General features: G+C 48.1%; 55 protein-coding genes and 5 pseudogenes (1 of these 60 running past the window's edge). 32 read left to right on the top strand and 28 right to left on the bottom strand.

Annotated features, from left to right (window positions below; genetic code table 11):
• Window positions 1-547 precede the first annotated feature (547 nt).
• The 3 genes from JAO78_RS08765 to JAO78_RS08775 all read right to left on the bottom strand — a co-directional run bounded on the left by JAO78_RS08765 (window position 548) and on the right by JAO78_RS08775 (window position 2,776).
• Window positions 548-1,396: a hypothetical protein gene (locus JAO78_RS08765; protein WP_226751002.1), complete on the bottom strand. Its 849-nt coding sequence runs from the start codon at window positions 1,394-1,396 to the stop codon at window positions 548-550.
• An 83-nt stretch (window positions 1,397-1,479) separates the two neighbouring features.
• Window positions 1,480-1,950, bottom strand: coding sequence for a hypothetical protein (locus JAO78_RS08770; protein WP_226751003.1), 471 nt, complete (start codon window positions 1,948-1,950; stop codon window positions 1,480-1,482).
• Window positions 1,951-2,035: 85 nt separating this feature from the next.
• The gene (locus JAO78_RS08775) at window positions 2,036-2,776 is read right to left on the bottom strand and encodes a hypothetical protein (protein ID WP_226751004.1); all 741 of its coding nucleotides are present in this window, start codon (window positions 2,774-2,776) and stop codon (window positions 2,036-2,038) included.
• 739 nt (window positions 2,777-3,515) lie between these two features.
• On the opposite strand from JAO78_RS08775, the gene JAO78_RS08780 reads away from it, so the two are divergent.
• Together JAO78_RS08780 and JAO78_RS08785 are read left to right on the top strand one after the other, a co-directional pair.
• Window positions 3,516-3,743, top strand: a complete 228-nt coding sequence (locus tag JAO78_RS08780; RefSeq protein ID WP_226751005.1) for a hypothetical protein — start codon at window positions 3,516-3,518, stop codon at window positions 3,741-3,743.
• 73 nt (window positions 3,744-3,816) lie between these two features.
• Window positions 3,817-4,167, top strand: coding sequence for a hypothetical protein (locus JAO78_RS08785; protein ID WP_083216269.1), 351 nt, complete (start codon window positions 3,817-3,819; stop codon window positions 4,165-4,167).
• A 303-nt stretch (window positions 4,168-4,470) separates the two neighbouring features.
• Here the strand turns inward: JAO78_RS08785 and JAO78_RS08790 are convergent, their stop codons facing one another.
• Window positions 4,471-5,862 (bottom strand): Cu(+)/Ag(+) sensor histidine kinase, encoded by a 1,392-nt coding sequence (locus JAO78_RS08790; RefSeq protein WP_065955936.1) that lies wholly within the window; start codon window positions 5,860-5,862, stop codon window positions 4,471-4,473.
• Complete coding sequence (locus JAO78_RS08795; RefSeq protein WP_008985530.1) at window positions 5,855-6,541, bottom strand: heavy metal response regulator transcription factor; 687 nt, start codon at window positions 6,539-6,541, stop codon at window positions 5,855-5,857. Before JAO78_RS08795 ends, JAO78_RS08790 begins: the two co-directional genes overlap by 8 nt.
• Window positions 6,542-6,707: 166 nt before the next feature.
• Between JAO78_RS08795 and JAO78_RS08800 the strand changes: the two genes are divergently transcribed.
• The 7 genes from JAO78_RS08800 (at window position 6,708) to JAO78_RS08830 (ending at window position 13,064) form a co-directional block, all read left to right on the top strand.
• On the top strand, window positions 6,708-8,519 hold the full coding sequence (locus tag JAO78_RS08800; protein ID WP_304504381.1) for a copper resistance system multicopper oxidase: 1,812 nt from the start codon (window positions 6,708-6,710) through the stop codon (window positions 8,517-8,519).
• Window positions 8,516-9,595, top strand: a complete 1,080-nt coding sequence (locus tag JAO78_RS08805; RefSeq protein WP_226751006.1) for a copper resistance protein B — start codon at window positions 8,516-8,518, stop codon at window positions 9,593-9,595. Before JAO78_RS08800 ends, JAO78_RS08805 begins: the two co-directional genes overlap by 4 nt.
• Window positions 9,596-9,644: 49 nt before the next feature.
• Window positions 9,645-10,040 carry a copper resistance CopC family protein gene (locus tag JAO78_RS08810; RefSeq protein WP_008985533.1) on the top strand — a complete coding sequence of 132 codons (396 nt, stop codon included), beginning with the start codon at window positions 9,645-9,647 and terminating at the stop codon, window positions 10,038-10,040.
• 17 nt (window positions 10,041-10,057) lie between these two features.
• Entirely contained in the window at window positions 10,058-10,951 is an 894-nt protein-coding gene (locus JAO78_RS08815; RefSeq protein WP_008985534.1) for a CopD family protein, read from the top strand.
• 38 nt (window positions 10,952-10,989) lie between these two features.
• Window positions 10,990-11,475, top strand: coding sequence for a YybH family protein (locus tag JAO78_RS08820; RefSeq protein ID WP_008985535.1), 486 nt, complete (start codon window positions 10,990-10,992; stop codon window positions 11,473-11,475).
• 20 nt (window positions 11,476-11,495) lie between these two features.
• On the top strand, window positions 11,496-12,002 hold the full coding sequence (locus JAO78_RS08825; RefSeq protein WP_008985536.1) for a DUF411 domain-containing protein: 507 nt from the start codon (window positions 11,496-11,498) through the stop codon (window positions 12,000-12,002).
• A gap of 90 nt (window positions 12,003-12,092) precedes the next feature.
• Window positions 12,093-13,064 carry an IS481 family transposase gene (locus JAO78_RS08830; RefSeq protein WP_008607351.1) on the top strand — a complete coding sequence of 324 codons (972 nt, stop codon included), beginning with the start codon at window positions 12,093-12,095 and terminating at the stop codon, window positions 13,062-13,064.
• Window positions 13,065-13,243: 179 nt separating this feature from the next.
• Here JAO78_RS08830 and JAO78_RS08835 read toward each other — a convergent pair whose 3' ends face one another.
• Window positions 13,244-13,669: a hypothetical protein gene (locus tag JAO78_RS08835; RefSeq protein ID WP_008985538.1), complete on the bottom strand. Its 426-nt coding sequence runs from the start codon at window positions 13,667-13,669 to the stop codon at window positions 13,244-13,246.
• A 271-nt stretch (window positions 13,670-13,940) separates the two neighbouring features.
• Between JAO78_RS08835 and JAO78_RS08840 the strand changes: the two genes are divergently transcribed.
• Entirely contained in the window at window positions 13,941-14,744 is an 804-nt protein-coding gene (locus JAO78_RS08840) for an undecaprenyl-diphosphate phosphatase (protein WP_008985539.1), read from the top strand.
• A 159-nt stretch (window positions 14,745-14,903) separates the two neighbouring features.
• Here the strand turns inward: JAO78_RS08840 and JAO78_RS08845 are convergent, their stop codons facing one another.
• Entirely contained in the window at window positions 14,904-16,091 is a 1,188-nt protein-coding gene (locus JAO78_RS08845) for an IS4 family transposase (RefSeq protein ID WP_083847149.1), read from the bottom strand.
• Window positions 16,092-16,177: 86 nt separating this feature from the next.
• Entirely contained in the window at window positions 16,178-16,939 is a 762-nt protein-coding gene (locus tag JAO78_RS08850) for an IS5 family transposase (protein ID WP_008985541.1), read from the bottom strand.
• A gap of 740 nt (window positions 16,940-17,679) precedes the next feature.
• Between JAO78_RS08850 and JAO78_RS08855 the strand changes: the two genes are divergently transcribed.
• Entirely contained in the window at window positions 17,680-18,090 is a 411-nt protein-coding gene (locus JAO78_RS08855) for a DUF3703 domain-containing protein (RefSeq protein WP_008985542.1), read from the top strand.
• A 65-nt stretch (window positions 18,091-18,155) separates the two neighbouring features.
• On the opposite strand, the gene JAO78_RS08860 is transcribed toward JAO78_RS08855, so the two are convergent.
• The 5 genes from JAO78_RS08860 to JAO78_RS08880 all read right to left on the bottom strand — a co-directional run bounded on the left by JAO78_RS08860 (window position 18,156) and on the right by JAO78_RS08880 (window position 24,995).
• Window positions 18,156-21,278 carry an efflux RND transporter permease subunit gene (locus JAO78_RS08860; RefSeq protein WP_226751007.1) on the bottom strand — a complete coding sequence of 1,041 codons (3,123 nt, stop codon included), beginning with the start codon at window positions 21,276-21,278 and terminating at the stop codon, window positions 18,156-18,158.
• 9 nt (window positions 21,279-21,287) lie between these two features.
• Window positions 21,288-22,307, bottom strand: coding sequence for an efflux RND transporter periplasmic adaptor subunit (locus tag JAO78_RS08865; protein ID WP_057788385.1), 1,020 nt, complete (start codon window positions 22,305-22,307; stop codon window positions 21,288-21,290).
• Between the two features lie 78 nt (window positions 22,308-22,385).
• Entirely contained in the window at window positions 22,386-23,630 is a 1,245-nt protein-coding gene (locus JAO78_RS08870) for a TolC family protein (protein WP_057788383.1), read from the bottom strand.
• A 51-nt stretch (window positions 23,631-23,681) separates the two neighbouring features.
• A complete protein-coding gene (locus JAO78_RS08875; RefSeq protein WP_008985546.1) occupies window positions 23,682-24,047 on the bottom strand; it encodes a hypothetical protein in 366 nt (121 codons plus the stop codon).
• Between the two features lie 42 nt (window positions 24,048-24,089).
• Entirely contained in the window at window positions 24,090-24,995 is a 906-nt protein-coding gene (locus JAO78_RS08880; protein WP_008985547.1) for a cation efflux transmembrane domain-containing protein, read from the bottom strand.
• A gap of 76 nt (window positions 24,996-25,071) precedes the next feature.
• Between JAO78_RS08880 and cadR (JAO78_RS08885) the strand changes: the two genes are divergently transcribed.
• Together cadR (JAO78_RS08885) and JAO78_RS08890 are read left to right on the top strand one after the other, a co-directional pair.
• Window positions 25,072-25,482, top strand: a complete 411-nt coding sequence (cadR, locus tag JAO78_RS08885; RefSeq protein WP_008985548.1) for a Cd(II)/Pb(II)-responsive transcriptional regulator — start codon at window positions 25,072-25,074, stop codon at window positions 25,480-25,482.
• A gap of 31 nt (window positions 25,483-25,513) precedes the next feature.
• A pseudogene (locus JAO78_RS08890) lies at window positions 25,514-25,926 on the top strand (cation diffusion facilitator family transporter); the annotation flags it as partial.
• A gap of 210 nt (window positions 25,927-26,136) precedes the next feature.
• Here JAO78_RS08890 and JAO78_RS08895 read toward each other — a convergent pair.
• Window positions 26,137-26,964, bottom strand: a pseudogene (locus JAO78_RS08895) (ISL3-like element ISPst2 family transposase); the annotation flags it as partial.
• A 24-nt stretch (window positions 26,965-26,988) separates the two neighbouring features.
• On the bottom strand, window positions 26,989-27,444 hold the full coding sequence (merR, locus tag JAO78_RS08900) for a mercury resistance transcriptional regulator MerR (protein ID WP_001166628.1): 456 nt from the start codon (window positions 27,442-27,444) through the stop codon (window positions 26,989-26,991).
• Between the two features lie 71 nt (window positions 27,445-27,515).
• Between merR and merT the strand changes: the two genes are divergently transcribed.
• The 6 genes and pseudogenes from merT to JAO78_RS08930 all read left to right on the top strand — a co-directional run.
• Window positions 27,516-27,896: a mercuric ion transporter MerT gene (gene merT, locus JAO78_RS08905; RefSeq protein ID WP_001294655.1), complete on the top strand. Its 381-nt coding sequence runs from the start codon at window positions 27,516-27,518 to the stop codon at window positions 27,894-27,896.
• Window positions 27,897-27,909: 13 nt separating this feature from the next.
• On the top strand, window positions 27,910-28,188 hold the full coding sequence (gene merP / locus JAO78_RS08910; protein WP_008950835.1) for a mercury resistance system periplasmic binding protein MerP: 279 nt from the start codon (window positions 27,910-27,912) through the stop codon (window positions 28,186-28,188).
• A gap of 186 nt (window positions 28,189-28,374) precedes the next feature.
• Window positions 28,375-30,084, top strand: a complete 1,710-nt coding sequence (gene merA, locus JAO78_RS08915) for a mercury(II) reductase (protein ID WP_001157002.1) — start codon at window positions 28,375-28,377, stop codon at window positions 30,082-30,084.
• Window positions 30,085-30,101: 17 nt separating this feature from the next.
• Entirely contained in the window at window positions 30,102-30,467 is a 366-nt protein-coding gene (merD, locus tag JAO78_RS08920; protein WP_001277463.1) for a mercury resistance co-regulator MerD, read from the top strand.
• The gene (gene merE, locus JAO78_RS08925; RefSeq protein WP_001087807.1) at window positions 30,464-30,700 is read left to right on the top strand and encodes a broad-spectrum mercury transporter MerE; all 237 of its coding nucleotides are present in this window, start codon (window positions 30,464-30,466) and stop codon (window positions 30,698-30,700) included. Before merD ends, merE begins: the two co-directional genes overlap by 4 nt.
• Before the next feature lie 65 nt (window positions 30,701-30,765).
• A pseudogene (locus tag JAO78_RS08930) lies at window positions 30,766-30,870 on the top strand (DUF3330 domain-containing protein); the annotation flags it as partial.
• 11 nt (window positions 30,871-30,881) lie between these two features.
• Here JAO78_RS08930 and lspA read toward each other — a convergent pair.
• Window positions 30,882-31,394 (bottom strand): signal peptidase II, encoded by a 513-nt coding sequence (gene lspA / locus JAO78_RS08935; RefSeq protein WP_004813174.1) that lies wholly within the window; start codon window positions 31,392-31,394, stop codon window positions 30,882-30,884.
• Window positions 31,395-31,397: 3 nt separating this feature from the next.
• Window positions 31,398-32,294, bottom strand: coding sequence for a cation efflux transmembrane domain-containing protein (locus JAO78_RS08940; RefSeq protein WP_008985553.1), 897 nt, complete (start codon window positions 32,292-32,294; stop codon window positions 31,398-31,400).
• A 95-nt stretch (window positions 32,295-32,389) separates the two neighbouring features.
• Here JAO78_RS08940 and cadR (JAO78_RS08945) point away from each other — a divergent pair, with 95 nt between their 5' ends.
• Window positions 32,390-32,797, top strand: coding sequence for a Cd(II)/Pb(II)-responsive transcriptional regulator (cadR, locus tag JAO78_RS08945; RefSeq protein ID WP_001219640.1), 408 nt, complete (start codon window positions 32,390-32,392; stop codon window positions 32,795-32,797).
• A 153-nt stretch (window positions 32,798-32,950) separates the two neighbouring features.
• Here cadR (JAO78_RS08945) and JAO78_RS08950 read toward each other — a convergent pair whose 3' ends face one another.
• Window positions 32,951-35,275: a heavy metal translocating P-type ATPase gene (locus JAO78_RS08950; RefSeq protein ID WP_226751008.1), complete on the bottom strand. Its 2,325-nt coding sequence runs from the start codon at window positions 35,273-35,275 to the stop codon at window positions 32,951-32,953.
• Between the two features lie 316 nt (window positions 35,276-35,591).
• On the opposite strand from JAO78_RS08950, the pseudogene JAO78_RS08955 reads away from it, so the two are divergent.
• Window positions 35,592-35,900: pseudogene (locus tag JAO78_RS08955) on the top strand (response regulator); the annotation flags it as partial.
• A gap of 255 nt (window positions 35,901-36,155) precedes the next feature.
• Here the strand turns inward: JAO78_RS08955 and JAO78_RS08960 are convergent.
• The 5 genes from JAO78_RS08960 to JAO78_RS08980 all read right to left on the bottom strand — a co-directional run bounded on the left by JAO78_RS08960 (window position 36,156) and on the right by JAO78_RS08980 (window position 43,044).
• Window positions 36,156-37,430: a tyrosine-type recombinase/integrase gene (locus JAO78_RS08960; RefSeq protein ID WP_008985556.1), complete on the bottom strand. Its 1,275-nt coding sequence runs from the start codon at window positions 37,428-37,430 to the stop codon at window positions 36,156-36,158.
• Window positions 37,431-37,442: 12 nt separating this feature from the next.
• Window positions 37,443-38,720, bottom strand: a complete 1,278-nt coding sequence (locus JAO78_RS08965; protein WP_226751009.1) for a tyrosine-type recombinase/integrase — start codon at window positions 38,718-38,720, stop codon at window positions 37,443-37,445.
• Window positions 38,721-39,077: 357 nt separating this feature from the next.
• A complete protein-coding gene (locus JAO78_RS08970) occupies window positions 39,078-40,220 on the bottom strand; it encodes an acetyltransferase domain-containing protein (protein WP_226751010.1) in 1,143 nt (380 codons plus the stop codon).
• Between the two features lie 3 nt (window positions 40,221-40,223).
• Window positions 40,224-42,260: a TonB-dependent siderophore receptor gene (locus JAO78_RS08975; protein ID WP_226751011.1), complete on the bottom strand. Its 2,037-nt coding sequence runs from the start codon at window positions 42,258-42,260 to the stop codon at window positions 40,224-40,226.
• A gap of 316 nt (window positions 42,261-42,576) precedes the next feature.
• A complete protein-coding gene (locus tag JAO78_RS08980; protein WP_226751271.1) occupies window positions 42,577-43,044 on the bottom strand; it encodes an Hsp20 family protein in 468 nt (155 codons plus the stop codon).
• Between the two features lie 244 nt (window positions 43,045-43,288).
• Here JAO78_RS08980 and JAO78_RS08985 point away from each other — a divergent pair, with 244 nt between their 5' ends.
• The 4 genes and pseudogenes from JAO78_RS08985 (at window position 43,289) to JAO78_RS09000 (ending at window position 46,015) form a co-directional block, all read left to right on the top strand.
• Window positions 43,289-43,543 (top strand): type II toxin-antitoxin system ParD family antitoxin, encoded by a 255-nt coding sequence (locus JAO78_RS08985; RefSeq protein WP_226751012.1) that lies wholly within the window; start codon window positions 43,289-43,291, stop codon window positions 43,541-43,543.
• 22 nt (window positions 43,544-43,565) lie between these two features.
• Window positions 43,566-43,832: pseudogene (locus JAO78_RS16855) on the top strand (type II toxin-antitoxin system RelE/ParE family toxin); the annotation flags it as partial.
• 127 nt (window positions 43,833-43,959) lie between these two features.
• Window positions 43,960-44,958, top strand: a complete 999-nt coding sequence (locus JAO78_RS08995; protein WP_226751013.1) for an SMP-30/gluconolactonase/LRE family protein — start codon at window positions 43,960-43,962, stop codon at window positions 44,956-44,958.
• Window positions 44,959-45,052: 94 nt separating this feature from the next.
• Complete coding sequence (locus JAO78_RS09000; RefSeq protein WP_226751014.1) at window positions 45,053-46,015, top strand: GGDEF domain-containing protein; 963 nt, start codon at window positions 45,053-45,055, stop codon at window positions 46,013-46,015.
• Window positions 46,016-46,064: 49 nt separating this feature from the next.
• Here JAO78_RS09000 and JAO78_RS09005 read toward each other — a convergent pair whose 3' ends face one another.
• Window positions 46,065-46,802 carry a substrate-binding periplasmic protein gene (locus JAO78_RS09005; protein ID WP_226751015.1) on the bottom strand — a complete coding sequence of 246 codons (738 nt, stop codon included), beginning with the start codon at window positions 46,800-46,802 and terminating at the stop codon, window positions 46,065-46,067.
• Between the two features lie 229 nt (window positions 46,803-47,031).
• On the opposite strand from JAO78_RS09005, the gene JAO78_RS09010 reads away from it, so the two are divergent.
• Window positions 47,032-49,419 carry a zinc-dependent metalloprotease gene (locus tag JAO78_RS09010; protein WP_226751016.1) on the top strand — a complete coding sequence of 796 codons (2,388 nt, stop codon included), beginning with the start codon at window positions 47,032-47,034 and terminating at the stop codon, window positions 49,417-49,419.
• Window positions 49,420-49,465: 46 nt separating this feature from the next.
• Here the strand turns inward: JAO78_RS09010 and JAO78_RS09015 are convergent, their stop codons facing one another.
• Entirely contained in the window at window positions 49,466-50,380 is a 915-nt protein-coding gene (locus tag JAO78_RS09015) for a LysR family transcriptional regulator (RefSeq protein WP_226751017.1), read from the bottom strand.
• A gap of 134 nt (window positions 50,381-50,514) precedes the next feature.
• Here JAO78_RS09015 and JAO78_RS09020 point away from each other — a divergent pair, with 134 nt between their 5' ends.
• Window positions 50,515-51,354, top strand: a complete 840-nt coding sequence (locus tag JAO78_RS09020; RefSeq protein ID WP_226751018.1) for a type 1 glutamine amidotransferase domain-containing protein — start codon at window positions 50,515-50,517, stop codon at window positions 51,352-51,354.
• Window positions 51,355-51,406: 52 nt separating this feature from the next.
• Window positions 51,407-52,561 carry an iron-containing alcohol dehydrogenase gene (locus JAO78_RS09025; protein WP_226751019.1) on the top strand — a complete coding sequence of 385 codons (1,155 nt, stop codon included), beginning with the start codon at window positions 51,407-51,409 and terminating at the stop codon, window positions 52,559-52,561.
• Between the two features lie 127 nt (window positions 52,562-52,688).
• Here JAO78_RS09025 and JAO78_RS09030 read toward each other — a convergent pair whose 3' ends face one another.
• The 3 genes from JAO78_RS09030 to JAO78_RS09040 all read right to left on the bottom strand — a co-directional run bounded on the left by JAO78_RS09030 (window position 52,689) and on the right by JAO78_RS09040 (window position 54,665).
• Entirely contained in the window at window positions 52,689-53,324 is a 636-nt protein-coding gene (locus JAO78_RS09030) for a GNAT family N-acetyltransferase (RefSeq protein WP_226751020.1), read from the bottom strand.
• Window positions 53,325-53,434: 110 nt separating this feature from the next.
• Window positions 53,435-54,217: a dihydromonapterin reductase gene (gene folM, locus JAO78_RS09035; protein WP_226751021.1), complete on the bottom strand. Its 783-nt coding sequence runs from the start codon at window positions 54,215-54,217 to the stop codon at window positions 53,435-53,437.
• A 199-nt stretch (window positions 54,218-54,416) separates the two neighbouring features.
• Window positions 54,417-54,665, bottom strand: a complete 249-nt coding sequence (locus JAO78_RS09040) for a DUF3297 family protein (protein WP_226751022.1) — start codon at window positions 54,663-54,665, stop codon at window positions 54,417-54,419.
• Window positions 54,666-54,934: 269 nt separating this feature from the next.
• Here JAO78_RS09040 and JAO78_RS09045 point away from each other — a divergent pair, with 269 nt between their 5' ends.
• The 4 genes from JAO78_RS09045 to JAO78_RS09060 form a co-directional block, all read left to right on the top strand.
• Complete coding sequence (locus tag JAO78_RS09045; RefSeq protein ID WP_226751023.1) at window positions 54,935-55,921, top strand: alpha/beta fold hydrolase; 987 nt, start codon at window positions 54,935-54,937, stop codon at window positions 55,919-55,921.
• Window positions 55,922-55,987: 66 nt separating this feature from the next.
• Window positions 55,988-56,311, top strand: a complete 324-nt coding sequence (locus JAO78_RS09050; RefSeq protein WP_226751024.1) for a hypothetical protein — start codon at window positions 55,988-55,990, stop codon at window positions 56,309-56,311.
• Between the two features lie 44 nt (window positions 56,312-56,355).
• Complete coding sequence (locus tag JAO78_RS09055) at window positions 56,356-56,571, top strand: TIGR02450 family Trp-rich protein (RefSeq protein ID WP_226751025.1); 216 nt, start codon at window positions 56,356-56,358, stop codon at window positions 56,569-56,571.
• Window positions 56,572-56,677: 106 nt separating this feature from the next.
• Window positions 56,678-57,422: the 5' portion of a tetratricopeptide repeat protein gene (locus tag JAO78_RS09060; protein WP_226751026.1), read on the top strand. It continues 1,724 nt past the right edge of the window; the window shows 745 of its 2,469 coding nt (coding positions 1-745); it begins with the start codon at window positions 56,678-56,680; its stop codon lies beyond the right edge, outside the window.

Genomic DNA, 57,422 nt, shown 5'->3' on the forward strand with positions numbered 1-57,422 from the left:
GCTGCTTCAGCCATTGAGCGCCAAGGGTTGGGAACTGAAGGCAAAAGTGGTGAGTGGAGAAGGAAAGTTGTACAATTTTTCAAAAAAAATGGTATTGAACTAAACCTAAGAGTGCCTTTGTAATCATCAGGTCAGATAAATGGGAACATTGGATAACTACATACTAACTTGAAAAACTACGTTACGACTTGGTAAAAGCTTGAATACAACGCCCCGTCCTCTGCAGTCACTCGGAATTGGTTATTTAGTAACAACAGACTGAATTTCGCCACGAGATTAGAGATAATTTTCTGGGTTTACGAAAGTCGAATGTCTGCAAAGAAGTCAAAGTAGACATTCGTTTTTCCGAGAGAGCCTGAACTGAACAGCCGCAAATCGCTCATAGTGAAGATCGTCACAATGTGCCAATTTCAGACATGTCAATGTGCAAACACTAAAGTCCGCTTTTAGGTGTTAGCAAAACGCCCAGATAAACGACACGACCTTGCAAGCTTTCTGCGACTGTAGTGAGCGATTGCTTCGGATTGTGTTGCCAACAATGCAAAAACTAGAACGGCAAATCATCGTCAAAATTTCTCCCTAACTTATTCGTTAATTCTTCAACAAAAGTTACCGCATTAGTCCTGAGCTCTTCAATAAGCTTATCGTTTATATTTACCAGTCGTCCATCAGTAGTTTTCCCATTACGGTGAACTAAATCGTGACGAATAAGAATATACTTTTGAAGGTTCGAAATATCTGGAAAATCAATAGAGAATGTTCCTGCATACATTTCTCTAATTGTCGGCAGCTTGTGATAGATAGTGTTAACCATTATGGTTTTTGCTCGCTCCTTAATTTTCTCTGATACATCGTAAATTTCACTAATACTTATCTTTTGCTGTTTGAACTCTGGGTTGGTTCTCACAAACTGTTGAAGGTAGTGTTTAGATGAAAGCGTTTTAGAAATAAAAGTGTCAGAAAGAAAAGTTTCAAGCGCACCAATAATTGAGATAAATGTCTGGCGAAGCAAAAGCTGCCTTATCGAATAATCCTCAATTTTTAAGTTTAGGATTCGAGTCGACGCTATCATTTCATTTGAAAAGCTCTCACGATGATCTATATTCTGTGTGATCGCACCGAGTGCGTACTGATCTTCATAGCTTCTTTCAAATATCCATGGAGATAGACTTATTGTTCTAGTTTTGCTAATGCCAGCTATTCTAGATAGTATTTCTGCATTGCAGTTACTGCTAAAAGTTATGACGTAACCGTATAACAAACCCTCATTTGAAATATTTTCCGTTAGTGTATAATCCAGTTGTGAAAGCTCATCCCAAGATATACCAAGAGCGTCAGCCAAGTTTTCTTGACGGTCTTCCTCAGACTCCAGATAGGCTTCTTTAACGCTTCCCATAGATTCGACCTTTTGGCATATTGTTTGAGTTGAATTGAGGCACGTCTTTTGGCGCCGTCAATATTTAACCATTTGTTATATTTTTATCCGTTTAGCTTGCCGAAATAATAACCTATTATAACTAAGGCAATATTAGTAAGCACAACTGGTATTTCTTTACCAAGCAACGGTAGAATACAAATTGTTCCAAGAACTATTATGGCGATTATGGATGTTAGGTTGTCTTTTAAGATCTCGACATTTAATGTGCCAGTCGGCAGCACCCATTTAACAGCACCGACTAACAAAACAAGAACAATGACAGGTAGTAATATTGATAACGCTTCACGAGCAATGGGGATTAAGCTTTCCCATACAGACATTAGGGTTTGCTTAATTTCTGTATGTTGGCCGACTTGAGTTCCATCGAGCATACCAAATACAGCAAATAAATACCCAGCCGACAAAACAAGCAAGACTATTACTGGTATGAACACTATTGTACTAACGATACCCAACAATCTATTTAAAACATCATACACATTAGTTTGAATTTCTTTCTCTTTGCCTGACATGTGATTCCCTATTGAAGATAACGCTGTCATAATTTGCCGACTGAGGCGCAGCGTTAGGCGGTCAAATTGATGGCTTTGGTAGCTGCTATACGAAGTGCAATAACAGCCTACCTATTGAATTTGTTAAATCTCTAGCGTAGATAGCTAGCCATTTGTTCGCGTCTTTGTCAAAGTGTGACTCGCTAAAACTATTGCGAGAGTTTGCAATGCCATTAGTTAATGTTGGCAATGTATTAACAATCTCCTCTGGGAAATTACCCTTTGCCCTTAGTTTCGCTGAAATATCATTTTTCACCAGCTTTGACAGAGGAATTAAACTAGTTACATTCGCTTGATCAGGGATGTTTTCTCTGACATAAGCTTTATATAAACCTTCTAGACACGTATATGCCAATGTAACTGCTCTGTTAAATTGCTGAGCATCAATAGCGTTATCAATATCTTTTAAGGATATATTTAGTTTTTCGGAGCTCCACAGGTTCTGAGGGATAATTGTTGTGGGTACCGCAGATCCACCGCCGAAAACAACTGACCGGATGCCTTCAATCTCATCTTTTACAAAAGGCTCTAGCGCTTCTATGAATAGCCGGAATAGCTGATATTTCTGAGGCTCTTCTAAGCCATTTATGATATCCCAGTAAAAATCCTTGCGGGAAGTACTTTTCCCTTGCTGATTTCTCAGCTGTATAAATTGGTTGTAGTTGGGAATACTATCGTCAACTTGCTGTGCCATTTGGATGAAGGCAGAGCCACCATAATAGCAATCACCACCCGCATTGATGATTTTGAATAGTCGATTATATGCTGTAATCCAATTTACGCTCATAATGCCCTTTGGCAACTAACGGTTATTAGGTAGGCCTCTCAGTAACATTCGAAAGGCAAAGTTAATTCATACCATTGAGTTTACTGAAAATGAATGAATTGAGAAGTCGGTTAAGCACTTAATTCACTTTTAATTTATGATATTACTGAGAAGTTTTAGTAGCACCTTTTCATTAAACCATATAAAAACACACGATATCAGCAGATTAGACTAATTTCGCTCGCTTTAATATCAGCTATTACTGAGACTCCTCAGTAAATCGCCAGATTAACACAGGAGGTTTAAATGAACATGCAACAATTCCTTAAATTGCATAAGGCAGGTTATGAAAGAAGAGTCACTTCAGTAAGACTAAGGAAACCTGAAAACATGTCCGGTTTTGTGGTGAATCCGACTTTCGCATGAGCGCTATGATGCGGGGAGAAATTTCCGCTTTTCGCTCAAAGTGAAGATCGTATCTGAGCCAAAAGCAGACATTTACCCATGAAAACTGTAATGACGGCTTATGGTGAAAATCGACCCTGCGCCATTAGCCGACATTCGTGCCATTTAGCTTTTACTGAGCCACAAAAGATTAAGAGTGCAGAACTTTACTTAGGTATTGACGCTCAGGACGCCCTTGCAGCATCAGAAAATTCGGATATTTTAACTGCAATAGGTGCCTTCCTAGTAAAACACTTGCGATATCAACGTTATTTAACTACGTTTAATATAAATAGCGTTCCTTGCTGAGTTTGTTATGGATATCCGGTTTGTCAATGAGTCGCAGTTCAAACAGCAGCTATTAAGATGGCGCGATGCTGGTCCTTCACTACTATCGTTACCAAGGGTTGGCCGAGTGGGTCAGCAATATCGAATTTCTATCGTGGATATTAATAACGATGGAGAGTATGCACTTGAGCAATCTTTTTCATGTTATCAACAACTACTAGCCTGGTATGGTGCCATGCTGGATGAAATTTCTTAGGCTAGCTGCAATAGTGAGCAGAGCTAAAAACTTTGTTTTCTTTCACAATGGATAATTAACTGAGGATTGCCCCGTGTTGTTCGAAATCCTTATATCACTGGTATTTGCAGCAGTAATTCTTTATCTATTTCATACCTTAAATACATGGCGTGCTGACCGGCAGTTCTACGAGAATTTGAAATCTCAATCATACAAGTTTTTGAGTGAAGAGGCGTTAGCTCAAGCTCTGCGTGAAGCGGACGAGGTTGGATTGGGTAAGAGTTTTCGGGATTACATAGTCGGCATACTTAAGCATACTGGTGAGGAAAAAATAAGAGTTGGTCATCTACTTTGGATTTTTGATCAATTAGAGGCAGGGATTGTGTTTGCTGATTGTGGCGTGATTCCGAAATTTACCGTGCATGATAACGTTTCATTTAAATAAAGTGTGCCATCAGGCTAGCGACTTATGTCAGACGCATTAGACGGACTTCTCTACACAATATTATTTCACACTCACTTTTCGACATATTCAAGCGTTTCCAGTATGATTAATCTCTGAATTTGTTATTTTTTTAACCTTAACATCAAAATTATAGACAGGATTTATTAGCACATGGAATGGAAGGAACAACCTAAAGCATTCAAAATTTATTTGTATTCGATGCTAGCTATTGTTTTCTTGTTAGGTACGAGTATCTGTTACTTGGCTAATACCCGCATAGCACCGCGGTGAGTTTAACCGACGTCACGCCAGTTTAAGCCTGATGCTAAAGCGGGTAGAGCGCGCATCTGATTCGACGCTTAACTGGCCCTGATGAGCATCGACTATGGCTTTGGTAATGGCTAGGCCCAAACCCGAGCCTTCTATCTGGCGTTGGCGCGAGGCGTCAGCACGATAGAAGCGATCGAATAAAAACGGCAAATGCTGTGGCGGGATCGGCTGGCCCGGGTTTTCTACCGTGATGGTGGTGCTGTCGGCTGCTGCGGTGGTGCTGACGGTAATGGTTTCGCCGGGCGGGGTATACCTAAGCGCATTGGATAATAAATTGGTCAGGGCGTGGCGCAGCAAGGTGCGATCTGCCTGCACAATAATATTGGCACCGTGATAGCTAAGGCCAACCTGACTTTCTGCCGCCCAGGCTTCGAAAAAGTTGAAAATTGCGGCCACTTCCTGCTTTAGCTCCAGCGGCTGCTTTTGCAGTGTTAACAGGCCATTGTCACTTTTGGCCAGCCACAGCATATCGCTAATCATTTTATTCAGCCGCTCCAGCTCTTCCAGATTGGAGAACAGCAGATTCTGGTACTCGTCGGCGCTGCGCGCGCGCGATAAGCTGACCTGCGTTTGCGTGATCATATTGGTCAGCGGCGTGCGCAGCTCGTGGGCGATGTCGGCACTAAAGTGCGACAGCTTGGTAAACCCCTGCTCCAGCCGATCTAACATCAGATTAAAAGACTGCACCATGTGGCGCAGTTCGGTCGGGACCTCGCCCGGGGACAAGCGAATATCCAGTTTACTGGTTTGAATATCACGCATTTGTTCGCTAAGGCCTCTGAGTGGATTCAACCCCTGATGCACCGCCAGCCAGGCCGCCAGCAAGGTGAGCAGTGCAGAGCCGAGTAAAATCAGCCCCAGGCTGCGCTGTAACTGCGCCAAGAAATGGGTATGAAAACTGATATCAATAGCGGCAATCACCTGATACTGTTGATCTGTCGTAGCAAGGCGGCTGAACACGCCGCGATAGGCTTTGCCGTCCAGCTGCCAATTGTGGATGGCTTTGGCATTATAGTCGGTGTTCGCTGGGGTATTGGCTGCCAGCAGGCTTAAGTCAATGTCGGCGTTACGGTAGACTAAGCGGTTCTGGCTATCCATCACCTGATAGTAGACACCGTGATGGCCCGATACCGCTTTTGCCAGTGTCTGTGTCGGCTGTTGCTGGCCGTTCTGCCCGGCTGTCAGCGTGTGCTCAACCGCGTGCAGGATCACGGCTAACTCGTCGGCATCCTGTTCGATAAAGTGATGTTCGACGGAGCTAAGCAGCAATTGCTGCACGAAGAACAGGCAGATCGAAATAGTCAGCGCGACGAAAAGGACCACGCGAACGGTGATCGACAGGGGGCGTGTGCCAGCTTTATGCATCAGTTTGCTCATCGTCCAGTTTATAGCCCATACCGCGCACGGTATGGATCAGTTTTGCCGCAAAGCCGTCATCAATTTTGCCGCGCAAGCGGCGAATAGCAACGTCAATCACATTGGTGTCGCTGTCAAAATTCATATCCCACACCTGCGAGGCGATTAACGAGCGCGGCAGAACTTCACCACGGCGGCGCATCAGCAGTTCAAGCAAGCTAAATTCCTGATTACTCAGCGCTATTTTGGCACCGCTACGACTAGCTTTACGCTTAGCAATATCCAGTTGTAAATCGGCAACTTGTAATAATTCTGACTGCGGTGCGGCCTGACCACGGCGTAGCAGGGTTCTGACCCTTGCCAGCACCTCTGAGAAAGCAAAGGGTTTGATCAGGTAGTCGTCGGCGCCAAGCTCCAAGCCTTTCACCCTGTCGTCGACGCTGTCGCGGGCCGACAGAAATAGTACCGGCGTATGGTTATGATTTTCTCTTAGCGCCTGAACAATACGTAAGCCGCTGACGTCCGGCAGCATCACATCCAGCATGATTAAATCGAAATCTTCTGTCATCGCCAGATGATGGCCATCCAGGCCATTTCTGACCAGTGACACCTGAAAACCGGCTTCGCTCAGGCCTTGCTTTAAATAGTCACCGGTTTTTTGTTCATCTTCTACAATCAGCAAACGCACCTTGTTCTCCCCAAACATGGATCTGGCATAGCTCTGGCAGTATTACGCCATAAAGCAGCAAACAGCAACATGACGCTAAGATTACAACTTTGTCATGTTCAGGTCATGCTGCTGACAGTTTCGCACACTACACTGCTTAGCATACAAAATGCATTGGAGGTTCCAAATGACAAAAGCCAAAACCATGATGCCGTTATCTGTTTCACGGCGCCGTTTTGTTCAGGGGCTGGCGGTGGGCGGCGTGCTGGCCACTTTTCCGCATATCGTCAGGGCGGGTAGCGCCTTTAAAGATAATGCCTTTACCGGCTATGCCACTGAGCTCAGCGGTAACGTGATTGATTTAACCATCGGCGAAGCGCTGGTAAATTTTACCGGCGTGGTCCGTAAAGCCACCACCATCAACGGTTCGATACCGGCACCGACCTTACGCTTGCGAGAAGGCGATGAGGTCACCATACGGGTAACCAATACCTTGTCGGTGCCCAGCTCAATTCACTGGCACGGTATTATTTTACCCTACCAGATGGACGGCGTACCCGGCATGAGCTTCAGAGGCATTATGCCCGGCGAAACCTTTGTCTATCGTTTTACGTTAAAGCAAAGCGGCACGTACTGGTATCACTCGCACAGTGGCTTTCAGGAAATGACCGGCATGTATGGCGCGCTGATCATTGAACCCAAAGCGCAGGATGTAATTGCCGCCGATCGCGAATATGTGGTGCAGCTGTCAGACTGGACCGATGAAGATCCACATACGGTGTTTCGCAAATTAAAAGTGCAAAGTGATTTGTACAATTTTAATCAGCCAACAGTGCAGGACATGCTGCGCGATATCACTGACAGAGGGCTGGACGCGGCGCTGGCGAAACGGCAGATGTGGCAGCAAATGCGGATGAACCCCACCGATCTGGCGGATATCTCCGCGGCCACTTTTACGTATTTAATGAATGGCAGTTCGCCGCTGGCAAACTGGCGCGGCCTATTTAAGCGCGGTGAGCGTGTGCGGCTGCGTTTTATCAATGGCTCCAGCAACAGCTTTTTTGATGTGCGTATTCCCGAGCTGAAAATGACTGTGGTGCAGGCTGACGGCCAGAATGTACACCCGGTAACGGTAGATGAGTTCCGCTTTGGCCCGGGCGAAACCTATGATGTTGTCGTCTCGCCGCAAAATGATGCCTACACCATTTTTGCCCAGAGCATGGACCGCAGTGGCTATGCCCGCGGTACCCTGGCCGTGGCCGAGAGCTTAAATGCACCGGTGCCGGCGCTGGATCCGGTGGAATGGCTGACGATGGCTGACATGATGGGTAATATGAACCATGGCGCAAGCGACAGCCACAGCCACGGCCACAGCGCGATGGCGCACGGCAATGGCGCGGAAGATCATAGCCAGCATGGTGCTATGGCTATCGATCACAGTCAGCATGGCCCGGCGGTGCCTTATGCCAAAGCCAGTTCAACTGTGCGTCATGCCAGCACCGAGTATGGCCCGTCGGTGGATATGCGGGTGGATATGCCAAGAACCAACCTGGACGATCCGGGCATTGGTTTGCGCAATACCGGGCGGCGCGCGCTGACCCTGGCCGATTTACATTCGCTGGACGGTATTATTGAGCCGGGCGGCCCGGAGGCGGAAATTGAGCTGCATCTGACCGGCAATATGGAGCGCTACACCTGGTCATTCGATGGCTTAGAGTTTAGTAAAAGCACACCGGTGCATATGAAGCACAATCAGCGTATCCGGGTGATCTTGCAAAACGACACCATGATGACCCACCCGATGCATTTACACGGTATGTGGAGTGATCTGGAAAGTGACAACGGTGCCGTACAGGTACGCCGCCATACCATTCCGGTGCAACCGGCGCAGCGCATCAGCTTTTTAACCACGCCGCATGATGTCGGGCGCTGGGCCTGGCATTGTCATTTATTGTTCCATATGGATGCGGGTATGTTCAGAGAAGTGGTGGTGTCATGAAAACAGCCAACGTAACGCTAACCTTGTCGCTGCTGGCGCTGGCCTGTACTGTGGCGCTCAGCCCTGGCGTGGCAGCGCAGAACGCCACTGAGAAACCGCCGGTACCAACGCACAGTGGCATGGACCACAGCAAAATGGACCACGGCAAAATGGATCATAGCAAGATGAACCACGCTGAGCAGGCGGTTGACCATAGCCAGACGAACCCTAGTGACATGGATCACAGTCAGATGGATCATAGCGGCATGGACCACAGTAAAATGGGCCACGCTGAGCAGGCCGTGGATCACAGCAGTATGGATCACAGCACGATGAACCATGCCGATATGCAGATGCAAGGCGGTAAGGCGCCGGCTAATGCCCGCGATCCACATGCCTACTCCAACGGCTACACCCTGACTGACGGGCCCTATGGCATGGCCGATTCACGCCATTTAAAGCACGGCGTTGAACATCCACAGTGGTCCGTGCTGGGCGATCGGCTGGAATACAATGCCGACAGTGAAGCTGGCGAACTGGAGCTGCAAGCCTGGTATGGTACGACCTATGATCGGTTGGTGCTGAAAACCGAAGCTGAAGTCAGTGACGGCAAGCTGGAAGAGAGCAGCACCGAGCTGTTATGGAGCCACGCGATAGCAGCCTATTGGGATGGTCAGCTTGGGCTGCGCCTGGATCAGGTTGCCGATGGCACAAACCGGCAGTGGTTAGCATTGGGTGTGCAGGGCCTAGCGCCGTACTGGTTTGAAGTTGATGTCACGGCTTATCTGGGCAGTGGTGGTCGCACCGCGTTAAGTGCCGAGGCAGAATACGAGCTGCTGTTAACGCAGCGTCTGATCCTGCAAGCCCGGGCGGAGCTAACCGCCTATGGCAAAGACGATGCAGTCAATCAGCTGGGTAAAGGCCTGTCTTCACTGGGCGCCGGGCTTCGGCTACGCTATGAATTTAGCCGCCAGTTTGCGCCCTATGTCGGGGTCGAGTGGCAGAACAAATATGGTAACACGGCAGATTTTGCCCGCCTGCAGGATGCATCGACAGCAGAAACATCCTGGGTTGCCGGTGTGCGGTTCTGGTTTTAATAGATCAGGGTTTTAATCAATTTGGATGTTAATAAATAAGGTGGTCAACATGAACAAATTAATCTCGCTGCTTACCCTGCTCTGTTTGGCGTTTGCCGGACCCGTACTGGCGCATGTTAAACAAAGCGGCTCGGTACCGGCGGATAACGCCATGCTCATGCAGGCGCCGGATGTACTCAGTATCAGCTTTAGTGGCCCGATCCGGCTGACGAAAGTCACGCTGTTGCACGATAACGGTAACACTGTCGATTTTGGCTTTACGCCCACCGCTGTCGCCACGCAGTTTAGCTGGCCGTTGCCAGTGCTGGAGATCGGTAGTTATCAGGTTAACTGGGTAGGTTTGGGCGAAGACGGTCATAAAATGAAAGGTGATTTCAGTTTTATGCTCCACGCCAGCGCTGACGCCGGGGGGAAAGCTGATAGCGCGCACGCGCATCAGCACTAGATGGCTGGAGATTGGCGATGTTTAGCGATACCTGGGTATTAGCCTTATTCGCCCACAAGCTGCTGAGTTATTTAGCGGTTAGCGGCAGTATTGGTGCGGCGTTTTTGCTGCAGTTGCCGGCGCTGGCTCAGCCACAGTCTGATAGCCTTGCCTTTCGGCTGTGGTTAAAACGCCTTGTACTGGGGTGGTCGGCCGCAGGTATGGTGCTGGCGTTACTGTATCTGCCGCTGCAGGCTGGTGCGCTGGCCGAAACAGGCGTAGCTGGCATGGCCGACAGGCTGATGCTACAGATGGTTTGGCAATCGGCAATGCGCACCCAGCTGCTTTTATGGTTATGCGGTTATGCAGCGCTGTGGCTTTGGGCCTGGCGCGTTAAACACAGCGGCAAAGCGGTAGTGAGCATTGCGGTAGTTAGCCTGGCCGCGTTATTGCTGGCCGCCAGTTTCAGCCAAACCGGCCATGTTGCCAGTTTGGCAGGCCTGTGGCCACTGTTACTGACGCTGCATGTGCTGGCAATTTCGGCCTGGGTAGGCGCGTTGCTGCCGCTATGGCAAAGCTGTTATCGCTTAGCACCAGACAGGCTGGTGGCGCTGATGGGGCAGTTTGGCCAGGTTGCGCTCTACCTGCTGGTACTGCTTATCAGCTGTGGCGTGTTGATTTTACTGCAACTGCTCGACTCGCCCAGTGCACTGTTTGTCACCGACTATGGCCGCTTAATGTTGTTTAAGTTGATGTTGGTAGCGGCCATGTTACTGCTGGCTGCCTGGCACAAATTTAGTCTGGTCAAAGCGCTGGCGCAACATCAGAACAGCCGGTTGCTGGCACGGTCTATTTTTATCGAAATGCTGTTAGCGCTATTGGTACTGGCAACCAGTAGCAGCTTTACCACTGTGGTGGGCTTAGCCCATTAAGCCCGCTTTATTCTAATAATTACAACAGGATACCTAATATGTTTCGCAATAAAATTCAAACGCTGTCTGCCATCAGCCTGGGCCTGGCGTTACTCTCTCCCGTTAGTGCGCTGGCGCACGGCAATGAAAAACCTGCCGCCCCGGCCTTGTTCGTCGGCGAAAGCACCGCTGCCGCTCAGGCGGTAAAAGCGTTTCATCAGGCGTTACGCGCTGGCGATGCCAAAGCGGTGCGCGCCATGCTGGCAGATGACGTGCTGATTGTCGAAGGTAATGGCGTAGAGCGCTCGGCTGACGAGTATGCCAGCCACCATATGCTGGCTGATATGAAATTTATGGCGGCGGTACAGGTAGAAGCGCTGGAGCATCAGACCAAGGTGCTGGGCAAGGTGGCCTATTCGGTTAGCCGTAGCCAACTGACTGGCGACTATAAAGGCAAGCCGGTTGACGTTATCAGTAAAGAAACGCTGGTGCTGGTAGATACAGGCGCCGGTTGGAAGATCGTGCATGTGCACTGGTCGCACTAAGACAACAGCAGGAGATCACTATGAAGCTAACTCTGGCAGCGGTTGTGTTGGTAGCTACTGCGTTACTGGCCGGCTGTAAAGACGCCGGCCCGGCTAAACCGGAAACTACAGCTGTGCCCGACAGTGCAGCAGCACTAACCCTCACGGTATACAAAACGCCAAGCTGCGGTTGCTGTAAAAAGTGGGTATCGCACCTTGAACAGCAGGGAGTGGTTGCACAGACGAAAGACTATGATGATCTAAGCGGCATAAAAGAGCGCTATGGCATCACGCCACAGTATTATTCCTGTCACACCGCCGTATCGGAGCAGGGATATGCCTTTGAAGGCCATATCCCTGCTAAATACATCCGGAAATTTCTTGCTGAGTCGCACCCGGATGCAATTGGCCTGAGTGTACCGGCGATGCCGCTTGGATCACCGGGTATGGAAGTGGAAGGCCGCTTTATGCCGTACGACATTCTGCTGCTGCATAAAGATGGCAGCGCCAGCGTTTACGCTCACATCAGTGATGCTGCCATGCAGTAAGTAGTGTAGTGTCACTGAGGGATCCCCACAAATTGCTCCCCCATATTATCTGTGTGATTCATAGACATCATTTCAATATAATGGGTGTCTATGAATAGAGAAATACAGCAGCGATTACAGTGGATAAAGCTATACGAAGAGACCCGTGATGCGGGCTTGGTCTGCCGTCGTTGTGGCATATCCAGACCTACCTTAAGAAAATGGTGGCAGCGTTATCGGAAAGACGGTGTAGATGGTCTGGGTAGCCAAAGCAGGCGTCCTAAGAGTTCACCTTCAACAAAGGTTGGTGAGACTGAAGAGCAGTTAATTTTATCTTTGCGACGCTCTCGAAACCTTGGAGCAAGGCGTATTCAAAGCGAACTTGGCCGCCTGCATGGGCTCTCTCTTGGAATTGCAACTATCCATAAGATCTTGACGCGAAATGAAGTAAAGCCTGTTGTTACCTACCGTAGGAAACCAGATTACATCAGGTATGTTCGCCCAGTTCCTGGCGATAGAATACAAATGGATACCTGTAAGATAGGGCCTAATCTCTATCAATACACTTCGATTGACGACTGCACCCGCTACAGGGTTTTAAGGCTGTATAGCCGCAGAACGGCTGCTAACACGCTGGATTTCATTGATTGCGTGATTGAGGAAATGCCATTTCCAATTCAGCGTATTCAAACAGATCGTGGCCGAGAATTCTTCGCCTGTAAAGTTCAGGAGAAATTGAAGATCCATGGCATCAAATTCAGACCAAATAAACCTGCTTCACCTCACCTAAATGGCAAAGTAGAGCGCTCACAGAAAACTGATAAAACAGAGTTTTATGCAACGGTAGACTTAGCATCAGACGATTTAGATAGCCTGCTTGCTGAATGGCAGCATTACTACAACTGGGAGAGGCCTCATAGCGCACACCATGGAAAAACACCCATGGAACGATACTTCGAAATGGCTGAACAAACGCCTTATTCTGAAGAGGTTCAGGAGCTTTATGAGCCAGCAAAAGAACCCCTACAAGAACAAAACTACAGGCTTGAATTAGAGCTGAGAAGATTGAAACGATCTCTATGAATCACACACCTAATCACCTAAATTTTTATTTTAACTACAAAATTTCTGGGGATACCTCAGGTAAATACGTCAGCTTTAATGGTGGCTAATACAATACAAGTTAGCGGTTATATTTCCGCGGGGCAACGTTAACTGTTGCCCATGGGAGTTTTTATCAACCTAAGATTATTGAGCAAAAGTTATTTTACACAAGACTGATAAGACTGGGCTTTCTGAACGCCGCTATCAATTAATGTTTTGACATCGCTGTTGTTGATATTGGCTAATAGCTTGTCCATAACTTCTTGTGCGGTAGTAGCGGAGGAGGCTTCAGCCAGGCATGAGTAAGCATTTGCAATTTTGTTTTTGACTGCCGCCATCGCTTCTGGGCTAGTGAAATCAACCGTTAGTGCATCATTAATTGATGCGGAAAGTTGACTTGCCAGCTGAGGTGAATTTTTTAACAACTCTAAGTTGAGGCCATTGATATCCACGGCTTCTAGTTTATTTTGTAGTTCAACTGCCTTTTGATTGGCTGCATCTTGGGCTTTATCAATCATCTGATTTGCACTATCACAACCTGTTAGCACGATTACACAAGCAAGCGTAATTAGAAATTTTTTCATACTGCGTCCTTTTGAAAATTAAATTATAGTGTCATTGGTATGGTTATATCTACCAGCTTTGAGAAAAGTCATATCTACATTAGTATGTAATTTTAAAGGAAGGTTCCGGAACGATTTTCTGAAGCGAACAAATTCCGATTACATCACCAACAGACAATATCAGTGCATGCGAAAACATTTTAGCCCCCTTGAACCTAAAAACGGCGTTTATGTTAAACTGCTGCGATTTTTGCCGATCTAGTTTGCTGATAAAACGGAACTTTAACGCGATATGAGTGCACTTTACGCTATTTTTCTTGGCATTTTACAGGGTATTACCGAGTTTTTGCCGATTTCCAGCTCTGCCCACCTTATTCTGGCACCTTTGGTTACAGGCCAAGTCGATCAAGGGTTGGCATTTGATTTAGCTGTGCATATGGGCACCCTTTTGGCGGTGCTGCTGTACTTTCGCCGCGATGTGTTCAACTTAACAACAGATAGCCTGGCAGCACTTGCGCGGCGCCAACATGTCGGACAAAGCCCTCTGGCGCTTGCCGTTGTGCTGGGCACCATTCCGGCCTGCATCGCTGGTTTACTACTACTGGATTTAATTGATACCCACCTGCGCTCGGTGGCCGTTATTTTTGTTACTACCTTAGTATTTGGTATTCTGCTTGGTTTTGCCGATGTTACGGCTAAGGCTGAACGCGATTTGTCAACATTGACACTGAAAGACGCGCTGCTGGTGGGGTTAACGCAGGCCGTTTCTCTGATCCCCGGCACTTCACGCTCTGGTGCAACCATCACAGCAGGTTTGCTGCTGGGTTTAACCCGGCAAGCTGCGTCGCGCTTTTCATTCCTACTGGCGATACCTATCACCTTTTTAGCAGCCAGCGTTAAATTGCTGGAAGTAATTAGTACTGATGCCGCCAGTATTGATTGGCTGGTTTTTGCCATTGGCACCTTTACCGCTTTTATTACTGCACTTGCTGCCATTCACTTTTTCCTTGCTTGGCTAAATCGCTTTGGTATGTGGCCGTATGTGATTTATCGATTATTGTTGGCAGCGGCGATTTATTGGTTTTTAATGAGATAAGCTATGTAACAGCACCGATTTTCAATTTTATTACTGGTTAGTATTTTCAGGTGCTGTAACAGAGGCGAGGCATGCTGCCTTTGTTGATCGTTTAGTCAGATAATTACGGTTACAATAGGGTGGGTTCCCTGAGGGATCCCCACAAATTGCTCCCCCATATTATCCACACTCTATCAGATCGTCCGGTGTCCAGCACCACTGAGCTATCCACTGCAAAATTTGCTTTAGCCCTTGCTGATAATATCGCCTACTTATATTAAGCTTTTGCTCTTTACAGAGCAGTATCCCAAGGGAACAAAGAGCGAGCACTCGTCTATGCTTAACGGTATTAGCCTGATATCGTCGTTGTAAGCCAGCCTTCTCACCCGCACTGCCAAGCAGGTAATGAAACCAGTTAGCCAGGGCTGCCAAGAGCAGTAAGATCTCCAAGCGTGATTTCTTGCGAGTACCATGTAGATCGCTACCTAACCCGTAACGGTGACTTTTTTGATCCCGGAAGCTTTCTTCTATCTGCATTCGGCAGCTATAGCATTTGGCAATTTTCTCGGCATATCCATGACTTTCTGGTAAAGAGGAAACTAATAGCCAAGGCTCTTTGTATTGCCTGTTTTTATCTCTTTTCAATAACTTGTAACCTTTTCCAACCAAAACAGCTTGTGTTTCATAGCTCTGAGATTGGGTGAGTAAGATGTTGCCGACATGCTTGGGCTTGGCTTTGGCCTTACGATAAAATTGGTTAACAGTGATAAACTCTTCCTGCTCTGTCACTTTCAGCTTCACATTCCCTCTGACTCTGGCGACATAATGCCAGCCGAATTCGCGTACTTGTTTTAACCAAGGCACTTTAAATCCGGCGTCTGTCACGATAATTGGCTTGCAGCCTTCTGGTAACATAGCTTTAAGTTGCTCTAAGAATGCCTGATGCAAACGGGGGCTGGTGTACTCTTCTTCAGCAGCGATTTTTTGCAACAACGTTAATGCTCTGCCGTCCGCAGCAATACTCGCTCGTAAAATAAAGTGACGCTTGGCGGTATCCGCATTACTCCAATCGACTAAAATCGTTGGATGGGAATAGGGGGTTACAACAGAAGCAGTCAACGCGGCATAAATCAACGGTAGCTCTCGTTGCAGATTGGCATTATTGAGTAATCTGTTGGCTCGCTTGATGCTGATTTTGTCTGAGGGCCCTGGCATAGCGCGACCAATTGCTGTAACGGTGCAACGAGCGTCTTTAGCAAGAGCAGTAACCGCATCTAACAAGACAGAAAATCTGGCTTTATGCATGGTTTTTGGGGTGACAAATCGGAGGAAATCAGCGAGCATAGTTTTAACATTCATGGCGAGCATCCGCGGTGTGGGATTTTTGGCGAATGATCAGATCGGGAACCGCCATGAATGTTCCCTAGGGCCTGTTGATCTTTGCTGCTCATAATTCAGTCAACCCACATTGGCCGCCATATGAGACAGCATGCCAAGGCCAGTGTACTTGCATAATTTCGCGCCAACTTATCATAGCGTGTTGCTACTGAGCGGTAATGTTTTAACCGCGCAAACACGTTCTCTACTAAATGACGATATTTGTACAAACACCAATCAATATCGCCATTTCCAATTTTTGAATTACGTTTACGCGGTATCGTCGGGACGCCATTTTTCGCTCGGATGTGCTCCCTGACTTTCTCACTGTCATAGCCCCGGTCTGCGATAACATGCTCGGCATCAGGCAGTTGTTCAAGTAGCTCTATAGCCGCTTTGCTGTCGTGAACTTCACCGCCTGTCACGATAAAATCTACAGGCAAGCCAGAACTATCCACTGCCATATGGATTTTCGTCGTGTTGCCACCACGACTTTTACCAATCGCTTCTTTATCTTCTGAGCAGGCACCCGTCGCATGCTGATGCACTTTAACGATGCTGCCGTCTATAAATTCCCATTCCAAATCAGCCAGTTGCCTAAGCTCTGTAAACAGCTGCATTAGTATGCCTTTTTTAGACCACAAGTTAAAACGCCGGTAGATGGTACTCCAATCTCCAAAAGCTTGTGGCACATCACGCCAAGGGCAACCGACCCGCATCCGATACAAAATGCCTTCAAAAGTATTTCGATGTTCCGGTTTGTCATAAACGCGGCCTGTTTTAAGCATCAATCTGATTAGCTTTGACCAGCACTCGTCTGTTAACATTGTCCTTGGCATGGTGGGTTGTCATGGTTAGTTTTTGGCGAAAGTAATTGTACCAGCCCATCATGCTGTCTAATAATCCATCTCGAAAGATCAACAAGCCCTAATCACCTAAATTTTTATTTTAACTACAAAATTTCTGGGGATACCTCAGGTAGTGTCAATCCTTGCTGCTACGCGGTGCTGTAATGACAACTAAATCACTGTTTTAGCTAAATTAGTACTATGAGCAGTGCGGTCAGGCTTGCAACCTGCCGCACGGCTTACCACAGCGAAATGTTAGTCCGCCATTTTTGCTGACTTGCAGCTCATTTCAGCATTGCAACACGACGCTACTGACGCTGCCGGCGAGCTGGGCACCTGTTCTCCTGAGATACCCTGAAATTCCCTCCTGAAAATACACTGCTATGTGCTTGAACTTACTTTAGTCACTATCTGCTGTTCAGCAGCGCTCAGAGCTTATCTGTGTTGCAGAAGTGTAAAGTTTAGCTAAAGTAGTGACAGTAGTATCGAAATTAACTATGTTAGTGACAAGGTATGCACTTTGTTGCAGATCCAGCTAAAAATCTGCACTTTAATGCACATTAAAGTGCAGAATAGAATCTATGTCTTATCATTATCTAATGTATGTAGTCTCTAAAGAGTACACTTAAGTTAAGCTTTAATTTAATAATCAGTGATATGCTTCGCGTCTCTTATTTAGCGATCGAGGATTGCTCTTTTCTTTCGCAGACTCATTATCTTAGTGATAGTAAATGAATAAAAAAATTAAACATGAGTACCAAATCAGTATGCGCTCAGCCATGGAGGCTGAACAAGTCAATGATTTAGACAATGCGTTTAAGTCTCTTGAAAGAGCGCATATTTTAGGGCAGAGATATTTTATACCGCACATAGCGACGCACTGGCAGATGTTACGAATTGGGCTTAAACGCAATGATAATCGCGAGGTTATTGGTCAGATCGTCCGTTTGATAGCAACGGTTCCGGGTTTTATATTTGGTTGGGTTCCAAGGGGAAATCCTGGAGGCGCGAATATCTCTGCTTTAAAGCCAGTGCCCTTGCCAGCTGACTTGCAACCCTTGCTAGCTGACAGCCCCATTTGGCGGGACGTCTTAATACGCCTGACTATTTACGCGGTTATCGTTTTAATCGTATTAGCATAAACACCCATACTATTGCCAAAACGTTCTTCGCTGCAGCCCAATGCTGCAGCGAAGCAGGTTAATGATTATTCCGTTTGCTGTTTGCGGTTATCGTTTTTGTGCACCCAATGATATAACACGGGCAATACCAACAATGTCAGCAAGGTTGACGAAATAATACCGCCAATCACCACTGTCGCCAGCGGGCGCTGCACTTCAGCACCGGTGCCAATATTAATCGCCATCGGCACAAAACCGAGGCTCGCGACCAAAGCGGTCATTAGCACAGGACGCAGCCGGGTCAGCGCGCCTTCCGTTATCGCTAACAGCAAGTCACCTTTCTCACGCCAGAGATCGCGAATAAAGCTCAGCATCACCAGACCGTTCAACACCGCCACACCTGATAAGGCGATAAAGCCAATGCCAGCAGAGATTGATAAAGGCATACCCCTCAAATACAAGGCCAACACACCACCGGTGAGCGCCAACGGCACACCGCTAAAGATAATCAACGCATCTTTAAATGACGCAAAAGCCATCACCAGAATACCTAAGATCAGCAGTAACGTAACAGGCACCACAATGCTAAGGCGCTGACTGGCGGACTCCAGCTGCTCAAAAGTACCACCATAATCCAGCCAGTAACCGGCTGGTAATGTAACGTCACGGTTGATTTGGGCCTTTACCTCTTCTACAAAACTACCAAGGTCTCGCCCGCGCACATTCGCAGTTACGACTACCCGGCGTTTGCCATTTTCACGACTAATTTGAGCCGGTGCTGGCGACACATCTAAGGTAGCTACTTCCTGTAACGGTACAAAGTCCCCATTTGGTAATGGCACCGGCAACACCGCCAGTTTGTCCAGATCGCGACGAAGGGTTTCCGGCAAGCGCACAATCAGCTCAAAGCGTCTGTCGCCTTCATACAGAATACCGGCCGACGTACCACCAATTGCCGCTGATACCCAGTCCTGTAGTTCAACCACATTTAAGCCGTAACGGGCAAGCGCGGTTCGGTTGGGGATCACCGACAAGGTTGGCAAACCAGTGACTTGCTCTACTTTAGTATCCGCAGCACCTTGCACCTTGTTGACCGCTTGCAGAATTTGATTAGCGCTTGTAACCAGCTGATCTAAATCATCACCAAATACCTTAATACCCAGATCTGCTCGTACACCAGAAATCAGTTCATTAAAACGCATCTGAATAGGTTGGGTAAATTCATAGTTATTGCCCGGCAATGTCGCCAAAGCAGCTTCCATTTCAGTGACCAATTGGGCTTTGGTTTTATCCGGATTGGGCCATTCACTGCGCGGTTTTAATATCACAAAGTTGTCAGCCACATTGGGTGGCATCGGATCGGTCGCCACTTCTGCCGTACCAATTCTGGCAAACACTTTATCAACCTCAGCAAAGGTTTTGATCTTTTCCTCCAGAATTTCCTGCATTGCAACGGCTTGTTCTAACCCGGTGCCCGGAATACGCATGGCATGTAAAGCGATATCGCCCTCATCAAGCTGAGGCACAAACTCCGCCCCCAACGTGGTCGCCAACCACAGACACACACCAACCAGAGCACTGGCCAAGCCAATCACCAGCCAGCGAAATTTCAGTGCCAGCGCTAATAGCGGTGCGTACAGGGTTTTAGCGCCTCTTATAACCGCACTTTCTTTTTCACTGATTTTACCATTTAAGAACACCGCCACAGCGGCAGGCACAATGGTCAGCGACAACACCATAGCTGATAACAGGGCCATCACCACAGTCGCTGCCATTGGATGAAACATTTTACCTTCGACACCGGTCAGCGAAAAAATAGGGATATACACTATGGTAATGATAGCCACACCGAACAAACTGGGCCGGATAACCTCTGCTGTTGCCAGATACACTGTATTTAAGCGCTCTTTTAGCGGTTGGATACTGCCGTTGTGTTGTGCCTGTGCCAGGCGGCGAACCGCATTTTCGACAATAATCACCGTACCATCAACAATTAAGCCAAAATCCAGCGCACCCAGGCTCATCAGGTTGGCAGAAACGCCGGCTTGTACCATGCCGGTAATGGTCATCAGCATTGATAGCGGGATCACCGCCGCAGTGATTAACGCCGCCCGCAGGTTGCCCAGTAGGATAAACAACACTACGATCACCAGTAATGCGCCTTCCAGCAGGTTTTTACTGACGGTTGCAATGGCTTTATCCACTAAGGTGGTGCGGTCATATACTGCTTCAGCAATTACACCCTCTGGCAGAGAGCTTTTGATCTGCTCCAGCTTTTGCGCCACATCCCGTGCCACTGTGCGTGAGTTTTCACCAATTAACATCATGGCTGTACCCAGCACCGCTTCTTTGCCATCCTGAGTTGCTGCACCAGTTCGCAGCTCTTTGCCAATGGCAACATCGGCAACGTCACTCAGCTTTACCGGTATTGTGTCGTATTGCGTAATAATGACATTAGCAATGTCATCCAGTGAGGTTAACTGACCGGGCGAGCGTACCAACAGTTGCATGCCCTCACGTTCAATATAACCGGCCCCCCGGTTGTCATTGTTGGCTTGCAGGGCCAGTTCAACATCCTTAATACTCAGGCCATAATTAAGCAGTTTCAGTGGGTCGGGTAACACATGGTATTGCTTGTTGTAGCCACCAATACTGTTTACTTCCACCACACCTTTAACCTGTGCTAATTGTGGTTTTATGATCCAGTCCTGGATTTCCCGCAATGCCATGGCATCGTAAGGTGAACCATTTTGTTGCAGCGCGCCCGGCTTGGCCTGCACCGTATACATAAAGATTTCACCAAGCCCGGTTGAAATAGGGCCCATTTCAGGCTCTATGCCCTCAGGCAACATATCCTTGATAGCGCCCAATCGGGTGTTGATTAAATTGCGGGCAAAGTAGATGTCCGTACCTTCTTCAAACACCACCGTTACCTGAGACAAGCCATAGCGTGACAATGAGCGGGTATAACTTAAATTGGGTAAGCCATACAGGGCAGTTTCTACCGGATAGGTAATACGCTGCTCTGCTTCAAGTGGCGAATAACCTGGCGCCGCCGTGTTTATTTGCACCTGAACGTTAGTAATATCCGGCACTGCATCAATCGGTAACTGTTGGTAGCTCCAGCTACCAATGGCAATAATCAACAGTGTCAGCGTTAAAAATAGATACCGCCTCGCAATAGCCAGGCGCAACATGGATTCAATCATAGTGCCCCCTTAATGATCATGCTCGGCTTCAGATTTTTCAATATCCGCTTTTAACAGATAGCTATTTGTCGTGACATACCACTGGCCGGGCTTTAAACCGGCAATCACTTCGACATAATCCATGTCGCTACGGCCAAGCTGCAATGGGGTAAAGACATATTCGCTATTGTTTTTTACGAAGACTCCGCTTTTATTGTCCAGTATTTGAATGGCCGATTTTTTAACGGCAAGCTCAACGTTGAATTCACCGCTTATCACAGCACCTTCGATCAATTGCCCGGACGACAGTTTACCGTCACGGTTATCCAGCTTAACTCTGGCCAGTTGATAGGGCTGGGTTAATGATGGGATGATATGCGCAATTACGCCGTTAATCTCAGTGTCAGCGGCCATAATGACCACTTTTTGTCCTGTCGCGACAGCATCTTGTTGTGACGGGTACAGGCGAAAATCTGCCCACAGGCTGCCAAAATCAGCAATGCTAAACAGCGTCTGCTGCTGTGCGACTTCACCAACATTGGCGCTGCGCTGAATAATAACGCCGTCAATTGGCGCTTTAATGGTATAGGTATTTAAGCTCTCATTTGACTCGACAACGGCCAGTACATCGCCTGCTTTTACGCTGTCACCCAGCGAGAATTTCACCGAGGTAAGAATACCGGGAAAACGGGCATTAACATGGCTGATGCGGTTTGGATCAGCGCTAAGCTTGCCATAAACAACCTGATGTTGGCGTAATCGCTGGCTGTCAGCACGGTCTGTGACAATATTAACTGCCGTAGCCATATCATCACTAATGCGGCTGCTTAGGGTTTCGTTGTGTTCATGCTCGTCGTTTTCGTCGTGCCCTTCATGCTCATTGTGTTCTTCATGTTTTTTGTGCTCTTCATTTTTCTTAGTGTCAGATTGCGGCTTTACCGCTTGTTCTTTGGCATGGACGTGAGCTTGTTCTTGCTCATTGGCGGCCATTACATGCATCGGCATCAGCCAGGCTGCAATAAACATTGCCAGTGTTACATGTGGTTTCATAATGCTATCTTCCTGTATGTTCTGTTTGCCACGTCGCACAGTTAATGAAGTGCGGCAGCGGGGCAATAATCTTGTCAGTTACTGCGTTACCGGCTCGGCGGTAAGCTGTTCAATCGTCGCCTGGCTCAATAGCACCGCAGTGGCGGTTTCCAGTAAGTGTCTTTTTGCCTGCAACAATTCTTGCTGGGCATTAAGCCAATCCTGATAATTTGAGCGCCCGCGCTGGTATGCATCACGCGTAAGATCCAGCGCTTGTTCCAGGTTGGGGATCACGTACTGCGCCAACTGTTGGTGACTGGTAATAAATTGCTGTCGTTGCGAGTACGCATCAAACAAGCGTTCATGCAGGATCAGTAAGCTATCCTGCTGTCGATACTCGACATTGTTTCGCTCTGCCAGCGCAGCTTCGATGGCTGCACTATTGCGACGTTCAGCAAATAACGGCACTGAGATACCAAAGGTAAGGCCTGTATCATCACTGGCCTGATAGCGTCTTACCCCTACCTGCCAACTCAGATCGGCGCGATTCTGGCTTTGTGCCAGTCGCACTTCAGCGTCTTTTAACCGACGTTCAGAGGCAAAAATGGTTAACGCCGGCGATTGTTGCAGCCGCTGATACAGCTCAGCAAAAGGGCGGCTTTGGCCAAAAGCAAACAAGTTACCTGCCACAACGTTAAAGTTGGCGCTGGTATCACCCCAAAAACGTGCTATGGCTATTTTTTGCCGCTCAATGCGCTGCAACAGGGCGTCCCGCCCGATCTGAACCTGCGCCAGTTGCGCCTTTGCCCGCATGATTTCAGCATCTGACAAGGCACCGCTGGCAGCACGTTTTTCAGCGCTTTGCAGCAGGGCTTCTGAGAGCTCTACTGCCTCTTCTGTCAGTGTCAATTCCTGCTGGCTGGCCAATAGATTAATATAATTGCGGGTAAGCTCTGCCAGCACATCCAGGGTTTGCGCCTGTTGCTGCCATTCAAGAGTATTGAGCCTGGCGTCTACTACCGCAGCGCGCCATTGAGCTTTATTATCCAGCTCTATCACGGAAGATAAGGCGATTGTCAGCTCAGCACCGGCCAGCCCTCTGGCCTCTCCGGTGCCCGCAACATTCTCAAGCTCTACACCGAGTTGATAACCGGGTTTAAGGCTTTGCAAATCACGCTCTGCAAACAGACGCTGTTGCGTAAATTTAAACTGATGCAGCTGAGGGTTGTGTTGCAGCGTTTTATCTATTGCCTGTTGTAATGTCAGTGCTTGCGGCTCTGCACGTAGCGGAAGCGCGCAAAATACCGCCGCCAGTATTGCTGGCAGCATTAGTGTCATACGCATGGGTATGCTCCTGAAAGTTAATCGTTAATAAAAAAAGATAAACAAGCAGGATCAGATATTTGGCGGCGGCACCGGTGGGCGATAGCTAATGAGGTTTAACCCTGGTTGGGTAGCGGCTATAACACTGTCACGGAAGTTAAGCAGTTCCATGCCCTGAAAAAAAGCGATATAGCAGGTCACATGAGCATGATTACTGTGTTCGTCGGCATCATGCTCAGAGTTATGTGCAACGTTATGTGCAGTGACTTGCTCACTGCTTACGTCGAAAAGGGTATCTGAGTGGCAGTGTTCATGTTGCAGGTCAGTGTAGGCATGGGCATGATCAGGCAAATGCATAACTAACGCATCACAGGCCATCACGGCATGATTCAGCATAATCAGCAACAGTAATAATAAGCCTGATGTACGACCTAACATAAATCCCTCAGTAAGTTAGCGCTATGGTAGCGCTATTGCGACTTACGCTTTTAGCTGTAAAATCCTGCGCGCACCATTGAGTACAACTAATCCAATGATGAACCCTATTACCAGATCCGGATAGCGTGACCCGGTCCAGGTGACTAATAATCCGGCCAAAATCACCCCAGCATTTACGATAACGTCATTTGCAGAGAAAATCCAACTGGCTTTCATATGCACGCCGCTTTCTTTTTGTTGATGAATTAACGAAAGACAGATCACATTAGCAACCAAAGCAATAGCGCCCATAATTAACATCAACGTCGACACTGGCTCGTTACCAAACAGGTAGCGCCGTATCACCTCACTGATCACCCCAAAAGCTAAAATTAATTGCAGCCAGCCGGCAAGCTGTGCGGCGTTTAATTGAACCTTGCTACTACGCCCGACTGCGTATAGCGCAACCCCGTATACCGCTGCATCGGCAAACATATCCAAAGAGTCGGCTATTAACCCGGTTGATTGAGCCAGCCAACCGGTCACAAACTCTACTGCAAACATCACCGCGTTAATGCCCAGCAACCATTTTAAAATTAACTCCTCACGCAGCGAACCTGATGCTGTGGATTGTCTGGCCTGCGTTACCTCTTCGGGTTTCACCGGCCCGGTCTTTGTCAGCGATGCGCCCAGCCCTAAGCTGTGCATTTTTGTTGTAATTTCATTGGCATTCACCGTGTGAAAAACGCGAACCTGCCTTTGTCGGATATCAAACTGTAACAGAACACCGGGCTCAACTGTTTCCAGCGCCATACGGATCAAACGCTCTTCGGCAGGGCAGTCCATTTTAGGCACCCTAAATTCACTAAGGTAGGCATATTTTGCATGCTTATCAGGTGCATCAACGGCGCTATTTTCACTGTTGCCCGTTTCGCTACACTTATCATTGGAACAGCATTTTGCATTCATAACCGATAAACCTTGGGTTGATATGAAACCTAGTTTAAACTCTGTAGTTACTATAGAGTCAATAGGCAGTATCGAGATGATCAAGATTGGAGAGCTGGCAAAAATCTCTGGCTGTTCTGTGGAAACCATCCGTCACTATGAAAAGGAGCAGCTTCTTGCGGCGAAATTACGTAGCGATGGTAATTTCCGCCTCTACGATCACGCTGATATCGAGCGGTTGCTATTTATTAAACACTGCCGGAGTTTAGATCTGAGTTTGGCAGAAATTCGTCAGTTACTGAGTTTGAATGACTCGCCAATGTCGCAGTGTGATGATGTTAATCAGATGATTGAACAGCATATCGAGCAGGTAGAACGTCGCATAGCGGATTTAACGCAGCTTAATAAACAACTAAAGGCTTTACGTCTTAGCTGCAACTCGAAGCGCACGGTAGAGCACTGTGGTATTTTAAAACAATTGAATGAAGCCGTTAGTCAAACCAACTAAGTTGTTATCAGCAATAAATAGGTGAGTCTTAATGCACCAGCACAACCATTCATATATCAAAGACGACAGCGACAACCGGATCGCTATGGCTTTTTTCTTAATGTGGGTTTTACCCTAATTGAGTTTATCGGCGGTTGGTTAACCAACAGCACAGCAATTATGGCAGATGCAGTGCATGACCTGGGTGATAGCTTATCTATTGGCAGTGCATGGCTGTTGCACCGGCTTGGCCGAAAGTCTGCAAACCGACAATTTACTTACGGCTACCGCAGATTGTCATTGTTTGGCGCCTTAATTAACGGCTTGGTATTGATTGCCGGATCGGTTTGGGTACTGACTGAGGCAATACCGCGGCTGGCTAACCCGGTAATGCCAGTGACAGAGGAAATGCTGGCTTTAGCTGTGCTGGGTGTTGCAGTCAATGGCTTTGCCGCTTACCGCTTGAGCAAAGAAGGATTTCTGAGGTGTCTTCGAAGTTAGGAGTTCCGATTGATTTGTTGGCTGGTGATGATTTTGCTCGCTTCGTCTTAAGGTATGCACCCGAAATGTTATTCAGACTAGAAAGAAATGGGCAGTGACCTTTATCTAAAATTTTAGGGTATACGGATTTGATGGTTGATGGGGCACCTTCACCCCATCAATCTGATACCACCCTCAGATGGTTGATAGATCGACTCCGTAGTTGAGTTCCTCTGCGAAGTCCGGCAGTCCGTAACCGATGGTTTTCTTGTAGAAAGGAGAGACCTTCGCAGTCGGTGCCTTCTTCTTGTGCTTCGTGGTGTAGAGCATTCGTGCCCGCATCACCTCGAAGGAGTAACCGCGCCCTTCACGGTTCTTGTCCTTGGCCAGTCGGTTGATGGACTCCGTGTAAGCGTTGGTGACGGGCATGTCCGTCTCGAAGTAGGTCATGGTCTCTTCGCGCCAGTTTCCCACTGCCCTGACCAGATCGCTCCAGACTTCCTTTTGGCCCTTCGGGATGGTGGCTATCCACTCGTCCAGGGCGGCTTCTGCCTGGAGCCGTGTGGTGGCGTCCCAGATGCCGTAGAAGCGCTCCTTGTGCTCGTAGGCGGCCAGCATTTGCGGGAACGCGCCTGTCCAAGTCTCCATGATGAGGCGCTCCCGGTCTGAGACTTCGTGAGCGCGTTTCAGCAGGATTTTCCGGTCTCCCTTGAGAGTCCGGCTCTGGGACGGTTTCAGCTCCTTTCTGAGGCCCTTGCGCACTCTCTCTAGGGCATCGTTGGCCATGCGCACCACATGGAACTTATCGACCACGATACGGGCCTGGGACAGCACAGCCTTGACCGCTGCCCGGTAGGGGTTCCACATGTCCATGCTGACGATCTCGACCTTCTGCCGGTCTTTCAGCTTCATCAGGTAGTTGGTCACCACGTCCTGGCGGCGGGTGGCCAGCAGGTCGAGCAGGGTTCGCTCCTCAATGTTGGTCAGAATGCAGCGGTAGCGCTTGTTCAGGTAGGGGTCGTCTCAGAATTCGGAAAATAAAGCACGCTAAGGCGTAGTCACCCCGTGACTCCCCCGCGCCGATGCAGCGAGCTTCGTTCCGTCTTGCAGTGACGCAATCAGCGGGCAGGAAACGTTCCCTTTCCGCGCATGGCAGGCGCACACCAGTTCAGACAGCACGGCCTCCATGCGTGCCAAGTCGGCCATCTTCTCGCGCACATCCTTGAGCTTGTGCTCGGCCAGGCCGCTGGCTTCCTCGCAATGGGTGCCATCCTCCAGCCGCAGTAGCTCGGCGATTTCGTCCAGGCTAAAGCCCAGCCGCTGGGCCGATTTCACGAACCGCACTCGTGTTACATCCGCCTCGCCATAGCGGCGAATGCTGCCATAGGGCTTGTCTGGCTCCGGCAGCAGGCCCTTGCGCTGGTAGAACCGGATGGTCTCCACATTGACCCCGGCCGCCTTGGCAAAAACGCCAATGGTCAGATTCTCAAAATTAATTTGCATATCGCTTGACTCCGTACATAACTACGGAAGTAAGCTTAAGCTATCCAAACCAAATTTGAAAGGACAAGCGTATGTCTGAACCACAAAAGTCTGAACCACAAAAGTCTGAACCACAAAACGGGCGCGGCGCGCTCTTCGCCGGTGGGCTGGCCGCCATTCTTGCGTCGGCCTGCTGCCTGGGGCCGCTGGTTTTGATCGCCTTGGGATTCAGCGGCGCTTGGATGAGTAACTTGGCGGCATTGGAACCTTACCGCCCCATCTTTCTCGGTGCGGCATTGATAGCAATGTTCTTTGCCTACCGCCGCATCTTCCGGACTACGCAAGCATGCGAGCCTGGCGATGTATGCGCTGCCCCACAAGCCAAGACGTCGTACAAAGTCATCTTTTGGATTGTGGCTGCGCTAGTTGTCGTTGCACTAACGTTCCCGTATGTAATGCCCCTGTTCTACTAATTGAGGAAAAATCATGAAAAAACTGCTTACCGCTCTTGCCCTTGCCGCTACCTTCGCTGTCCCTGCCTGGGCCGCCACGCAGACGGTCACGTTGTCCGTTCCCGGAATGTCCTGCGCGACTTGCCCGATCACAGTCAAAATGGCGATTTCCAGGATTGAAGGCGTTGATAAAGTTGACGTTACCTTCGAACCACGCGAAGCGGTTGTCACCTTCGATGATACCAAGACCAGTGTGCATGAGTTGATCAAGGCGACGACGGACGTGGGCTACCCTTCTGAACTGAAGAAATAAGGCATCAAATGACGGCGGCGTCGCCAGAGCCAGATAGAGATGTTGTTCTGGCGATTCTACTGTCAGTCATTCCGTGCACAACCTGTAAATGACGTACGGAGCCTGTTCGCTGATGCGAAAAACTGATCCAGTTACCGAGGCGTTGTACGAGTCGGCTTGGGCATAACGGATGAAAGAGAGAGCAAAATGCAAGAATTAAACGAAGTTGGTCTGAGCGTGGCGGGCATGACTTGCCCAAGTTGCACAAAGCACGTTGAGGACGCGCTGCTGGCGGTTCCCGGCGTGATACGAGCGTCTGTCGATTATCCGGCGAACAGGGCGCAGGTCACGGGCAATAGGCTTGACGTATCGGCACTCGTGACGGCAGTGGGGGCACTTGGTTATCGTGCTAAGCCTGCAGACGAAGTGGAAAGCAAAAGGCGCAGTGCTGAACGGCCAGGACTTCTTGGCAGAGCCGCCCAGTGGCTGAGCGGTGACCGCGCGGTGGAGGAGCTGGCCGGTCAGTTACATGTGGCGGTTATCGGTAGCGGCGGAGCCGCTGTGGCGGCTGCGCTCAAAGCGGCGGAAAACGGTGCCCGGGTCACGCTGATCGAGCGCGGGACTATCGGCGGCACCTGCGTCAACGTGGGTTGCGTTCCCTCCAAGATCATGATTCGGGCAGCCCATATCGCTCATCTGCGCCGTGAAAGTCCTTTTGACGTGGGGCTCACTGCGACGCCGCCTGTTGTCTCGCGTGACCGTTTGCTTGTCCAGCAACAGGCGCGCGTGGACGAGCTGCGAATTGCCAAATATGAAAGCATCCTCGAAAGCAATCCGTCAATCAATCTGGTACGAGGCAGCGCCCGTTTCAAGGATGGCCACACGCTTATCGTGGAAGCTGCAGAAGGGGACTGGCACGAAGTGGCGTTTGACCGCTGTCTCATTGCTACCGGCGCGAGCGCAGCCATTCCGCCGTTGCCTGGTCTTGCAGAAACCCCCTATTGGACTTCCACCGAAGCGCTGGTTAGCGAGACCATTCCGAAACGGCTCGCAGTAATCGGTGCCTCAGTAGTAGCGCTGGAACTGGCGCAGGCGTTTGCACGGCTGGGCAGCGAAGTCACGATCCTGGCGCGGCGCACGTTGTTTGCGAGCGAGGACCCTGCCATTGGCGAGGCCGTTACAGCCGCGTTCCGTGCCGAAGGGATCAAGGTATTGGAACACACGCAAGCCAGCCAGGTCGCGCATGTTGACGGCGAATTCGTGCTGACCACCGGGTACGGTGAAATACGCGCCGACCAGCTGCTGGTCGCCACTGGCAGGGCACCGAACACGCGCAGCCTGGCATTGGAAGCGGCGGGAGTCGCTGCCAATGCGCAGGGGGCCATCGTCATCGACAAGGGCATGCGCACCAGTACGCCACACATTTATGCGGCTGGCGACTGCACCGACCAGCCTCAGTTCGTCTATGTGGCGGCAGCGGCCGGCACCCGTGCTGCGATCAACATGACTGGCGGCGATGCGGCCCTGGACCTGACCGCAATGCCGGCCGTGGTGTTCACCGACCCGCAGGTCGCCACCGTGGGCTACAGCGAGGCGGAAGCACATCACGACGGGATCGAGACCGACAGTCGCACCTTGACCTTGGACAACGTGCCGCGTGCGCTTGCCAACTTCGACACACGCGGCTTCATCAAGCTGGTCATCGAGGAAGGTAGCGGACGGCTCATCGGCGTGCAAGCGGTGGCCCCGGAAGCGGGTGAACTGATCCAGACGGCGGTGCTCGCCATTCGCAACCGTATGACCGTGCAGGAACTGGCCGACCAATTGTTCCCCTACCTGACCATGGTCGAAGGGCTGAAGCTCGCGGCGCAGACCTTCAGCAAGGACGTGAAGCAGCTTTCGTGCTGCGCCGGATGAGGAAAAGGAGGTGTTCAATGAGCGCCTACACAGTGTCCCGGCTGGCCCTTGATGCCGGGGTGAGCGTGCATATCGTGCGCGACTACCTGCTGCGCGGATTGCTACGTCCGGTCGCGTGCACCACGGGCGGCTACGGCTTGTTCGATGACACCGCGTTGCAACGGCTGCGCTTTGTACGGGCTGCCTTCGAAGCGGGTATCGGCCTGGACGCACTGGCGCGGCTGTGCCGGGCGCTGGATGCTGCGGACGGTGACGGTGCGTCTGCGCAGCTTGCCGTGTTGCGGCAACTCGTCGAGCGTCGGCGCGAGGCCTTGGCCAGCCTCGAAATGCAACTGGCCGCCATGCCAACCGAACCGGCACAGCACGCGGAGAGTCTGCCATGAACAGCCCAGAGCACTTGCCGTCTGAGACGCACAAACCGATCACCGGCTACTTGTGGGGCGCGCTGGCCGTGCTCACCTGTCCCTGCCATTTGCCGATTCTCGCCATTGTGCTAGCCGGCACGACGGCCGGCGCGTTCATCGGGGAGCACTGGGGTATTGCAGCCCTCACGCTGACCGGCTTGTTTGTCCTGTCTGTGACGCGGCTGCTGCGGGCCTTCAAGGGAAGATCATGACCGCTTCCCAGCCAGCCGAGAGTGGGCAGCTTTGAGCTTCGCTACCAATCTGGAGGAGTACCACCATGAACGCAAACGCCCCGAACACTGCCAGTTGCACCACCTGCTGCGTATGCTGCAAAGAAATTCCGCTCGATGCCGCCTTCACCCCGGAAGGCGCGGAATTGTATAGGCGTAGGTGTCAGTCAGATCCATCCGACTCGGCATTGGTGTTTGCTTTTTTACCCAACAAGCTGCTGGAAACTAAAAGTAAGGCACCGAGGACAATTGCAATATCAGCCAGGTTGAAGGCCGGCCAATGCCAGTCTCGCCAATAGAAATCAAAGGAATCCACAACATAGCCGCGAAAGACCCGGTCAATCAGGTTGCCCATGGCGCCACCGAGGATAAGACTGTAAGCGATGGCTTCTCCTTTATGACGATTTTCAAGGATCAGCTTGATCAGAAAAATCGAGACCACTACCGCGATTCCGATAAAAAAGTAGCGCTGCCAGCCTCCACCATTCGCAAAAAGACTGAATGCGGCACCGGTATTCCATACGTGTACCCAGTTAAAGAATGAGGTCACTGAAATAGACTCGCCATATGCCATTGATTGTTGCACCAGCCATTTTACGGCCTGATCAGACGCTGCCAGCAGGCCGGAGATGGACAACAGAGCGTACGGTGACAGATGTTTGCCAAAAATGGACATTGCTTAATCCTTGAGCGCCAGAATGCGTCTAGCACCGTTAAGTACAATTACCCCCGCGATGGTGCCGATAATCAGATCCGGATAATTGGACCCGGTCCACGCGACCAGAGCGCCGGCGGTGATGACCCCCAGGTTGATCACCACGTCGTTGGCCGAGAATATCCAGCTTGCCTTCATGTGCGCCCCGCCCTCCCGATGTTTGGATATGAGCAGCAGACAACTGGTATTGGCAATCAATGCGACGAATGCGATAGCCATCATCACCAGCGATTCAGGCTCACTACCGAATACAAAGCGTCTCACCACCTCTATGAGTACGCCCACAGCCAAGATCAGTTGCAGTACACCAGCAAGATGCGCGGCACGTACCTGCATTTTCACGCTATGTCCAACCGCATAAAGGGCAAGCCCGTACACCGCCGCATCGGCAAAATTGTCCAGGGATTCTCCAATCAGGCCGGTGGACCGGGCGATCAGACCGGCAGTCATTTCCACCACGAACAGAAGTGCATTGATGCCGAGCAACCAGCGCAGGGTCCCGGATTCTTGCTTAGCAGAAGCTGCCGAAAACTCGGCGGCCTTGATGGTCTCCGGATTTGCAGCGACGGTTTCCTGAAGCGAGGCGCCTAGCCCCAAGGTCTTCAGTTTCGAGGTGACGGGCTCGACCTCACCGTCATGCACGACCTTCAACCGGCGGTTCGACAAGTCGAAGGACAGCGCCCGAATCTCCTCAAAGCCGTTCAGGGCTAGGCGAATCATTCGTTCTTCTGATGGACAGTCCATCTTCGGCACGGCATAAACACTGACCCATTCCCCCGACGCATCGGAGGAGGCCTGCATATCGGTATCCGCCGCAGGCCTTGCATGGTCGCCACAGGGGCCTCCGCAGTTTTTACTCATGATATGACTCCACTTGAATGTGATCGGGTTTTCATTTAAAACTATATAGTCGCTATAAGGTCAATAGCGTAGAGAATCCGTTGCGGAGGAACCCGATGCGTATTGGTCAGTTGGCACAGTCAGTAGGGGTAGATACACAGACGATCCGCTTCTACGAACGGCAGGGCTTGTTGCCGCCGCCTGGTCGGCAGGAGAACGGTTACCGTGTCTATACCGAGAAACACGTTGAGCGGCTGGCCTTTATTCGTCGCTGCCGCATCCTGGATCTGTCACTGGCAGAAATTCACGAACTAAAGCGCTATCAGGACGACCCTCATCAGTCCTGTACCGCTGTCAACGCCTTGCTCGATGATCACATCTCTCATGTGCGGTCGCAGATAACCGCTCTGCAAGCGCTTGAGAAACAACTCGTTTCACTAAGAGCGCGTTGCAACGATGACCGGGAAGTTAAGGCGTGTGGGGTTCTTGCTGGAATTAGCGAAGGAAACATGCACCAGCAGTAGGTGAAGCATCAACCAGATAATCCGATGAGATGCCGGTCTGTCTCACTCTCATGCAAAGGTAAGATCAACCATTTAATCCCCTTACCCGAAAAACCGAAGAAAAATGGCGAGTAGAGACTCGCCATTTTCCGCTACCCCCTCGACGTATCCAGCTTAAACCGAACCACGAAGCCGCAGCGAGTTGAATACAACGGACGCTGAACTCAGACTCATCGCCAGGGCTGCAAACATGGGTGATAGAAGCAACCCGGCAAACGGGTACAGGACGCCAGCAGCCAGTGGAACGCCTAACGCATTATAAATGAACGCAAAACCAAGGTTCTGCTTCATATTGAGAACAGTCTTGTTTGACAGGTCCCGGGCAATCGAGATACCCCGCAGGTCTCCTTTTACCAAGGTGATTTGCGCACTGTTCATCGCTACGTCCGTCCCGGTTCCCATAGCGATACCGACATTCGCCTTGGCCAGTGCCGGGGCATCGTTGATGCCGTCGCCCGCCATCGCAACGATGCAACCTTCTGATTGAAGCTTATCAACCAGATTCAGCTTGTCGGCCGGTTTCACTTCGCCATGAACTTCGTCTATGCCTAGTTGTTCGGCGACCGCTTTTGCCGTTGAAATACCGTCACCAGTAGCCATGATGACCCTGATTCCCGCGGCCTTGAGCGCCTGTACCGCTTCAGGGGTGCTCTGTTTGATGGGGTCGGAAACGGCGAGTAGGCCGACCAGTGTGCCGTCAACCGCCAGGTACATCACACTCGCACCCTTTATCCTCCATCCCTCAGCGGTGGCAGCCAGGCCATCAACATTGACGTTATCCTGCTGCATGAACGCAGTGTTGCCCAACAGCAGTATTTTGCCTTCAACCTTGCCCCGTACGCCTATGCCGCTACCCGAGTCAAAGTCGTCCACTGGGCTGAGCACCAAATTACGTTCGCGCGCAGCGCTGACAATAGCGTCAGCCAAAGGATGCTCGCTGCCTTGATCGAGGCTGGCAGCCAGGCGCAAGATTTCATCGGCGTCCAACTCGCCAGCGGAAACAGCCTGATCGAATGCGGGTCGGCCTTCTGTCAAGGTGCCGGTCTTGTCTACGATGAGCGTATCGACTTTGCGCAGATTTTCTATTGCTGCTGCATCACGAAACAGAACACCCTGGGTTGCGCCTCGTCCGGTAGCAACCATGACTGACATGGGCGTTGCGAGCCCCAACGCACAAGGGCAAGCGATGATCAGAACAGCGACCGCATTGATCAGGCCATAGACCCAGCTTGGCTGCGGGCCGAACATGCCCCACACGACCAAGGTGAGGATGGCGATGGCTACCACCGCCATGACAAAGTAACCCGCCACCAAATCAGCCATCCGTTGCATCGGCGCCCGAGAGCGTTGGGCCTGAGCCACCAACTGGACAATTTGTGACAACACAGTGGCCGAGCCGACTTTCTCCGCCCGGATCACAAGTGCACCAGAGGTGTTCATCGTTGCCCCTATGACCTTGTCACCCGGGCGCTTGCTGATGGGTAACGATTCACCAGTCAACATGGATTCATCGAGAGAACTTGCACCCTCTTCAACAATGCCATCGACAGGAACTTTCTCACCGGGACGTACGCGTAAACGATCACCTTCATGCACATGCGTCAGCGGTACATCTTCTTCTGTTCCGTCAGCATTGATACGGCGGGCCGTCTTGGGCGCCAGACCGAGCAATGACCGGACGGCAGCGGATGTCTGGGAACGCGCGCGAAGCTCCAGCACCTGACCAAACAGCGTAAGGGAAATGATCACCACTGCGTCTTCGAAATAAACCGCCACACGCCCCATGGACATGAATGTTTCCGGAAATATACCGGGAGCTACGGTTGCCAGCGAGCTGTAGACGAAGGCGGCACCGGTACCCAAGCCGATGAGCGTCCACATGTTGGGACTGCGGTTGACCACTGATTGCCAACCCCGTACGAAGAACGGCTGTCCGGCCCACAGCACCACGGGAAGCGACAGTACAAGCTCTATCCACGTTTGCGTCGCCATCTCGAACCAGCCAAGCTGTGGCCCAAACATGGCAAGCACCGTGACAATGACGGTAAAAGGCAATGTCCACCAGAATCGCCTGGAAAAATCGTCCAGCTCGGGATTGTCATCTTCCAGACTGGGCATCAGGGGTTCAAGTGCCATGCCGCATTTAGGGCAGGTTCCGGGGTTGTCCTGACGTATTTCCGGATGCATCGGGCACGTATAAATTGTGCCTTTGACCGCTTCCGAGGGAGGTGGCGGGGTTGGTGAAAGAAACTTCTCAGGGTCATGCTGGAATCTATTCATGCATTTGGTGCTGCAGAAGTAGTAAGTTTTACCCGCATGCTCAACATGCTGGGCAGAGTCTGCCGTTACACCCATGCCGCAGACCGGGTCTGTAAGCCCTGAGCCCGTGTGGGAGGGTGTATGGTGATGACAATGAGACTCAGAATTATCGTGACCCATGGATAAGCACCTTTTCAAATAAGCAGGCAGTTTGCGCCGCGTTTTTTGCGGCTTCTTAAAGGAGGAGATTACATGAATCATGATACCATAAACTTATTAGTTAAAGATGACCAGGCTGCTCCCGCAAGCATTACATTTTAGTCATGTTATGCGAACAACGCTTTTCTCACCGATATAACCTAGCTTCCGGCCACCAACATTACATATTTGTCATTTTCTGGTCATGTTGTGGGCAGATTTCAGACTATAAAATTGATATTGACGACAATGAAATGGACTGGCTTCCTTGGCCTGAACTGTAGAGCGGAGTGGAACGATGAAGATTCTCATCGTAGAAGATGAAGTAAAAACTGGGGATTATATCCGGCAGGGCTTCATGGAATCCGGCTTTGTGGTAGATCTCGCCCGGACCGGGCTCGATGGTCACCACCTGGCGATTACCGGCTCGTATAACTTGATTGTCCTTGATGTAATGCTGCCTGATGTGGATGGCTGGCGAATTATGCAGTCATTGAGAGAGGCCAGATCCATCACGCCTGTGTTATTTCTCACCGCAAGGGACAGTGTAGAAGACCGGGTCAAGGGTCTGGAATTGGGAGCGGACGACTATCTGGTCAAGCCTTGGCAATCTATGGGTACAAATATTTGTGCTTTGTGCCTGAGGGTAGTTAACCTGCAAATTCGACTTAACTTTAAATGCTCCAAAGTTCGTCTCGCTTAACTCGTGCCGAATGTCCGCTTTCAGTGAAAAGCTCCGATTTAATCGAATCTCAGTGAATTTCTGCTATTGGCACAAAGTGACTTTATCTGCGATTTTTTATTATTTATTCAAGAAAAAGGTAAGCTTTCAGTAAAAATGATCTCTTCTTGTAAAGAAGTTTTAAACGTATCCGCGAGTCTTATAATTCTGATCCAAAAGTGAGTAATTTTTTATATTTAGCTCTTTCGCTTTTAAACTAAGCTGTCTCTGTTTAAGAGAATCTGGTTCTATCTGCTCATACACCACCCCACTAAATTCTTGCCTGAACATAGTCGGCAGTAAATGGCTATAAGTTCTGTCAATCATCTCAATGCTTGTACCACACTGTTTAGCCAGTGCTGCGTAATCCGCTTTGCTTTTCAGGTTCCAAGTAATATACGAGTGACGAAGTGAATACAGTGTGCGCTCACCATATGGGCTTTGTCTTAGGTTCAGCTTTTCCAGCACATAGGTGAATTTCTTGCTGAGACTTTTAGTGCTTGATCCGTCTGCAAGCACGAATACCAAGTCATCTGCTTTTCTGTCTGGAAAGCGTTCTACCAACTGTTCTAGGTTAGCCACAAAGTCGCTTCGCACAACAACTTGCCGAGTGCCAGTATATAAAGTGGTTTTGCCTTTACGAACTGCTACGGTAATTTCTGGTACACCGTCTACCAATTTAAAACTGATGTCGCTCCACTTAACATTTTCAATTTCAGTACCTGGCCGCATACCCGTTGCCAGTGCGAAGTCGATGTAGTCTTCCATCAGCTCCAGCAGCATTTTACTTTTCTTGTTTTTAGTTCGCTGCATCTCTTCATTTATGAAGTCTGATATTTTGCGATACTCTTCCCAAGTAAAAGCGGCACGACGTTCTTGCCGTTTGCCGTCAGTCTCAAAAGTTGGGATATGGTATTTAGTGATTTGGCCTTTTCTTAACGCCTTTTCATAAACTTTAGTTAGAACGGCATTATGGCTTTGCAATGTTGATTTTGAGGGTTGTCCACCAAACTTTGTCTCGCGCCAGCGATGAAAACTGTCCATATCAGATTGTGTGATCTGATCAATCCGCTGGTCTTTAAAAAATGGGATATGGTAGTTAAGTAGAATGCCTTTATAAATGGAGTTGTTCTTCTTGGAAACGCCTTTGTTTATTAAAGCTTCTAATTCTGAGATGACTTCAGCAGCAAGCTTATCAAAAGGCTGCGCACCAGCAGCAATACCAAGTTTCACTTCAGCTCGACGCTTATACATTGCGTCAATGGCTACCACTTTTGCTTTTTCTAGTTCAGTCTCACCAGTTGAGAAGGTGATATGCTTTTTATCGACTTTAAAGCGGGCGTACCAGCGCTTTGAATTGGACTGAGTATAAAGGTATAAACCCTCCATAACTGCAACTCGTTCCTGATACGCCAACGCTGCCTCCTGCTAGATGTAGCCTCTATGCTTGTAGTTATAAGCCCATTCATTCATTCGTTGTTGTAACTGCTCGTCATAAGTTACATCTTCAAATTGTCGAACGACTCTTTCTTTTGTTTCCAGCTCGATCCCTGACAACTGTCGACCGAACATTCTTGGGATGACATGGCTATAGTGTTGCTCAATCATTTGAATGCCAGTGCCACACTGCCGCGCTAACACATCAATACTGACGTTTTGTGCTGCCAATTCCCATGTAATGTAACTATGTCTAAGAGAATATAAACTTCTTTCACCATATTGTGAATTCTTAAGTTCAATCATTTCTAATGCCGCATCAAAGTGTCTGTTCATCTCCCTTGAGGTTGTTCCATCTGAAAGCCGAAAAAGTCTGTCGTTACCTGTTCGGTTTTGGAAACGTTCCGACAAACGATTAAGCACTTTGACTATTGCTGCCTTACAAACGATCTCACGTGTGCCAGTGTACTTAGTGGTTTTGCCTTTTCTTACTGTGACATAAAAGCGCATTTGTGTTTCATCCCGTTCAGGGTGAAGGTCTGCCCATGTTAGGTTATCCATCTCTGATCCAGGGCGCATACCGGTTAGGATCGCGAAATCCATATAATCAACAAGTAGCTCTCGTAGCTGGCGCGTTTTTTCCTTGCGACTTTCTTTCCCCATTTGAATAACTTGTTCTCTAACTCGCGCATATTCATCAATGGAAAATGCAGCGCGTCTTGAGCCACTAGCACCTTTGTTTTCTAATGTTGGCACTTGGGAAACCAACATGTATTTTCGTCTAACTGCAAAATCAAACACCATTTGTAGTGCTGAGTTATGATTTTGCACAGTGGATTTAGCGGGTATTCTGCCAAGCTGTTTCACTCGCCATACGTCAAAATCATCAAGTTGATCGGCATTGATACGAGTTATATGAGTATCGCCAAAGAAGGGGATGTGATACTTGTTCAGCGCACCAATGTAGTCATCGTAAATGACTTTACCTGTGCCTGTTGCCTTTGCGACTTTCATTTGCTCAATAACTTTCTCGGCAATAAATGCAAAACGCTTTGATTCAACAACAAAGTTATTTGTTTCAAAACGAATTTCAAATTCAATCAAGAGACGATGTGCTTTAGCTATTGCCTGCGGTAAATCAGGAGTTTGAGTGGATCGAATGATATAGGTTTTGTCCACTTTTAAGCGTACAATCCAGTTATAACAGTTCGATTGTTTGTAAATTTTTAGGTTAGGTGCAAGTGTGTGTTTCTCAAGGATTTTTGCCATGATATGACTCCTAAATCCGGAACACCTTTTGTGAAGTTTTTTCAAAGGTGGAGGATTTATATTGTTAAGCTACTGAATTTATAGCAACAATATCTTATAGTCATTTCATTCAAAATCCGCCGGGGGAAACTCCGTGTCGGTTCGAGTCCGACCCTAGGCACCAATCAAATTTTCTATGTTAGAAACTACTATTTCACTCTTAAAAAATGCACCAAGCACCAGGCAACTTTTGCAGTGCTGTTATGTTGACAATACAAGATGATAAGGAATAACGCTTTTGCGAAACAACAGCACTGCGCTTTACTAATCTGTGCCAAACTGAACTACTTATCCAGACAAGTAAGACTTATCGCCTAGTTATAAGTAGCTAAGCCAAGGTTTTTTATGGTTGTGCTTATAACGACTGAACCATAGTGTGGGCCAATACAGCGCTATTGATAGGCTGATACTAATTATCCAAATAGTACTGATATGGTCGACGCCATATAATTGCCCATAATTAGCACCAAACAACCAGATCGCGATGCAATAAAGCACTAATAACACATACAAATGTAAGATGTAAAAAAACATCGGTACTGAGCCAAACACCATTAAGATCTGCCCCAATTTGTTTTGCCACTGTTCCATCCAGCGCAATAGAAAACACATGGCGCCCAGCGTCACCAATAAGAAATGTAAGGACGCGGGATACTTGGTGAAGTTTAAAAAAGACATGGCACTTTGCAGCAGTGTCGCTTGCGGTTGCCAAGGCAGGCTTTCTCCATAAATATTAAAGCCTCGCAGCACCAGTAACAGCGCTAACGCGAAAACGCCACCCCACAATAACAGGGTGCGTCTTTGCTCAGGATCTTGCTTGACGGCATACAGAGGCCCTGCGAAGTAACCAAGCAAAATCACTCCAAACCAAGGTAAAGCTGGGTAGCTGAGCTTAATGGTGAGGCTGTCGGTTTGCAGTAAAATATTGCGATCATGCAGTATGGTCCACACACTATAGCCCCACTCATCGGGCGCAAACGTTATGGGCGTTAAAGCATTATGCCCAAATACCAGCGCTAACCCGACCAGCAGTTGCCAACGTCTTGGTAAATGTAATAAGGCCGCCAGTGCAAGCATGCTAAGGCCAATCACCCAAATCACCTGCAGCCAGATGGTTTGGTAACTACCCATCCAAGAGAAGGTGATTAAGGTAAACTCCAACGCGATCAGGAATAAGCCCCGCTTTACTAAAAATGCACTGGCAGAGCGAGGAGCGCCATTGGCAGGATGAGCGTAAAGCCAAGCCGATAGCCCTGTAAGAAATACAAAGATCGGTGCGCAAAAATGTGCCGCGAAGCGACTAAAAAACAGCGCAGGATCGGTGGTGCTAGCATCCATCGGATCGCTCACTTGCATATGCAAAAAGAAGCGCTCCCGCACGTGATCAAGCAGCATGATGAGGATCACCAGTCCACGTAACATGTCGATAGACTGGATCCGTTGTGTGATTTGCTGATCCATAACTTAAAAATTGTACCGAATTGCCAGTTTGGCATTGACTGGCTCACCAGGAACCGTCCATAACCTATTGTAAGAGTTATGCACATAATGTTTATCGAAGATATTATCGATATTCAGTTGTGCTTGCAGTTGGTTAGTCAGATCAATATGCATAAAAACGGAAAACAAGCTTACCGCCGCCAATTGATAGCTAGGCTCAACCGAGTCGCCTAACCGGCTACCGATATAGCGGGCTTTTAGGCCAAACTTGCTGGCTTTACCGGCTAATACGGTTTCAGTGGTTAATACCGCAGTGCCTTGATGACGCGGCACATTGACTAAACGGCTACCTGAGGGCACTAAAGAACCCCAATCTGGATTGATCACTTCACCAACGGTTTTGGTATCCATCACCGCATAGGATAAATCTAAATAGAGGTTATCGGTCAGATGGCGGTGCAGTTCAAATTCGATCCCCTGACTCTGTGCCCGCCCTAAGGTGGCTTGAAAGCCCACATTAATCGGATCTGAAGTCAGGATATTAGATTTTTCTGCCGAGAATAGCGATAAGGTGCCTTGAGTGCTGCCTGCACTGTATTTGGCACCGATCTCAACCGATTCGCTTTCTTCTGGCGCAAAGGGGTTACGATTAAAGTCGGTGCCGCTTAGCGGAATAAAGCCTTCAGAATAGCTACTATAAAACGTCAAAGCATCGTTATAAGCATAAACTAAACCTAAGCGTGGGCTTAATTTATTATCTAACTGCTTGCTAAAACTATTGGCGAGTTGTTCCGTAATTTGCAAACGGTAGCGATCTAAACGTACGCCCATTGATAAGTGCCAACGCGCGGCCAGCTGAATCTGATCCTGTACAAAGACACCAAAACCCCACTGCTCTTCGTCATTAATATACAGTGGCGTAGGAGCTGGTGCGGTGCCGCCATAGACAGGGTTAAAAATATCTAAACTGTAACTACCCGCTGGACCACGATAACGTCCTAATAAGGTGTATAGGCTGTACTCGTAAGCGTCTGCCCCTACTAACAGGTGATGTGTTTTACCAAACAGTGTCAGATTGCCACTGATTTCAGCTCGGATCGATAAATCATCCGATTGATAATCACGATTCCGACGCTGCCGAGTCAGAGTTCGGCCATCACGATATAGCGTTTGCCTGCCGCCAGCCAGCTCTGCATCGGAGGAATTGCCTTTTAACGAGGACTCGCGGTAACTCAACCCCGCCAGTAAAGACCAATTATTGGCTAGAATAGATTCAAGGCTCAGTTGATGACCGGTGGCGTCAATTACCGTGGCACCATCACTGGGATCCCCTAAATAACGCGAACGCGGTAGAGTTTTTAAATCATTATTTAGCACCACATAGCCACGATCAAACAGCTGTTCTTGTTTAAGATATTCAAATTCATACAACAGCGCCGTGTTATCAGATAAGGCATAACGCACCGAAGGCGTAAACACGGTTTTATCGGTAAATACAAAATCTCGAAAGCTATCGTATTGTTGTACCGCGCCATTTAGACGGACCGCAAGTTGCTCGTTCAGCCCTGTGGTGTAATCCCCTTCGAGTCGGTACTGATCAAAACTACCGACAGAAGCTTGGACATAGCCTTCAGTGTCATGCTGTGGCTTTTTAGTCACGATGTTAACGGTACCGCCGGGTTCCGAGCGACCAAATAGCGCTGAACCTGGGCCTTTCATAATTTCAATATACTCAACATTAACTAAATCGCGGTTGCCACTAAAACCGCGGCCAGCATTAAAGCCATTGACTAAGTAGCCTGAGGGCATATTTTCATTACCTGGAAAGCCCCGTATGGAAAAGCTATCCCATAGGCCGCCACCGTTGTTTTGCCGAGCAATACTGCCTGCCAAATCGAGCGCATCCTGAAAGCGAGTAATGCCATTATCTCGCAGCATTTCTAAATGCAAGCTTTCCACGGCTTGTGCTTGTAAGTGGAAAGGCACATCACCACGGTAAGCTTGTTTATAATTAACGCTGATATGTTCAATATCACTAGCTGTTTTATTAGCCGCAGCCATGACAACAGTTGGAGTTAAGCTGGTAGTTATAAACAGTGGTAGTAAAAAGAACCGCTTTAAAGCAAACATGAAGGCCTCAAAATTAAGTCAGAACAGTAAATAAGTTTTGTTATAACATATCATATAAGCTGCAAGGAAATAAGTGGGAAGCAGCAAGTTGCTCGCAATTTAATAAGACGTGTGATCACGACTAAGCTCAAATTTAAAGAAACCGCCTTTATCGGCGGTTTTTTGTTTTAAGCGCTTCGCTTTAAATCTTTTTTACAGAAAGCAAAAAGCCCTGATAAGCCAGGGCTTTTTCAATTCTTTAGTTAGTTTAAGCCACGTTTTGGGCTTTCAATAGCTCATTTTGCACTTGGCTACTGCTGTTGCCGATACTGATTTTACGCGGCTTTAATGCTTCGGGTACTTCGCGTACTAGCTCGATATGCAGCAGGCCATGCGCCATGTGGGCGCCGGTCACTTTAATGTAATCGGATAACTGAAATTTTCGCTCAAAGTTACGTTCAGCAATGCCTTGATGCACAAAGCGGCGGCCTTCGTCTTTACCGGCTTTTTGCCCTTTAACCAGTAACGTATTATGTTCGGTTTCAATACTCATCTCTTGCTCGTCGAAGCCCGCGACTGCCATGGTAATGCGGTACTGATCTTCGCCGGTCACTTCGATGTTGTAAGGTGGGTAGGCAGGTTGCTTTTCATTGCGCGCTGCGGCATCCATTAAATTCGCTAAGTGATCAAAGCCAATAAATGAACGGTAAAATGGTGCTAGGTCGATAGTTGTCATAACCAATTCCTCTTCAGCAAACAGGTAGTTTTTTTGCCCTTCAATTGAACGGGCGTTAGGGTTAACAGCAAAGCGGCTGTCGGTTTCATTAAAGGTGCCGTATCCGGCCACCTTAAATACTTAATAAGGTCGGCTTGTATGATTTCAAGCGATGTTGCAGATCTTTTTCATAACACTTAACTTGTCATGCGTGCGTTGTGCGCATAATATAAGCGTAACGTGCATGCATAATGAGGATTTAGTGATGAATGTTACCTTAGGTCATGAATTTGAAAAACGTATCAATGAGAAAATTTCATCTGGTTTATATACTTCAGCCAGTGAAGTTATTAGAGATGGTTTGAGATTATTGTTTGAAAAGGATATCGCAAAGCAGCAGCAGCTTGAAATTTTACGGCAAGAAGTGACTCGGGGTTTTGAGCAATTATCAGCAGGGAAACATTCCGCTCGCAATGCCTTGGATATTTTCGATGAAGTCAGTAGGGATATTAATGGTTAGTTAAAAGCTATCTTCTTTTGCTGAGTCTGATATTAAAGAAATTGCAGCAAAAACGATAGACGCTTGGGGTAAGCAGCAAGCAAGGTTGTATGCAGAAAACTTGCATAACACAAAGCTTATGCTTGCCAATAACCCTGCTTTAGGGCGGATGCGCGATGACATATTCGCTGGTACAAGGAGTTTTCCTTCAGGCAAGCATGTCATTTTTTATAAGCCCTGCAAAGGTGGCATTGACGTTGCTAGAGTATTACATCAGCGCATGGATATACTCAGCCAGCTTGATGAATAATATATAAATAGTCCAATCTGTTTTAAGCAAACTATTCTTAAATTGTTTAGAAAATTTGCTGTATTAGTAGTGGTTTACCTCATCAGCTGCTAGCCTTAGCCAAGCTGATTAATCTTCAGGATCTACCATGCTACTTCGAATGCTTTTTTTAGCCTTGTTAACGCCGGCGGTTTTGGCACAAACCACACCACTGCCAGAAAAGCCTGTGTTGATGCTACAGCCACAATTGGTTGAGATAATTGCTAAAGATGCCACTTTAGAAATTCTGGCCGAAGGCTTTAGCTGGTCAGAAGGGCCGATTGCCGAGCCGGGTAGTGGCGATATTTTGTTTTCTGATGTGCCTGAAAATAAAGTGTACCGCTGGAACGAACAAGCCGGCTTAACATTGTTTTTGCAGCCATCAGGTTACACCGGTTTACATCCTGAGAATAACCGGCAGCAGGGGGCTAATGGTCTAATTTTTAATGCGGATAAGCAGCTGGTGATTGCGCAGCATGGCGATCGCCGTTTAGCTATTTTCACTGGGATGCAAGAGGGCGCGCCGCAATATAAAACACTGGCGATGCGTTACAACGATAAGCTACTTAGCAGCCCGAATGATGTCGTACAACACAGTAGCGGAGCCTACTATTTTACTGACCCGCCATACGGTTTAGCCGGTGGTGACGCTTCGCCAGACAAGCAGCAACCTGTAAATGGTGTTTATCGGCTGGCGCCCGATGGCACAGTGACGTTATTGGTTACGCAGTTAACTCGGCCCAATGGCTTAGCGTTTTCCGCAGATGGAAAATGGTTGTATGTAGCCAACTCTGATCGCGCCGCCGCACAGTGGTGGCGTTATCCGTTACAAGCCGATGGCAGTGTGGCTGAAGGTCAGCTATTCCTAGATGCCACCGCACAAGCGCAACAACAACGTGGCTTACCCGATGGTTTGAAAGTATTACCGTCAGGTGTGCTATTGGCCACTGGGCCAGGCGGCGTATGGGTGATTTCACCTGATGGCGAACATTTAGGTACTATTCAAACCGGTGTCGCCGCTGCTAATGTGGCATTAAGTGCCGATAACCGCTGGTTATATATCACTGCGACCAATTTTTTATTACGAATTGCGCTAAAACTGCACTAGTTAAACACAGAAATTGATTTTGGTTAAGGTTACTCCCCCACAAACATTGATTGTTAGCTAAACTGAATAACGTAGTGAGGCACTGGAGTTCAACATGACATTTATCAACGACTTGTTTAACGGTAGCTTTATGCCGCACGGTCATTGTTTGCTATGGCGTACAGATTTACTGATTTTGCATGTCGGCGGCGATGTGATGACCTTTGTAGCCTATATGCTGATCCCTTTGGCATTGCTTCGGTTGGTTAAAATGCGTGATGACTTAAAGTTTAGTTGGATCGTGTTGATGTTTTCTTGTTTTATATTTTTTTGCGGTGCGACTCATTTTTTGGGCATCGTTAATGTTTGGCATGGTTACTACTATATTCACGGCATTATGAAAACATTAACGGGCATGATCTCAATTGCAACGGCCATTATGCTGTGGCATTTATTGCCTTATGCGATAGCGATGCCGAGTAAGCGCAATCTCGAAGAGAAAATCGTTGCTTTAACCCTTGCCGAAAAAAAATTAGCACAGGCCAATCAGCATTTAGAGTCAGAGGTAGCAAAGCGTACCGCCCAATTAGAAAAGCTGGCTACAACGGATGAGCTAACCGAGTTAGCGAATCGTCGAGAAATCATGCGTATCCTTGATGTTGAGTTATTACGTTGTCGGAGGCAAAAGTCAACGCTATGTGTCATGATGCTCGATCTTGATCATTTTAAAGCTATAAATGATGAGCATGGCCATCAAACGGGAGATCAAACGCTGAAATTCGCGGCTGAATGCTTTAAACAGCAGATCAGAAAAATAGATTTTATTGGCCGAATTGGTGGTGAGGAGTTTTTGATTATTCTGCCCGACACGGCCATTGAACCTGCGGTTGAACTGGCTGAACGGATCCGGTTGGCACTTAATCAGCAATCGACAAAACAGGCTTTGCCTAATTGTACTGTTAGCATTGGTGTCATTGACTGCCAAATCACGGATACGCCGCAAAGTTTATTACAACGTGCTGACGACATGATGTATCAAGCTAAAACAAATGGTCGTGATCAAGTTTGTTTTAGTTAAGCAGCCTTGGGGTTAGCATCGCATAAAGTGTTATGTCGCGATGATTGTTTTAAGGCCATTGTTTCAGCAGTTGTTGATACTTGTCCGACGCAATCAATTTGGCAAGTTCTAGATCAAATTGCTGCTGTAACTGTTTGTCTTTAATAATCGCACCATAGGATTTTGCTACAAAGATTGGGTGGATCGAGAATTTCTCTTGCGGGTAATACTGCTTGAAGATGTGTGTTAATAAACGGCGCTCGCCAATCACTACATCTGTGCGGTTATTTACCAGTAATCTTAATTGTAACTCCCGATCAGCGACCTCTAAATAATTTGTGTCTTTAATAACATGGCTTAACTGATCCGCCAGCACCGCATGAGCAAACTGGTAAGTAACGATTCTTTTTCCTTTTAAATCATTAATGGCGTTAATGTTGTGCTGCTCAGTTTCCCGTGATATGGCGACATCTTGATAAGGTAAATAAGGTTTTGTCAAAAAACCATGCTGAGATTCAAAAGCAGCTGGGCTGGCCACATCAAATTTGCCCTCGTTAAAGTCTTTAATCAGTCGGCTGTAGCCTAATAAGTGAAACTCTGTCGCATAGCCCATCTGCTGGAATACATGCCGTAAGATCTCAACATCAATGCCGGTGACTTCTTGCCCTGCAGGCTGAAAGGCCCATGGTGGGCCAATATTGACGGCTACTTTCAGTGTTTTCTGAGCCGCAAAGCAGGGCCAAGCTAACAGTAAAAAGCCGATTAGCACGATGCGCATGTTGGGTACCGTTAAGTTACTGATGGTCATTTTTCACCATCTTATTGTTTTTCTGCATTGGAGTGTAGTTGATAAATAGTGTTATATCAGCAGTAAACTGCTTAAAACCGTGCTTATTTGTGCTTTTAAGTCGCTGCTGTTGATTTACCTTAGTAGATTACATATTCAACTTATGTTCCTAATTTTCCTTTTTAATCATATACAAGATGGCGTAAAAACCTTTATGGTAGAGGCTTGAATGATTGAAAGGATGGCGTTGATGGAAAAGTTTTTTGTAGCTTGTGGGTTGGTCTTTTTGTTATTGCTTAGTGGTTGTCAGCCATCCACGGATAAGCAGAGCATAGCCGACTATAGCCAGCGGTTAGATGTCGAACCTGGTTTATTTAAGCTATATCGTGATAAAGAGGCGGGTAAGGTCTATTTGCAGGTGCCGGCGAGTGATCAGCAATATCTTTATTATTCCAGCTTGCCACAGGGGTTAGGTTCAAATGATATTGGTTTAGATCGCGGGCAATTGATGGAGTTAGGCGCGCGCTTGGTCAGTTTTGAAGATGCTGGCGACAAAATGTTATTACGCCAGCATAATACGCAATTTCGTGCCGAATCGAATAACCCTTTAGAGCAACGTTCAGTCGATGAGGCTTTTGCCAGTGCCATTATTGGCAGTTTTAGCGTAGTGGCGCGTGATGCCACAAGCGTGCTGATCGATGCGACCGATTTCGTGGTCAGCGACAGCCATGGCGTAGCACGTATTTTGAAAGCGCGCGGTCAAGGTGATTTTACCTTAGCGCCAAGCCATTCGGCGTTGTATTGGCCAAGGACGAAAAGCTTTGAAAGAAATACTGAGCTTGAAGCCACCTTAACCTTTACCGGCGATAATCCGGGTAATTTTGTGCGCCAAGTGGCGCCTGATCCTTACCAAATTAGTGTGCGCGTACATCACAGTTTTATTGCGCTGCCTGAACCTGGTTTTGTCCCGCGTACCTTTCATCCACAAAGCGGCTTTTGGTCTTTTGACTATGAAGATTACGCTGCCCCTATTGATGAACCTATTACCCAGCGTGTGATCCCACGCCACCGTTTAGCGAAAAAAGACCCTTCGGCTGCACTTAGTGAAGCGGTGGAGCCTATCGTCTATTACCTCGATGCGGGCACACCCGAACCTATTCGCTCTGCCTTATTGGATGGCGCGCGCTGGTGGAATGAGGCCTTTACCGCGGCCGGATACAAAGATGCGTTTGTGGTAAAAATGATGCCTGAAGGCGCGGATCCGATGGATGTGCGTTATAACATGATCCAATGGGTGCATCGGGCGACGCGTGGTTGGTCTTATGGTAGCAGTGTGATTGATCCACGTACCGGCGAAATTATTAAAGGGCATGTCACTTTAGGTTCGCTGCGGGTGCGGCAAGATTATTTGTTGGCGCAAGGTATGACGTCACCTTTTACGGAGCCCGACATCGTGGCGTATGAACTAACCGAGATGGCGTTAGCGCGTATTCGGCAATTATCGGCACACGAAATTGGCCACACGCTCGGCATTGCGCATAACTTTGCTGCCAGTAACCAAGACCGTGCCTCGGTAATGGATTACCCGCATCCGAAATTTACTTTAACGCCTGAGCAAAGCATCAGCTTAAACGATGCTTATGCCACGGGTATTGGGGCTTGGGATAAACGGGTTGTGCAATACGGTTATGGTGATTTTGCGGATGACGCAGCTCGCTTAGCCTTTATTGCAGAGTCTAATAATGCCGGTTTTGTGTTTATGTCTGATGCCGACAGTAATGGCATTAGCAAAGCACATGCATTTTCGAGTTTATGGGACGGTGGCGCCGATGCGGTTACCGAGTTAGAGCGTATTTTAGCGGTACGCCAGCAAGGTTTGGCAAATTTTAGCGCCGCGACCCTGGCGTTTGAGCGCCCCTATTCTGATTTAGCGGAAATTCTAGTGCCGCTGTATTTTTCGCATCGCTACCAAACTGAAGCCGTCGGGAAATGGCTCGGCGGTTATCAATATAGCTATCAGGTTAAAACGGCGAATGTGGCACCAGATTATCAACCGTTGTCGGGTGCTGAACAGCAACGCGCGTTAGCGGCATTATTGAAAACCCTAGAGCCAGCACAATTGGCGTTAAGTGCGCAGATCCAGGCATTAATTCCCCCTAAAGCTTATGGTTATCGCAGTAGCCGCGAGAGCCCACAAGGTTATACGGGGTTGATTTTTGATCCCCTATCTTTAGCCGAAGCGGCCGCTAACCAAAGCTTCGCCATTTTATTGGATGAGCAGCGTTTAGCTAGGCTGCAGTGGCAACATCAGTTTGATAACAAGGTGCCCAGTGTCAGTGCTGTTTTAGCGGCTACCTGGCAACAAATTCAGCAGCCGATTGCAACCCAACCTTTGCTCAGTCGACGCATGCAAATCAGTTACTTGCAGCAGTTACTAGCGCTGGCTAAGTCAGCAGAATTAGCCCCCGAGTTGCGCGCAGAGTTATTGTTTCATCTGCAAGCGCTCAGTGAAAAGTTCGCTTTGGGTAATGATGCGCACCATTTATTATTATTAAAAATGGCGGGGCAAATAAGTAATGCGGCAGCGGATCTCAATAAGGTTAAAACCTTACAAGCGCCACCAGGCTCGCCAATTTAAGGTTTATAACAGCAAGCCGGCAATCGTTAGATTGTCGGCGGTTAGGTTAACTGTTGGCTTTTTGATGGGCATATTTATTAATGTTAGCGAACGCCATCAAGATATCTTTGGCGTAACTGATCCGCGGATGTTTTAGTGCGCCCTTGCGCCAAACTAAATAGATAAAATTCTCAGGCCCCTCTGGCCCTAGCTGCATCAACTCCCCTGCTGTTATCGCCTCTTTACACAAATAATCGGGTAAAACGCTATAACCAATACCGGCTTTTATAATGCCAGCTATGGCACGAATATCGGGGCAAATAGCGGCGATCGGTGACAAACAGCTGTCATTAAACACGGTTTTAAAATACGGCCGGATCAATGGCAGTGTCTCGTCGTAACTGACCACGGGATACAGTCTTAGCTGTTCGCTACTTAAGGTTTGCTGGGCTAATTGTTGACCATTAAAGCGGTTGGTCACTAAAATTAAACGCTCGCTATCAATAATTTGATAATCATATAAGGCAGGATCGGGAGTAGAAGCGGTGATCGCCAATTCCGCGGTACCTTCAGCTAATAACTGATAAATACGATCTTTATTACCCACATGTACCACTAAATTAACTTCACCCGCTTGCAGTAAATTAGCAAACTGTGCACCGGCAATATAGCTAATATATTCAGCCGGCCCGGCAATATTCAAGGTGCCATAAACGGCACTATTACGATTACGCACTGACGCTAGCTTTTGCTCGACGGCATCAAAGTGTCGTGCCACTTGCAGTGCTAAATCATGGGCCGCTACCGTGGGTTCAACACCGCGAGCTTTACGCTCAAACAACGCAAAGCCCACCCAAGATTCGATACTTTGAATATGCGCAGTGGCTGCCGGTTGTGATAAGCCTAAATTGGCGGCGGCCTTGGTAATAGTGCCGCAGCGATACACTTCAACAAAGGTGCGTAACTGCACAAAATACGACATATGCTATTAGCCATCAGAAATATGATGGCTGATAGTAAAAGAGCTGAGTTCTAACCACAAGTAAAACCCTTTAAGCTTTACTCACTAAAAACACAGCCGCGGTAACGTCGGCCTGTTAAACCAAAGGAGTCACTATGTTCAAGCAAAGCTTAATTGCCGTAGCACTCGTTAGCGTATTTAGCCAAGGCGTTATGGCATCAGACAGTAAAGGTCAGATCTTGGTGTTGTTATCAAGCGAAAGCGAAATGCAGCTGCAAGAGGGTAAAACCATTAGCACTGGTTATTACTTAAATGAGTTTGGCGTACCGGCTGATGCTTTTATTCAAGCCGGCTATGAGTTGGTGCTAGCTACGCCAAAAGGTAATGCACCGGTGGTCGATCAAAAATCAGTCACCACTGACTATTTTGGTGGCAGTGCTGCTGAAATGCAGCGTATCAAAGAGGTTATTGCTGCGATCCCTGGCATCGACGATACCTTGTCGTTGCGTGAAATTTTAGACGGTGGTTTAGCGCAGTATAAAGCGGTGTTTATTCCAGGTGGTCATGCGCCTTTAATTGATTTAGCTAACAATCCTGAAGTCGGCAAAATACTCACGCATTTTAATGCTAACGCTAAGCCTACTGCGGCCATTTGTCATGGGCCGATAGCGTTATTGGCACCCCAACAAAACCCAATGGCTTTTCAGCAAGGTTTAATTGAGCAAACTAACCCTAAAGCCAGTGACTGGATTTATGCCGGCTACAAAATGACCATTTTCTCGAACAGTGAAGAAGCGGTATTTGAAGGTTCACTTAACGGTAAAAAGCTGCAGTATTACCCAGGCCAGGCCATGCAGCAGGCTGGTGGCAATATGCAGTATGCCGCAGATTGGACATCGAATGTGGTGGTAGACCGCGAGCTGATTACTGGGCAAAACCCTTTTTCGGATAAAGCCCTTGCAGCCGAAGTATTAAAGCAATTAGCCGCTGAGTAATGTTAACTGCTGGCCAGCGAGCCAGCAGTATTCCCTTTATTTTGGAGTGATGATGTTAAATTTTAATTTTAAAAATCAAACAGAAATCTTATTTGGTAAAGGCCAAATTAAAGAAGCGAAAAGTCGTTTACCGCAAGATGCCAAGGTGCTGTTTTTATATGGCGGTGGCTCGATTAAACGCAACGGCGTTTATGATGACGTGATAGCGTTACTCGATGGCGTAAATTTTCATGAATTTGCCGGCGTTGAACCCAACCCGACCCTAGAAACCTTAATGCAAGCCGTGGAGTTAGTGCGAGCCAAAAACATTAACTTTATTTTAGCTGTGGGCGGCGGTAGTGTGATTGACGGCGCTAAGTTTATTGCTGCAGCGGCCCACTTTAAAGGCGAACCGTGGGATATTCTGGCCAAAGGCGCGGCCTTTGCACAGGCCTTACCCATTGGTGCCGTATTAACCTTACCCGCGACGGGCTCTGAGAGTAACGGTAATTCGGTTGTCACCAACAAAGCCACTGCGCAAAAACGTGCCTTTGCCTCTGATCTCGTGCAGCCAACCTTTGCGGTGTTAGATCCGGTGTATACGCTGTCGTTACCGGTCAAGCAGGTGAGTAATGGTGTAGTGGATGCCTTTGTGCATGTGATTGAACAGTATCTTACTTATCCAGTCAATGCGCCGCTGCAAGATCGTTTTGCCGAGGGTATTTTACAAACCTTAATTAGCGAAGGGCCAAAAGCCTTAGCCACACCCGATGATTACGATGTGCGTGCCAACGTGATGTGGTCGGCGACTATGGCGTTAAACGGTTTAATTGGTAAAGGCGTGCCACAAGATTGGGCAACACATATGATTGGTCACGAATTAACGGCGTTATTCGGCCTGGATCATGCACAAACTTTGGCGGTGGTGTTACCCACACTGATGTATGTGCAGCGCGAGAAGAAACGTCAAAAATTGCTGCAGTTTGGTCGGCGCGTGTTTAACATCAACACTAGCTCAGAAGATGAAGTGATTGATTTAACCATCAAAGCGACGCAAGACTTCTTTGAAAACATGGGTGTTAAAACACGTTTAAGCGATTACAACTTAGCCGAAGCGGATATTGATAAATTAGTTGCTAACCTCGAGCGTAATGGCATGACGGCGTTAGGCGAGCATGGCGATATCGATTTAGCTAAAGCACGGCAGATCCTTACGCTGGCGCTGTAATACTGCTAATTTAACTTACCCAATAAAAACAGCGGTTAAAGCCGCTGTTTTTTATTTATAAGCCTCTCGCTTACCAAGCCAAAGGTAAAATTTCAACCGTATGCGGGCAGTTATTTTCTGGTAAGCGCTAAGGCTTTTGAAATTGCGCCAAGCGCGAGTGGACATAAGGTCGGCATAACGCTGCTTCTGCATAATCCACAGGTATCGTTGCCGCTTCTTGTTCGCGATGATATTCAACAAAGCCTGCTCGCTGATAAGTCGCTAAGGCTGCAGGATGATCGTCCGAGCAGGTATGTACCCAGATATTCGGTTTTTCTGTATTGTGATGCGCTTGTAACCACTGCTGGGCTAAGGCAATAGCGGCTTGGCTTAATTTAGGGCCTAAGCCTTGGCCGGTGAATGCGGGTAATAAACCAAAAAACTTTAATTCGACACTGCATTGCTTGGCCTCTGTTGAGCCAGTCACCGCACTGGGTGTACTTGGGTGTAAGTTCAGCTCGACAAAACCGGCAATACTGCCATCTAGATACAGCACCCAGGTGCGAACATGTTCATTTGCAACATGATCCAGCCATTGCTGATAATCCCAGCTTAAGCGGCTAAACCAGTGCCAAGGCGTACCTACGGCGTGAAATAAAAATTGGCTGAGCTCTGGGCTCGGTCGACGGGCTTCCATCAGCAAACAGTCGGTTGGCCAGTCGGGTAGTGACAGGGTAGGGCCTTGATACTGTAAATACCAAGTGGTGATAAGTTTGCTAGCCATAAGACCATTATTTCAGTGAATAAAGTGTGCCTAATGCTAGCAAAGCTAACTGAGCAGGTAAATGTGGCAATGCCTTAATACGAGGTGTGGCAGTATTAATGCCGCGAAAGTTAAGGTAATTGCAAATGACGGCCGCCATCCAGTGCTAAGCAACGCCCCGTAATGTAACGGCTATTCAGCAGGTAAAGCACGCTTTGTAATACTTCATCTGGGCCAGGGGCAATGCCCATTAAGGATTTTTTCAGTGCTTTTTCGCGATAAGCCGCATCATCGTGCTCGTTAAACATCAATAGCGCTGGGGCAATCGAATTCACTTTCACCTTAGGCGCTAACTTACGTGATAGTGATAGCGTTAAGTTTTCCAATGCAGCCTTAGAGGCAGCATAGGCTTGATGTTTGCTGCTACCGACACTGGCAACAAAGTCGGTTAAATGAATAATATCGGCAGTCTCTGTACTGGCGAGTAATTGGGGCAACAGGGCTCGATTTAACAAATAAGCGGCACGCGCATGAATATGCTGCATCGTATCAAAAACCTCTGCGTCCTGCTGTAACTGGCTCAGTATATCTTGCGGCTGAGCTGTTGCGGCTTGCGGGCGATCTGCTTGCCAGCTCGAAGCATTATGAATCACCGCTCGGATTGCAGGATAGGGCGCCAGTGCTGTAATAAACGCGGCCATACTGGTTAAGTCATTTAAATCGGTAGCAATACACTGCGCGCCCGCTTGCTGCAGCTCACGGATGCCCGTTGTCATTTTGCGGTAAGTCACCACCAGTTGATAGCCATGTTCAAGCAATGCCTTGGCACAATATAACCCGACACGTTGGCCGGCACCGGTAATGACAATAATGCCTTTATCTGAGGAAGCCTGAGGAAAGGTGCTGCTTTGCATAAAAAAACCTTTGAAGACGTTAAAAAGCCTTATACGCGATAAAGTATTGTTGGGTTTTGCTGTTAAAACAACCGCGAAATTGACGAAGCGCGAAGAAGTGAGCTGAATAACCGTAGCAGTGAAGCGCCTGCTACGGTTTCATCAGTCTAAGCCGCTTAAAAAATACCTTATGCTGCACGGCTGAGTTGATGGTGAATCATTAACGATAGAAGGCTTCAACTGTGCCTTTTAGGGTCATTAATAGGGGTTGGCCACGACGGTCTAATGCCTTGCCTGCCGCCACTTTTACCCAACCTTCGCTGATACAATATTCTTCTACATCAAAGCGCTCTTTGCCATTTAATCGAATACCGATGTCGTGTTCAAAAATAGCTTCAACATAGAAACGGCTGCGAGGATTAACAGAAAGGTGGTCCGGTAAGTCTGGGCGTGCGGTCGTATCGTTCATAGCAGTGCTCTGTCTGAAATTAAGTGGGCGCCATTGTATGCAAAGCGGCGATCTCGCTCAAGTGTGTTGGTAAGAAACAGCTTACACATTACCAAAAGTGGGGAATAAAAAAGAGGACGCAAAGTCTGTGTTATGGTTGTGATAACGGATGTTAAATGATTGACTTCACTACTGATGCTTCCAAGAACATCCTTTTTCGTATGACAGTCGATTAAATGAAAGAATCTGTCATAGTGATGTAAACAAAGGCCTGATGGTGGATGATAAGTATGCGGCTTTTAATGAGGTTAGTGGGGGCTTTGTGTCTGGTACTGGTTATCGGCATCGCGATATACATGGCATTATATCGTGAACCTGACCGTTCCGTCGAACAACTTCGAGTGCGCTGGGCGCCAGCACCGTCTCAATTTGTTGATGTGGCTGGCATGCAACTGCATCTGCGGGATGAGGGCCCTCGCGGCGATCCTACCCCTATTGTACTGATACATGGAACCAGTTCTTCGCTGCACACTTGGGATGGCTGGGTGAATGCGTTAAAAGACGAGCGTCGTGTCATTCGATTTGATTTACCTGGTTTTGGTTTAACTGGCCCTTCAGCTGATAACAACTATAGTATTGAAAACTATGCACGAATTGTTATAGCCCTACTCGATGAGTTGCAACTAGAGCAAGTGGTGATCGCGGGCAACTCTTTAGGGGGTAATGTGGCCTGGGCGACGGCGGTGCTGTATCCACAACGTATAAAAAAACTGGTGCTGGTTGATGCCATTGGTTATCCAAATCAAGCGCAATCTGTACCTATTGGCTTTACGATTGCCCGTATTCCTCTATTAAACAAACTGATGGAGCAGGTTTTACCGCGTAGCGTTATAGAAAGTAGCGTGAAGAATGTTTATGGTGATCCTGCCTTAGTCACAGCTGAACTGATTGATCGTTATTTCGAGCTTACTACCCGAGCGGGTAATCGTCAGGCTTTAAGTCAGCGTTTGCGGCAAACTCAAACCGAGTCGTTAGTGAACCGAATTAAGGATCTGAAATTGCCAACACTGATTATTTGGGGAGACCGTGATCGTCTTATTCCACCTGCTATGGCTGTTCGCTTTCATCAGGATATTGTTGGGAGTCAATTGGTGCGTTTTAATAGGTTGGGTCATGTGCCACAGGAAGAAGATCCCAGCAGTACGGTGACTGTTTTTAAGCAGTTTTTGGCCGATGCAAACCAGACCGTAACACGACAATCTGCTAAGCTCGAATGAGCATTTTGATAGTTAATTAAAGCCGCAGCCATTAAAGCCAGATGATATGCAAAAGGAGCGCTACTTTTGGACGGTAAACATTGTCCCATTTGCAACAAGGATATTGGCGTTTTAGCCATAATGAAAGCGGCACTCCCTACACGGATAGCCTGTCCGCACTGTAAAAGTGGCTTAGTTTATAAGCCTTTTCCGTGGTTGTTGGTCAGCATGTGTCTCGTTATTTACTTGGCGTTATTGCTCTTGATTATCTTGCTGTATCAACCAGTCTTTTTTATTGATCATCCTTTAGCATTATTGATTCAAATAGGCTTTGCTTTGCTGCTATGGATACCGTTTGAGCTGTTTTTAGCAACAGTACTCAGAAGTCAATCTGTCTTATCAGCAAAGTAAACATACAACATTGGCTGAAATAAGCCGGCTTTAAGGTGTGAATAATGAATCAAATTAATCCGAACAAATTGCTTAAGAGCAAATGGACAGCAATAAAACCGATAAACAAAGAAAAACATTTTATGGTTAATGAAGTCGAGTTTGATGAAGAGGGGAATGTGCTTGCTTGCACGATAGAAGCGGTGATGTCGAAGCGTTCAATGCCTATTCAATGGCAGGAGTTAAAAGATATTCGGATTTGGCAACAAGGCTGGAAGTAGCCGCTTTCATTTGCTGACGATGCTGGTAATTAAGCCAACCTTTGCCATACTTATTTAATTAATAAGCGACCATGAGTTGTCGTTTATTTAGTTAACAGTGATGGTAGTGGATAATCAGGATAAATTATTAATAACAACTAACCCGCCCGATGTCGAGCTTACCGCTCAGACGTTACAGGCGGGTTTTTGTTTAAGTGATATCACCGTTCTGCCCGAGAAAGGGTTTGTGGTGGTCAATGGCGAGTACCGACATTTATCCGCTAAAGCATTTGAAGTGTTGTTACAGTTAGCGCTGCATGCTGAAGAAATCGTACCGCAACAACAGATATTGTTGGCAGTTTGGGCTGATGCCGATGCACCTAAGGCAAATTTAACCCATGCGATTAGTGAGATCCGGCATGTGTTAGGGGATCATAAAGAATGCCCGGTGTTTATTCAAACCCTACCTCGGCGTGGGTATCGCTTGCTTACGCCACTGCAATCTCAACCTACTCCCAGCGTAGCCAATGCGCCACCACTGATAGAGCGGCGAAGCCAAACCGTCGTGGTGAATCGGCATTGGTCGTGGTTGATGTCGCTATTTCGCGGCAGTCGGCTGTTTAGTGTAAGCGTGGCGTTTCTAGTCAGTGTTTGGTTATTTATTCAGGTTATGGCCATCACCTTTCCGCTAATGAATATCTCGGCGACAGGCATGAAGCTGACTTTACTGGTCTTGCTGGTGGGTTTTCCGGTGGTGTTGTTGATTACCTGGGTGGGTGACTTACGCGAGCGCAAAAGACGGATGGCTTTGTCAAATAATCCAAAGCAACGGCAGTTTTGGCGGCGGCAATTAGCCGTCGATTTAGGTTTTT

Origin of the sequence: Alishewanella maricola (assembly GCF_016343785.1) — a bacterium.
Lineage (GTDB): Bacteria > Pseudomonadota > Gammaproteobacteria > Enterobacterales > Alteromonadaceae > Alishewanella > Alishewanella maricola.

Coding starts and splice junctions, on each gene's coding strand:
- JAO78_RS08985 (WP_226751012.1), top strand. CDS start 43,289: ATGAATGTTACCTTAGGTCATGAATTTGAAAAACGTATCAATGAGAAA.
- JAO78_RS08830 (WP_008607351.1), top strand. CDS start 12,093: ATGAATAGAGAAATACAGCAGCGATTACAGTGGATAAAGCTATACGAA.
- JAO78_RS08805 (WP_226751006.1), top strand. CDS start 8,516: ATGAAAACAGCCAACGTAACGCTAACCTTGTCGCTGCTGGCGCTGGCC.
- lspA (WP_004813174.1), bottom strand. CDS start 31,394: ATGTCCATTTTTGGCAAACATCTGTCACCGTACGCTCTGTTGTCCATC.
- JAO78_RS08790 (WP_065955936.1), bottom strand. CDS start 5,862: ATGCATAAAGCTGGCACACGCCCCCTGTCGATCACCGTTCGCGTGGTC.
- cadR (WP_001219640.1), top strand. CDS start 32,390: ATGCGTATTGGTCAGTTGGCACAGTCAGTAGGGGTAGATACACAGACG.
- JAO78_RS08875 (WP_008985546.1), bottom strand. CDS start 24,047: ATGTTAGGTCGTACATCAGGCTTATTATTACTGTTGCTGATTATGCTG.
- merD (WP_001277463.1), top strand. CDS start 30,102: ATGAGCGCCTACACAGTGTCCCGGCTGGCCCTTGATGCCGGGGTGAGC.
- JAO78_RS09020 (WP_226751018.1), top strand. CDS start 50,515: ATGTTCAAGCAAAGCTTAATTGCCGTAGCACTCGTTAGCGTATTTAGC.
- merP (WP_008950835.1), top strand. CDS start 27,910: ATGAAAAAACTGCTTACCGCTCTTGCCCTTGCCGCTACCTTCGCTGTC.
- JAO78_RS08815 (WP_008985534.1), top strand. CDS start 10,058: ATGTTTAGCGATACCTGGGTATTAGCCTTATTCGCCCACAAGCTGCTG.
- JAO78_RS09010 (WP_226751016.1), top strand. CDS start 47,032: ATGGAAAAGTTTTTTGTAGCTTGTGGGTTGGTCTTTTTGTTATTGCTT.
- merE (WP_001087807.1), top strand. CDS start 30,464: ATGAACAGCCCAGAGCACTTGCCGTCTGAGACGCACAAACCGATCACC.
- JAO78_RS08940 (WP_008985553.1), bottom strand. CDS start 32,294: ATGAGTAAAAACTGCGGAGGCCCCTGTGGCGACCATGCAAGGCCTGCG.
- JAO78_RS08840 (WP_008985539.1), top strand. CDS start 13,941: ATGAGTGCACTTTACGCTATTTTTCTTGGCATTTTACAGGGTATTACC.
- JAO78_RS09015 (WP_226751017.1), bottom strand. CDS start 50,380: ATGTCGTATTTTGTGCAGTTACGCACCTTTGTTGAAGTGTATCGCTGC.
- JAO78_RS08835 (WP_008985538.1), bottom strand. CDS start 13,669: ATGAAAAAATTTCTAATTACGCTTGCTTGTGTAATCGTGCTAACAGGT.
- JAO78_RS08860 (WP_226751007.1), bottom strand. CDS start 21,278: ATGATTGAATCCATGTTGCGCCTGGCTATTGCGAGGCGGTATCTATTT.
- JAO78_RS08775 (WP_226751004.1), bottom strand. CDS start 2,776: ATGAGCGTAAATTGGATTACAGCATATAATCGACTATTCAAAATCATC.
- JAO78_RS09000 (WP_226751014.1), top strand. CDS start 45,053: ATGACATTTATCAACGACTTGTTTAACGGTAGCTTTATGCCGCACGGT.
- JAO78_RS08845 (WP_083847149.1), bottom strand. CDS start 16,091: ATGCTCGCCATGAATGTTAAAACTATGCTCGCTGATTTCCTCCGATTT.
- JAO78_RS08810 (WP_008985533.1), top strand. CDS start 9,645: ATGAACAAATTAATCTCGCTGCTTACCCTGCTCTGTTTGGCGTTTGCC.
- JAO78_RS08825 (WP_008985536.1), top strand. CDS start 11,496: ATGAAGCTAACTCTGGCAGCGGTTGTGTTGGTAGCTACTGCGTTACTG.
- JAO78_RS09045 (WP_226751023.1), top strand. CDS start 54,935: ATGCGGCTTTTAATGAGGTTAGTGGGGGCTTTGTGTCTGGTACTGGTT.
- JAO78_RS08950 (WP_226751008.1), bottom strand. CDS start 35,275: ATGGGTCACGATAATTCTGAGTCTCATTGTCATCACCATACACCCTCC.
- JAO78_RS08800 (WP_304504381.1), top strand. CDS start 6,708: ATGACAAAAGCCAAAACCATGATGCCGTTATCTGTTTCACGGCGCCGT.
- merR (WP_001166628.1), bottom strand. CDS start 27,444: ATGCAAATTAATTTTGAGAATCTGACCATTGGCGTTTTTGCCAAGGCG.
- merT (WP_001294655.1), top strand. CDS start 27,516: ATGTCTGAACCACAAAAGTCTGAACCACAAAAGTCTGAACCACAAAAC.
- cadR (WP_008985548.1), top strand. CDS start 25,072: ATGATCAAGATTGGAGAGCTGGCAAAAATCTCTGGCTGTTCTGTGGAA.
- folM (WP_226751021.1), bottom strand. CDS start 54,217: ATGCAAAGCAGCACCTTTCCTCAGGCTTCCTCAGATAAAGGCATTATT.
- JAO78_RS08995 (WP_226751013.1), top strand. CDS start 43,960: ATGCTACTTCGAATGCTTTTTTTAGCCTTGTTAACGCCGGCGGTTTTG.
- JAO78_RS08820 (WP_008985535.1), top strand. CDS start 10,990: ATGTTTCGCAATAAAATTCAAACGCTGTCTGCCATCAGCCTGGGCCTG.
- JAO78_RS09055 (WP_226751025.1), top strand. CDS start 56,356: ATGAATCAAATTAATCCGAACAAATTGCTTAAGAGCAAATGGACAGCA.
- JAO78_RS08870 (WP_057788383.1), bottom strand. CDS start 23,630: ATGCGTATGACACTAATGCTGCCAGCAATACTGGCGGCGGTATTTTGC.
- JAO78_RS09040 (WP_226751022.1), bottom strand. CDS start 54,665: ATGAACGATACGACCGCACGCCCAGACTTACCGGACCACCTTTCTGTT.
- JAO78_RS09025 (WP_226751019.1), top strand. CDS start 51,407: ATGTTAAATTTTAATTTTAAAAATCAAACAGAAATCTTATTTGGTAAA.
- JAO78_RS09030 (WP_226751020.1), bottom strand. CDS start 53,324: ATGGCTAGCAAACTTATCACCACTTGGTATTTACAGTATCAAGGCCCT.
- JAO78_RS08780 (WP_226751005.1), top strand. CDS start 3,516: ATGGATATCCGGTTTGTCAATGAGTCGCAGTTCAAACAGCAGCTATTA.
- JAO78_RS08975 (WP_226751011.1), bottom strand. CDS start 42,260: ATGGCTGCGGCTAATAAAACAGCTAGTGATATTGAACATATCAGCGTT.
- JAO78_RS08850 (WP_008985541.1), bottom strand. CDS start 16,939: ATGCCAAGGACAATGTTAACAGACGAGTGCTGGTCAAAGCTAATCAGA.
- JAO78_RS08880 (WP_008985547.1), bottom strand. CDS start 24,995: ATGAATGCAAAATGCTGTTCCAATGATAAGTGTAGCGAAACGGGCAAC.
- JAO78_RS08965 (WP_226751009.1), bottom strand. CDS start 38,720: ATGGCAAAAATCCTTGAGAAACACACACTTGCACCTAACCTAAAAATT.
- merA (WP_001157002.1), top strand. CDS start 28,375: ATGCAAGAATTAAACGAAGTTGGTCTGAGCGTGGCGGGCATGACTTGC.
- JAO78_RS08765 (WP_226751002.1), bottom strand. CDS start 1,396: ATGGGAAGCGTTAAAGAAGCCTATCTGGAGTCTGAGGAAGACCGTCAA.
- JAO78_RS08770 (WP_226751003.1), bottom strand. CDS start 1,950: ATGTCAGGCAAAGAGAAAGAAATTCAAACTAATGTGTATGATGTTTTA.
- JAO78_RS08980 (WP_226751271.1), bottom strand. CDS start 43,044: ATGACAACTATCGACCTAGCACCATTTTACCGTTCATTTATTGGCTTT.
- JAO78_RS08970 (WP_226751010.1), bottom strand. CDS start 40,220: ATGGATCAGCAAATCACACAACGGATCCAGTCTATCGACATGTTACGT.
- JAO78_RS08855 (WP_008985542.1), top strand. CDS start 17,680: ATGAATAAAAAAATTAAACATGAGTACCAAATCAGTATGCGCTCAGCC.
- JAO78_RS09005 (WP_226751015.1), bottom strand. CDS start 46,802: ATGACCATCAGTAACTTAACGGTACCCAACATGCGCATCGTGCTAATC.
- JAO78_RS08865 (WP_057788385.1), bottom strand. CDS start 22,307: ATGAAACCACATGTAACACTGGCAATGTTTATTGCAGCCTGGCTGATG.